This is a genomic window from Paraburkholderia sp. HC6.4b, from assembly GCF_014200875.1.
Classification (GTDB): Bacteria; Pseudomonadota; Gammaproteobacteria; order Burkholderiales; family Burkholderiaceae; genus Paraburkholderia; species Paraburkholderia tuberum.
This window is the reverse complement of the sequence record NZ_JACHDC010000003.1, coordinates 395503-452474: the sequence shown is the minus strand read 5'-3', so window position 1 is coordinate 452474 and position 56972 is coordinate 395503. Positions and strand designations below refer to the sequence as shown.

General features: G+C 64.5%; 53 protein-coding genes and 1 tRNA gene (2 of these 54 only partly in view). 34 read left to right on the top strand and 20 right to left on the bottom strand.

Annotation, left to right across the window (positions count from 1 at the left end; genetic code table 11):
• From rsmH to lpxC, 16 genes are all read left to right on the top strand, one after another.
• A protein-coding gene (rsmH, locus tag HDG34_RS06595) for a 16S rRNA (cytosine(1402)-N(4))-methyltransferase RsmH (RefSeq protein ID WP_184058589.1) crosses the window boundary here: on the top strand, positions 1-784 show its 3' portion. It extends 170 nt beyond the left edge of the window; only the last 784 of its 954 coding nucleotides appear in the window; its start codon lies beyond the left edge, outside the window; it ends in the stop codon at positions 782-784.
• Positions 781-1131: a cell division protein FtsL gene (ftsL, locus tag HDG34_RS06590; protein WP_090801975.1), complete on the top strand. Its 351-nt coding sequence runs from the start codon at positions 781-783 to the stop codon at positions 1129-1131. The genes rsmH and ftsL overlap by 4 nt, the downstream gene beginning before the upstream one ends.
• Positions 1128-2993 (top strand): penicillin-binding protein 2, encoded by a 1866-nt coding sequence (locus tag HDG34_RS06585; protein WP_184058587.1) that lies wholly within the window; start codon positions 1128-1130, stop codon positions 2991-2993. The genes ftsL and HDG34_RS06585 overlap by 4 nt, the downstream gene beginning before the upstream one ends.
• Positions 2990-4552 carry a UDP-N-acetylmuramoyl-L-alanyl-D-glutamate--2,6-diaminopimelate ligase gene (locus tag HDG34_RS06580; RefSeq protein ID WP_184058585.1) on the top strand — a complete coding sequence of 521 codons (1563 nt, stop codon included), beginning with the start codon at positions 2990-2992 and terminating at the stop codon, positions 4550-4552. The genes HDG34_RS06585 and HDG34_RS06580 overlap by 4 nt, the downstream gene beginning before the upstream one ends.
• Positions 4549-5967 (top strand): UDP-N-acetylmuramoyl-tripeptide--D-alanyl-D-alanine ligase, encoded by a 1419-nt coding sequence (gene murF / locus HDG34_RS06575; protein ID WP_184058583.1) that lies wholly within the window; start codon positions 4549-4551, stop codon positions 5965-5967. The genes HDG34_RS06580 and murF overlap by 4 nt, the downstream gene beginning before the upstream one ends.
• A 12-nt stretch (positions 5968-5979) precedes the next feature.
• Entirely contained in the window at positions 5980-7149 is a 1170-nt protein-coding gene (mraY, locus tag HDG34_RS06570; protein WP_184058581.1) for a phospho-N-acetylmuramoyl-pentapeptide-transferase, read from the top strand.
• A 25-nt stretch (positions 7150-7174) separates the two neighbouring features.
• Positions 7175-8713 carry a UDP-N-acetylmuramoyl-L-alanine--D-glutamate ligase gene (gene murD / locus HDG34_RS06565; protein WP_184058578.1) on the top strand — a complete coding sequence of 513 codons (1539 nt, stop codon included), beginning with the start codon at positions 7175-7177 and terminating at the stop codon, positions 8711-8713.
• Complete coding sequence (gene ftsW / locus HDG34_RS06560) at positions 8710-9975, top strand: putative lipid II flippase FtsW (protein ID WP_184058576.1); 1266 nt, start codon at positions 8710-8712, stop codon at positions 9973-9975. The genes murD and ftsW overlap by 4 nt, the downstream gene beginning before the upstream one ends.
• Positions 9972-11096, top strand: coding sequence for an undecaprenyldiphospho-muramoylpentapeptide beta-N-acetylglucosaminyltransferase (murG, locus tag HDG34_RS06555; protein ID WP_184022864.1), 1125 nt, complete (start codon positions 9972-9974; stop codon positions 11094-11096). Before ftsW ends, murG begins: the two co-directional genes overlap by 4 nt.
• Entirely contained in the window at positions 11093-12496 is a 1404-nt protein-coding gene (gene murC, locus HDG34_RS06550; RefSeq protein WP_184058573.1) for a UDP-N-acetylmuramate--L-alanine ligase, read from the top strand. Before murG ends, murC begins: the two co-directional genes overlap by 4 nt.
• 1 nt (position 12497) lies before the next feature.
• Entirely contained in the window at positions 12498-13439 is a 942-nt protein-coding gene (locus HDG34_RS06545; protein ID WP_090801962.1) for a D-alanine--D-alanine ligase, read from the top strand.
• A 23-nt stretch (positions 13440-13462) separates the two neighbouring features.
• On the top strand, positions 13463-14215 hold the full coding sequence (locus HDG34_RS06540) for a cell division protein FtsQ/DivIB (protein ID WP_184051056.1): 753 nt from the start codon (positions 13463-13465) through the stop codon (positions 14213-14215).
• 27 nt (positions 14216-14242) lie between these two features.
• Positions 14243-15475, top strand: coding sequence for a cell division protein FtsA (gene ftsA / locus HDG34_RS06535; protein ID WP_008921172.1), 1233 nt, complete (start codon positions 14243-14245; stop codon positions 15473-15475).
• Positions 15476-15591: 116 nt separating this feature from the next.
• Entirely contained in the window at positions 15592-16794 is a 1203-nt protein-coding gene (gene ftsZ / locus HDG34_RS06530) for a cell division protein FtsZ (RefSeq protein WP_184058571.1), read from the top strand.
• A 265-nt stretch (positions 16795-17059) separates the two neighbouring features.
• Positions 17060-17563: a peroxiredoxin gene (locus tag HDG34_RS06525; protein ID WP_184058568.1), complete on the top strand. Its 504-nt coding sequence runs from the start codon at positions 17060-17062 to the stop codon at positions 17561-17563.
• A gap of 286 nt (positions 17564-17849) precedes the next feature.
• Positions 17850-18767: a UDP-3-O-acyl-N-acetylglucosamine deacetylase gene (gene lpxC / locus HDG34_RS06520; protein WP_090801955.1), complete on the top strand. Its 918-nt coding sequence runs from the start codon at positions 17850-17852 to the stop codon at positions 18765-18767.
• Between the two features lie 63 nt (positions 18768-18830).
• Here the strand turns inward: lpxC and HDG34_RS06515 are convergent, their stop codons facing one another.
• The gene (locus tag HDG34_RS06515; protein WP_090801953.1) at positions 18831-19313 is read right to left on the bottom strand and encodes a DciA family protein; all 483 of its coding nucleotides are present in this window, start codon (positions 19311-19313) and stop codon (positions 18831-18833) included.
• 285 nt (positions 19314-19598) lie between these two features.
• Between HDG34_RS06515 and secA the strand changes: the two genes are divergently transcribed.
• The 4 genes from secA to HDG34_RS06495 all read left to right on the top strand — a co-directional run bounded on the left by secA (position 19599) and on the right by HDG34_RS06495 (position 25166).
• Positions 19599-22415: a preprotein translocase subunit SecA gene (secA, locus tag HDG34_RS06510; protein ID WP_184058566.1), complete on the top strand. Its 2817-nt coding sequence runs from the start codon at positions 19599-19601 to the stop codon at positions 22413-22415.
• A gap of 153 nt (positions 22416-22568) precedes the next feature.
• On the top strand, positions 22569-23810 hold the full coding sequence (gene argJ / locus HDG34_RS06505) for a bifunctional glutamate N-acetyltransferase/amino-acid acetyltransferase ArgJ (RefSeq protein WP_184058564.1): 1242 nt from the start codon (positions 22569-22571) through the stop codon (positions 23808-23810).
• A gap of 37 nt (positions 23811-23847) precedes the next feature.
• On the top strand, positions 23848-24717 hold the full coding sequence (locus tag HDG34_RS06500) for an ATP-binding protein (protein ID WP_184058562.1): 870 nt from the start codon (positions 23848-23850) through the stop codon (positions 24715-24717).
• The gene (locus HDG34_RS06495) at positions 24714-25166 is read left to right on the top strand and encodes an NUDIX domain-containing protein (protein WP_184058560.1); all 453 of its coding nucleotides are present in this window, start codon (positions 24714-24716) and stop codon (positions 25164-25166) included. Before HDG34_RS06500 ends, HDG34_RS06495 begins: the two co-directional genes overlap by 4 nt.
• Positions 25167-25249: 83 nt before the next feature.
• Here HDG34_RS06495 and HDG34_RS06490 read toward each other — a convergent pair whose 3' ends face one another.
• The 7 genes from HDG34_RS06490 to HDG34_RS06460 all read right to left on the bottom strand — a co-directional run bounded on the left by HDG34_RS06490 (position 25250) and on the right by HDG34_RS06460 (position 32045).
• Positions 25250-25453: a DNA gyrase inhibitor YacG gene (locus HDG34_RS06490; protein WP_084754177.1), complete on the bottom strand. Its 204-nt coding sequence runs from the start codon at positions 25451-25453 to the stop codon at positions 25250-25252.
• Between the two features lie 123 nt (positions 25454-25576).
• A complete protein-coding gene (gene zapD / locus HDG34_RS06485) occupies positions 25577-26332 on the bottom strand; it encodes a cell division protein ZapD (protein WP_008921182.1) in 756 nt (251 codons plus the stop codon).
• Positions 26333-26520: 188 nt separating this feature from the next.
• The gene (coaE, locus tag HDG34_RS06480; RefSeq protein ID WP_184058558.1) at positions 26521-27135 is read right to left on the bottom strand and encodes a dephospho-CoA kinase; all 615 of its coding nucleotides are present in this window, start codon (positions 27133-27135) and stop codon (positions 26521-26523) included.
• 3 nt (positions 27136-27138) lie between these two features.
• Entirely contained in the window at positions 27139-28080 is a 942-nt protein-coding gene (locus HDG34_RS06475) for an A24 family peptidase (protein ID WP_184058556.1), read from the bottom strand.
• Positions 28081-28107: 27 nt separating this feature from the next.
• Positions 28108-29346: a type II secretion system F family protein gene (locus HDG34_RS06470; RefSeq protein ID WP_184058555.1), complete on the bottom strand. Its 1239-nt coding sequence runs from the start codon at positions 29344-29346 to the stop codon at positions 28108-28110.
• Positions 29343-30599 carry a GspE/PulE family protein gene (locus HDG34_RS06465; protein WP_184058553.1) on the bottom strand — a complete coding sequence of 419 codons (1257 nt, stop codon included), beginning with the start codon at positions 30597-30599 and terminating at the stop codon, positions 29343-29345. The genes HDG34_RS06470 and HDG34_RS06465 overlap by 4 nt, the downstream gene beginning before the upstream one ends.
• Before the next feature lie 147 nt (positions 30600-30746).
• Positions 30747-32045 carry an HlyC/CorC family transporter gene (locus HDG34_RS06460; RefSeq protein WP_184058551.1) on the bottom strand — a complete coding sequence of 433 codons (1299 nt, stop codon included), beginning with the start codon at positions 32043-32045 and terminating at the stop codon, positions 30747-30749.
• A gap of 112 nt (positions 32046-32157) precedes the next feature.
• Between HDG34_RS06460 and HDG34_RS40085 the strand changes: the two genes are divergently transcribed.
• Positions 32158-32271, top strand: coding sequence for a hypothetical protein (locus HDG34_RS40085; protein WP_409259250.1), 114 nt, complete (start codon positions 32158-32160; stop codon positions 32269-32271).
• 16 nt (positions 32272-32287) lie between these two features.
• Here the strand turns inward: HDG34_RS40085 and HDG34_RS06455 are convergent.
• Both HDG34_RS06455 and HDG34_RS06450 read right to left on the bottom strand, forming a co-directional pair.
• Positions 32288-32364: transfer RNA gene (locus tag HDG34_RS06455), tRNA-Pro, on the bottom strand.
• Positions 32365-32413: 49 nt separating this feature from the next.
• Positions 32414-33406: a polyprenyl synthetase family protein gene (locus HDG34_RS06450; protein ID WP_184058549.1), complete on the bottom strand. Its 993-nt coding sequence runs from the start codon at positions 33404-33406 to the stop codon at positions 32414-32416.
• A 285-nt stretch (positions 33407-33691) separates the two neighbouring features.
• On the opposite strand from HDG34_RS06450, the gene rplU reads away from it, so the two are divergent.
• The 4 genes from rplU to proB all read left to right on the top strand — a co-directional run bounded on the left by rplU (position 33692) and on the right by proB (position 36836).
• On the top strand, positions 33692-34003 hold the full coding sequence (rplU, locus tag HDG34_RS06445; RefSeq protein WP_007180329.1) for a 50S ribosomal protein L21: 312 nt from the start codon (positions 33692-33694) through the stop codon (positions 34001-34003).
• A 25-nt stretch (positions 34004-34028) separates the two neighbouring features.
• Positions 34029-34289: a 50S ribosomal protein L27 gene (gene rpmA, locus HDG34_RS06440; RefSeq protein WP_184058546.1), complete on the top strand. Its 261-nt coding sequence runs from the start codon at positions 34029-34031 to the stop codon at positions 34287-34289.
• A gap of 237 nt (positions 34290-34526) precedes the next feature.
• On the top strand, positions 34527-35648 hold the full coding sequence (gene cgtA / locus HDG34_RS06435) for an Obg family GTPase CgtA (RefSeq protein ID WP_184058544.1): 1122 nt from the start codon (positions 34527-34529) through the stop codon (positions 35646-35648).
• Between the two features lie 69 nt (positions 35649-35717).
• A complete protein-coding gene (gene proB, locus HDG34_RS06430) occupies positions 35718-36836 on the top strand; it encodes a glutamate 5-kinase (protein WP_184022882.1) in 1119 nt (372 codons plus the stop codon).
• Positions 36837-36969: 133 nt separating this feature from the next.
• Here the strand turns inward: proB and HDG34_RS06425 are convergent, their stop codons facing one another.
• Both HDG34_RS06425 and HDG34_RS06420 read right to left on the bottom strand, forming a co-directional pair.
• Positions 36970-37527, bottom strand: coding sequence for a CNP1-like family protein (locus tag HDG34_RS06425; protein WP_184058542.1), 558 nt, complete (start codon positions 37525-37527; stop codon positions 36970-36972).
• A gap of 76 nt (positions 37528-37603) precedes the next feature.
• The gene (locus HDG34_RS06420) at positions 37604-38353 is read right to left on the bottom strand and encodes an RNA pyrophosphohydrolase (RefSeq protein ID WP_090801927.1); all 750 of its coding nucleotides are present in this window, start codon (positions 38351-38353) and stop codon (positions 37604-37606) included.
• Positions 38354-38653: 300 nt separating this feature from the next.
• Between HDG34_RS06420 and HDG34_RS06415 the strand changes: the two genes are divergently transcribed.
• Positions 38654-40390, top strand: a complete 1737-nt coding sequence (locus HDG34_RS06415; RefSeq protein WP_090801925.1) for a proline--tRNA ligase — start codon at positions 38654-38656, stop codon at positions 40388-40390.
• A gap of 12 nt (positions 40391-40402) precedes the next feature.
• Positions 40403-41002 (top strand): MarC family protein, encoded by a 600-nt coding sequence (locus HDG34_RS06410; protein ID WP_184058540.1) that lies wholly within the window; start codon positions 40403-40405, stop codon positions 41000-41002.
• A 98-nt stretch (positions 41003-41100) separates the two neighbouring features.
• Here the strand turns inward: HDG34_RS06410 and HDG34_RS06405 are convergent, their stop codons facing one another.
• Positions 41101-41652: a hypoxanthine-guanine phosphoribosyltransferase gene (locus tag HDG34_RS06405; protein ID WP_184058538.1), complete on the bottom strand. Its 552-nt coding sequence runs from the start codon at positions 41650-41652 to the stop codon at positions 41101-41103.
• 157 nt (positions 41653-41809) lie between these two features.
• The gene (gene ffh, locus HDG34_RS06400) at positions 41810-43177 is read right to left on the bottom strand and encodes a signal recognition particle protein (protein ID WP_090801921.1); all 1368 of its coding nucleotides are present in this window, start codon (positions 43175-43177) and stop codon (positions 41810-41812) included.
• 81 nt (positions 43178-43258) lie between these two features.
• Here ffh and HDG34_RS06395 point away from each other — a divergent pair, with 81 nt between their 5' ends.
• From HDG34_RS06395 to HDG34_RS06365, 7 genes are all read left to right on the top strand, one after another.
• Positions 43259-44182, top strand: coding sequence for an inner membrane protein YpjD (locus tag HDG34_RS06395; protein WP_184058535.1), 924 nt, complete (start codon positions 43259-43261; stop codon positions 44180-44182).
• Positions 44183-44190: 8 nt separating this feature from the next.
• Positions 44191-44502: a PP0621 family protein gene (locus tag HDG34_RS06390; protein WP_184058533.1), complete on the top strand. Its 312-nt coding sequence runs from the start codon at positions 44191-44193 to the stop codon at positions 44500-44502.
• Entirely contained in the window at positions 44499-45095 is a 597-nt protein-coding gene (gene ampD / locus HDG34_RS06385; RefSeq protein ID WP_184058531.1) for a 1,6-anhydro-N-acetylmuramyl-L-alanine amidase AmpD, read from the top strand. Before HDG34_RS06390 ends, ampD begins: the two co-directional genes overlap by 4 nt.
• A gap of 527 nt (positions 45096-45622) precedes the next feature.
• Entirely contained in the window at positions 45623-48646 is a 3024-nt protein-coding gene (locus HDG34_RS06380) for a ribonucleoside-diphosphate reductase subunit alpha (protein WP_184058529.1), read from the top strand.
• A gap of 598 nt (positions 48647-49244) precedes the next feature.
• A complete protein-coding gene (locus tag HDG34_RS06375) occupies positions 49245-50480 on the top strand; it encodes a ribonucleotide-diphosphate reductase subunit beta (RefSeq protein ID WP_090805471.1) in 1236 nt (411 codons plus the stop codon).
• 87 nt (positions 50481-50567) lie between these two features.
• Positions 50568-50885: a hypothetical protein gene (locus HDG34_RS06370; protein WP_084754174.1), complete on the top strand. Its 318-nt coding sequence runs from the start codon at positions 50568-50570 to the stop codon at positions 50883-50885.
• A 29-nt stretch (positions 50886-50914) separates the two neighbouring features.
• Entirely contained in the window at positions 50915-51556 is a 642-nt protein-coding gene (locus HDG34_RS06365) for a histone H1-like DNA-binding protein (RefSeq protein WP_184058622.1), read from the top strand.
• A 224-nt stretch (positions 51557-51780) separates the two neighbouring features.
• Here the strand turns inward: HDG34_RS06365 and HDG34_RS06360 are convergent, their stop codons facing one another.
• The 6 genes from HDG34_RS06360 to accC all read right to left on the bottom strand — a co-directional run.
• Positions 51781-52257: a hypothetical protein gene (locus HDG34_RS06360; RefSeq protein WP_184058527.1), complete on the bottom strand. Its 477-nt coding sequence runs from the start codon at positions 52255-52257 to the stop codon at positions 51781-51783.
• Between the two features lie 25 nt (positions 52258-52282).
• Positions 52283-53221, bottom strand: coding sequence for a carbohydrate kinase family protein (locus HDG34_RS06355; RefSeq protein WP_184058525.1), 939 nt, complete (start codon positions 53219-53221; stop codon positions 52283-52285).
• A gap of 95 nt (positions 53222-53316) precedes the next feature.
• Complete coding sequence (gene tpx / locus HDG34_RS06350; RefSeq protein WP_090801909.1) at positions 53317-53817, bottom strand: thiol peroxidase; 501 nt, start codon at positions 53815-53817, stop codon at positions 53317-53319.
• Between the two features lie 72 nt (positions 53818-53889).
• Positions 53890-55272, bottom strand: coding sequence for a zinc-ribbon and DUF3426 domain-containing protein (locus HDG34_RS06345; RefSeq protein WP_184058523.1), 1383 nt, complete (start codon positions 55270-55272; stop codon positions 53890-53892).
• Between the two features lie 47 nt (positions 55273-55319).
• Positions 55320-56222: a 50S ribosomal protein L11 methyltransferase gene (gene prmA, locus HDG34_RS06340; protein WP_184058521.1), complete on the bottom strand. Its 903-nt coding sequence runs from the start codon at positions 56220-56222 to the stop codon at positions 55320-55322.
• A gap of 3 nt (positions 56223-56225) precedes the next feature.
• Positions 56226-56972: the 3' portion of an acetyl-CoA carboxylase biotin carboxylase subunit gene (gene accC / locus HDG34_RS06335; RefSeq protein WP_090801904.1), read on the bottom strand. Its footprint extends 618 nt past the window's final position; only the last 747 of its 1365 coding nucleotides appear in the window; its start codon lies off the right edge, out of view — the gene reads right to left on this strand; it ends in the stop codon at positions 56226-56228.

The following is a 56972-nucleotide window of genomic DNA, read 5'->3' as shown; positions in this document are numbered from 1 at the left end:
GTTCGATAAAGATCCGCTCGCGATCGCGACGGCGCAGAAGATCGCCGATCCGCGCTTTGCCATCGTCCACGAGAGTTTTGCTTCACTGCGCGCCGCGATGGCGGAGCGCGGGGTAGGGCGTGTGTCGGGGGTGTTGCTGGATCTGGGCGTGTCGTCGCCGCAAGTCGACGATCCGGAGCGGGGCTTCAGCTTCCGCGCCGACGGCCCGCTCGACATGCGGATGGACCCGACGCGCGGCGAGTCCGCCGCTGACTGGCTCGCGCGGGCCACGGTGCAGGAATTGACGGAGGTGATACGAGATTATGGGGAAGAACGGTTTGCTTTTCAGATTGCAAAGGCGCTTGTTGCTCGCCGGGCAGAGTCCGACCGTCTTGGGCCTCTCGTCAGCACGGGCGAGCTTGCCCAAATCGTGGCTAACGTCGTCAAAACCCGTGAGAAGGGCAAGGACCCGGCAACCCGCACCTTTCAGGCTATACGGATTCACGTCAATCAAGAGCTTGCGGAGCTGCAAGTCGTTCTAGACGCAGCGTTGTCGTTGTTGGAGCAAGGGGGGCGGCTGGTGGTCATCAGCTTTCATTCGCTCGAGGACCGGATCGTCAAGCGATTCATGCAGGCGCACGCGAGCGCGCCGGCGGTGGATCGCCGTCTGCCGATCCGCGCGGTCGACCTGCCGAGCCCTCCGCTCAAGATCATCGGCCGCGTCTTCGCGAGCGACGCTGAGGTCGCCGGCAACCCGCGCGCCCGTTCTGCCGTGATGCGCGTGGCGGAGCGGATCGCGCCATGAACCGCCTCAATATTTTCCTGCTGATCATCGTGATGGGTTGTGCCTTGTCGGTCGTCAACGCGACCAATCAGCAGCGTCAGATCTTTATTCAGCTGCAGCGCGCGCAGTCGCAGGAGCGTCAGCTGCAGCAGGACTATTCGCAGCTTCAATATCAGCAGAGCGCGCTGTCCAAAACGTCGCGCATCGAGCAGCTCGCCACCGCCTCGCTGAAGATGCAATCGGTCACCACCGGCCGCACCCAGTATCTGACGCTCGCCCCGGGCGCCGCGACGGCGATCGACGCACCCATTCCGACTTCCGCGCCGGCCTCGGCGCCGGTCGCGACCCGTCGCGGAGCCACGCGATGAAAAAATCGTCGGCCCACAAGAGCGTTGCGTTTTCGGCCAATCCGATTCTGTCGGTGCGCCTGCCGATGTGGCGCTCGAAGCTCGTCGTGTTCCTGCTGTTCATGGCGTTCGTCGCGCTCGCCGCGCGCGCGTTCTGGATTCAGGGCCCGGGCAACGCGTTCTATCTGAAGCAGGGCGAGATCCGCTATCAGCGCCGCATCGACATGCCGGCCACGCGCGGCAAGATTCTCGACCGCAACGGCCTCGTGCTCGCCACGAGTCTGCCGGTGCGCGCAATCTGGGCGATTCCCGAATCGGTGCCCGACGACCTCGGCGCCGACAAGCTCGACGCGCTCGGCAAACTGCTCGGCATGACCACTAGGGAATTGCGCTCGAAGCTGTCGGAAGACAAGACCTTCGTCTACGTGAAGCGCCAGGTGCCGGTCGACGTCGCAGAAAAAGTCGCGGCGCTCGACATCCCCGGCATTTACTCGCGCGACGAGTACAAGCGCTTCTATCCGGAAGGCGAGATCACCGCTCACCTGATCGGCTTCACGAACGTCGAGGACGAGGGCCAGGAAGGCGTCGAGCTCGGCGACCAGAAGCTGCTCGCGGGCATGTCGGGCAGCCGTCGCGTGATCAAGGACCGGATGGGCCACATCATCGAGGACGTCGACGAACAGGTCGTGCCGCACAACGGCAAGGACGTCGATCTGTCGATCGACAGCAAGATCCAGTACATCGCCTATACGAACCTGAAAGCGGCCGTCGAGAAATTCAAGGCGAAGGCCGGCGCGGCGATGGTGATCGACGTGCGCACCGGCGAAGTGCTCGCGCTCGTCAATTACCCGACCTACAACCCGAACGACCGCTCGCACCTGACCGGCGACCAGTTGCGCAACCGCATCCTGACCGACACGTTCGAGCCGGGTTCGATCATGAAGCCGTTCACGGTGTCGCTCGCGCTCGATCTGCACCGGGTGACGCCGACTACACTGGTAGATACGGGCAACGGCCACTTCGTACTCGACGGCGCGCCGATTACCGACGACAGCGGCTTCGGCGTGCTGACGGTCGGCGGCGTGATCCAGAAGTCGAGCAACATCGGCGCGACCAAAATCGCGATGCAGTTGCGGCCCGAAGAGATGTGGAACATGTACACCAGCATCGGTCTCGGCCAGGCACCGAAGGTCGGCTTTCCGGGCGCGGCGGCGGGCCGTCTGCGTCCGTGGAAGAGCTGGCGCCGCATCGAGCAGGCGACGATGTCGTACGGCTATGGCCTGTCGGTCTCGCTGTTCCAGCTCGGCCGCGCGTACACCGCGATCGCGCACGACGGCGAAATCATGCCGGTGACGATTTTCCACACGCCGGGCGACCCGCCGGCCACCGGTCCGCAGATCTTCTCGCCGACCACCGCGCGTGAAGTGCGCGCGATGCTCGAAACCGTGGTGTCGCCGCAAGGCACGTCGCCGGATGCGGCGGTGCCCGGCTATCGCGTCGGCGGCAAGAGCGGTACCGCGTACAAGCACGGTCCGCACGGCTACGACCACTCCAAATATCGCGCCTCGTTCGTCGGTATGGCGCCGATGCCGAATCCGCGCATCGTCGTGGCGGTGTCGGTCGACGAGCCGACGGCCGGTAGCCACTTCGGCGGCCAGGTGTCGGGCCCGGTGTTTTCGGGCATCGCCGGGGATACGCTGCGCGCGCTGAACGTGCCGCCCGACATGCCCGTCAAGCAGATGGTCGTGTCCGACGATTCGGCGCCGCCCGCGCCCGGCGCGCCGGCCACGCCGCCCGTGGTGAAGAAGCTGTCGACGAGCCCCGGCGTGAAGAGGATGACCATTTCCGCCACCCCGAAAAATCATCCAGGAGTCGAGCGATGAGCGCGCTGCGCGAGCAACATCCAGCGCACCGGCAGATCGCCGACGCCCTCGCCTGGCTGCACGCGCACGTGCAGCCAGGCGCGCATCTGCACGCCGACACGCGCTCGCTCGCGGCCGGCGACGCGTTCTTCGCGTACGCGGTCGATGGCGCGGACAACCGCGCATTCATCGACGCGGCCATCAAGCGCGGTGCGGCCGCCGTGCTCGTGCAACCCGAAGGTTTCAGCGGCACGCTCGACGCGGCCGCCGCACATGCGGTGCCGGCGTTGAACGAACTCGCCGGCACGATCGCGAGCGCGTGGTATCGCGATCCGAGCGACGCGATGCTCGCGGTCGGCATCACCGGCACGAACGGCAAGACCTCGTGCAGCCAGTGGGTCGCCGCGGCGCTGTCCGCGCGCGGCATGCGCTGCGCGATCGTCGGCACGCTCGGCACAGGGCTCGTCGGCCAACTCGTGCACACCGGCTTCACGACGCCCGACGCACCGCAATTGCAACGCAGCCTCGCGCGATTGCGCGACGCGGGCGCGCAGGCGGTGGCGATGGAAGTGTCGTCGCATGCGCTGCACCAGGGGCGCGTGAACGGCACCGCTTTCGACATCGCGGTGTTCACGAACCTGACGCAGGACCATCTCGACTATCACGGCACGTTCGAAGCCTATGAAGCCGCCAAGGCGCGTCTGTTCGCCTGGCCCGAGCTGCGCGCGGCCGTGATCAATCGCGACGATGCCGCCGGCCGGCGTTTGCTCGCGAGCACGCGTAGTCACGCGCGCACGATCGCGTATGGCATCGAGGGCGAGCATGGCGACGCCAACGCTGACGGCACACCGCAAGCCGACGCGTGGCTCACTGCATCGAACGTGCATGCCACCGCGACCGGCACCGCGTTTCATCTGAGCACCTCGGACTGGGGCAACGCCGAAGTCGAAGTGCAAACGCTCGGCCTCTTCAATGTCGGCAATCTGCTCGCGGTGCTCGGCGTGCTGCTCGCCGCCGACGTGCCGTTCGACGCGGCGCTCGCCGAACTCGCGAAGCTCGAACCGGTGAACGGCCGCATGCAGCGTCTGGGCGGCCGTCTGCAGAACGACGAGCCACTCGTCGTGATCGACTACGCGCACACACCCGATGCGCTCGAAAAGACGCTCGAAGCACTGCGGCCGATCGCGACCGCGCGCGGCGGCGAACTCGTCTGCATGTTCGGCTGCGGCGGCGACCGCGATGCGACCAAGCGTCCGCTGATGGGCGCGATCGCCGAGCGGCTGGCGGACAACGTCGTCGTGACGAGCGACAACCCGCGCAGCGAGGATCCGCTCGCAATCATCGAGCAAATTGCCGCGGGCATGCAGGAAGCGTCTAAGGCGCGCCGCATCGAGGACCGCGCGAGCGCGATCCTGCAGGCGATCCGCGGCGCCGCGCGCGAAGACGTGATCGTGCTGGCCGGCAAGGGGCACGAAGCCACACAGGAAATCATGGGCAAGAAACGCGCTTTCTCCGATCAGGACCACGCCCGCCTCGCGCTCGCCGCGCGCGCCACACAAACACGCGGAGGTGGCGAATGAACATGTTCTCGCTACGTGCAGCCGCCGCGCAAATCCCCGGCGCGAGCGTCACCGGCGACGACAGCGTGCGCTTCGAGCGCGTGTCGACCGACAGCCGCAGCGCCGGCCCCGGCGATCTGTTCATCGCGATCAAGGGCGACCGTTTCGACGCGCACGACTTCCTGCCGCAAGTGGCCGAGCGCAACGTCGCGGCGGTGCTCGTCGCGCGCACGCCGGATAGCTGGAGCGTGCCCGCGATCCGCGTCGCCGATACGCGCGAAGCGCTCGGCGCGCTCGCGCGCGGCTGGCGTCGTCAGTTCGACCTGCCGCTCGTCGCGGTCACGGGCAGCAACGGCAAGACCACGGTCAAGGAAATGATCGCCTCGATCTTCGCGGCCGCGGTCGGCGCGGATGCGCGTCTCGCGACCGCGGGCAATTTCAACAACGACATCGGCCTTCCGCTCACGCTTTTCCGTCTGCATGCCGCGCATCGGCTCGCGGTGGTCGAACTCGGCATGAACCATCCGGGCGAAACTGAACAGCTCGCGAAGCTTGCCGAGCCGACGGTTGCCGTCGTCAACAACGCGCAGCGCGAGCACCAGGAATTCATGGCGACCGTCGAGGCGGTCGCGCTCGAACACGCGAGCGTGATTCACGTGCTGTCGCCGGAAGGCACGGCGGTATTCCCCGCCGACGACGCATACGCGAGCATCTGGCGCGTCGCCGCGACCGGCAGTCGCATCATCGATTTCGCGTTGAACAGCGCGGAGCGCACGACCGAAGCCGCGGTGAAGGGCAGGTTCGACGGCAAGCGTCTGAGTATCGACACGCCGCAAGGCCATCTCGACGTCACGCTGCAGGTGCTCGGCAATCACAACGCGCACAACGCGCTCGCGGCGGCCTCCGCCGCGTTGGCAGCGGGCGTGTCGCTCGACGCGATCCAGCGCGGCCTCGAATCGTTCGGCGCGGTGAAGGGCCGTCTGCAGGTCAAGCAGGCCGTGCTCGGCACGCTCGCGGGCGCAACCGTGATCGACGACACCTACAACGCGAATCCCGATTCGATGCGCGCCGCGATCGACGTGCTCGCGTCACGTGAATCGCCGCGTGTGCTCGTGATGGGCGACATGGGCGAAGTCGGCGACAACGGCCCGACGTTTCACCGCGAAATCGGCGCGTATGCGAAAGAGAGCGGTATCGACGCGCTGTATGCGATGGGCGACGCCTCGCGCGACGCCTGCACCGCATACGGCGCGGGCGCGCACCACGTCGCCGATGTCGGCGCACTGGTCGGGCAACTGCAGCAGGCCGGCTTCGGCGCTGCCGCAACGCTTCTCGTGAAAGGCTCGCGCTTCATGCAGATGGAGCGCGTGGTGGACGCCGTTACGAGTCCACAACCCAACGCCGCGGGCACGACGCCCGCTGCACATTTGAAATAGAAGGATCCAGGCATGCTACTGGCGCTGGCGCAATGGCTGCAGAATGACGCAAGCTTCTTGCGCGTGTTCAGTTATCTGACGTTTCGCGCGGTGATGGCGACCATCACCGCGTTGTTGATCGGGCTCGTCTGCGGCCCGGCGGTCATTCGCAAGCTGACCGCGATGAAGGTCGGCCAGGCCGTTCGCAAGGACGGTCCGCAAACTCACCTCGTCAAATCGGGCACGCCGACGATGGGCGGCGTGCTGATCCTGCTCGGCATCGCCGTGGCCACGCTGCTGTGGGCCGATCTGACCAACCGCTTCATCTGGATCGTGATGCTCGTCACGTTCGGCTTCGGCGTGATCGGCTGGGTCGACGATTACCGCAAGGTCGTCTACAAGGACCCACGCGGCATGTCGTCGCGCGAGAAGTATTTCTGGCAATCGGTGATCGGCCTGTTCGCGGCGGTTTATCTCGCGTTCAGCGTGTCCGAGGCGAGCAACGTGCGCGTGTTCGACCTGTTCATGGCGTGGGTGCGCAGCGGTCTGTCGATGGGCCTGCCCGCGCGCGCCGACCTGCTGTTGCCGTTCTTCAAGTCGATGACCTATCCGCTCGGCGTGTGGGGCTTCATCGTGCTCACGTATCTGGTGATCGTCGGCGCGAGCAACGCGGTGAACCTGACCGACGGCCTCGATGGCCTCGTGATCATGCCGGTCGTGCTGGTCGGCGCGTCGCTCGGCGTGTTCGCGTACGTGATGGGCAGTTCGGTCTACTCGAAGTACCTGCTGTTTCCGCACATTCCCGGCGCGGGCGAATTGCTGATCTTCTGTTCGGCGATGGGCGGCGCGGGTCTCGCGTTCCTTTGGTTCAACACGCACCCGGCGCAGATGTTCATGGGCGACGTCGGCGCGCTCGCGCTCGGTGGCGCGCTCGGCACGGTCGCGGTGATCGTGCGTCAGGAAATCGTGCTGTTCATCATGGGCGGCATTTTCGTCGCGGAAACGCTGTCGGTGATGTTGCAGGTCACGTGGTTCAAATACACGAAGCGCCGTTACGGCGAAGGGCGGCGGCTTTTCAAGATGGCACCGCTGCATCACCATTTCGAATTGTCGGGCTGGAAGGAAACGCAGGTGGTCGTGCGTTTCTGGATCATCACGTTGATGTTGTGCCTGTTCGGTTTGTCCACGCTCAAATTGCGTTAAGCAGCAGTATTTAAGGAAGCAGGCGATGTTCGGCGAGAAGTTTCGGGATCGGCAAAAGCCGATGGTGCTCGTGCTGGGACTGGGTGAATCCGGTCTCGCGATGGCGCGCTGGTGCGCCAGGCACGGCTGTCGGCTGCGCGTGGCCGATACGCGCGAAGTGCCGCCGAATCTGTCCGCGCTTGAAGCGCATAGCGTCGATGCCGATTTCGTCGGCGGTCCGTTTTCGCCGGTGCTGCTCGAAGGCGTCGAGCTGGTCGCGATCAGCCCGGGACTGTCGCCGCTGGCCGCCGATCTGCTGCCGCTGGTCACGGCGGCGCGCGAGCAGGGCATCCCGGTGTGGGGCGAACTCGAACTGTTCTCGCAGGCGCTGCGCACGCTCGGCGAGTCCGGCTACGCGCCGAAGGTGATCGCGATCACCGGCACGAACGGCAAGACCACGACGACGAGCCTCGCCGGCTTGCTGTGCGAACGCGCGGGCAAGAAGGTCGCGGTGGCGGGCAACATCAGCCCGTCGCTGCTCGACAAGCTCTCCGAAGCGATCGACCAGACCGCGCTGCCCGACGTGTGGGTGCTCGAACTGTCGAGCTTCCAGCTGGAGACCTCGCATACGTTTACGCCGGACGCGGCCGCCGTGCTCAACATCACGCAGGATCATCTGGACTGGCACGGCGGACTCGATGCGTATGCAGCCGCGAAGGGCCGCATCTTCGGTACACGGACGGTGCGCGTGCTGAACCGCGACGACGCACGCGTAATGGCGCTCGCGCCCGCCAGCGGCGACGCGGAGGTCGTCACGTTCGGCGTGACCGAGCCGAAGAACGACGGTGACTATGGCCTCCTGCGCGACAACGGCATGGTGTGGCTCGTCGAAGCGCAAGATCGCGACGCGAGCGACGAGTCCCCCAAGGGGACTTCCTTCGGGGCGCCGACGCCGAAGCGCCGTCGCAAGAACGAAGCAGCCGCAACGCCCGACATCGCGTTGAAGCGTCTGATGCCCGCCGACGCACTGCGCATCCGTGGCCTGCACAACGCCGCCAACGCGTTGGCCGCATACGCGCTCGCACGCGCGATCGGCCTGCCCGGCGCGCCGCTTTTGCACGGCCTGCGCGAATATCGCGGCGAACCGCATCGCGTGGAACTGATCGCGTCGATCGACGGCATCGACTATGTGGACGACAGCAAGGGCACCAACGTCGGCGCGACGGTCGCCGCGCTCGACGGTCTCGCGCAGCGCGTCGTGCTGATCGCCGGCGGCGACGGCAAGGGTCAGGAGTTCGAGCCGCTCGCCGCACCGGTGATGCGCTGGTGCCGCGCGGTGATGCTGATCGGCCGCGACGCGCCACAGATTCGCGCGGCGCTCGAACATTGCGGCGTCGCGATGACCGATCACGCGACTCTTGAAGACGCGACGCGCGCGGCCACCGCGCTCGCGCAGCCCGGCGACGCGGTGCTGCTGTCGCCCGCGTGCGCGAGCTTCGACATGTTCAAGGGTTACGCACACCGCGCGGCGGTATTCCGCAGCACGGTCGAAGATATCGCGGCCGAACGGGGGACGATGATATGAGCTGGTCGGAACGTTTCGGCTCGCGCGAACCCTCCGGCGGCAACGGCGCCGCGGCGCGCACGTCCACCCGCACCGGCGGCAGCGGTCTCGCGAGCGCGGTCAACGGCGTGCGGCCGCTGCGCTCGCGCATGCTCGACTACGACCACTCGCTGCTGTGGGTCGTCGTCGCGCTGCTCGGGCTCGGCGTCGTGATGGTGTACTCGGCGTCGATCGCGATGCCCGATTCGCCGAAGTACGCGTCGTATCGCGATTGGGCGTTCCTCGTGCGCCAGATCATCTTCGTGCTGATCGGCGCGGCGGTCGGCGTCGCGTCGTTCCGCATTCCGATTTCGACGTGGGACAAGTACGCACCGAAGCTCTTCCTGATCTCGCTCGTCGCGCTCGTGATCGTGCTGATCCCGCACGTCGGCAAGGGCGTGAACGGCGCGCGCCGCTGGATTCCGCTCGGCATCACGAACATGCAGCCGTCGGAAATCATGAAGCTCGCGGTGACGATCTACGCGGCGAACTACACGGTGCGCAAGCAGGAATACATGCACAGCTTCGCCAAGGGCTTTCTGCCGATGGCCGTCGCGGTCGGTCTCGTCGGCATGCTGCTGCTGCTCGAGCCGGACATGGGCGCGTTCATGGTGATCGCGGCGATCGCGATGGGCGTGCTGTTCCTCGGCGGTGTGAACGGCAAGCTGTTCGGCGGCCTCGTCGCGACCGCGGTGGGCACGTTCACGTTGCTGGTGTGGGCGTCGCCGTGGCGTCGTGAGCGGATCTTCGCCTACCTCGACCCGTGGGACGATCGCTACGCGCAGGGCAAGGCGTATCAGCTGACGCACTCGCTGATCGCGTTCGGGCGCGGCGAGTGGTTCGGCGTCGGTCTCGGCGGCAGCGTCGAGAAGCTCAACTATCTGCCGGAAGCGCATACCGACTTCATTCTCGCGGTGATCGGCGAGGAGCTGGGTTTCGTCGGCGTGCTCGTCGTGATCCTGATGTTCTACTGGATCGTGCGCCGTTCGTTCGAGATCGGCCGCCAGGCGCTCGCGCTCGATCGCACGTTCGCGGGTCTGGTCGCGAAGGGCGTCGGCATATGGTTCGGCGCGCAGACCTTCATCAACATGGGCGTGAACCTCGGCCTACTGCCGACCAAGGGCCTGACGTTGCCGCTTGTCAGTTACGGCGGCTCGGGCATTTTGTTGAACTGCGTGGCGATCGCGGTGCTGATGCGGGTCGACTATGAGAACCGGGTGTTGATGCGCGGGGGCAAGGTATGACGGCTCTGCCACAACGCACGCTGATGGTGATGGCCGGCGGCACCGGGGGACACGTGTTCCCGGGGCTCGCGGTTGCCCATCTGATGCAGGCGTGGGGCTGGAAAGTCGTGTGGCTCGGCAACCCCGCGGGCATGGAAGCGACGCTGGTACCGAAGCACGGCATTCCAATGGAATACCTGCGCTTCGGCGGCGTGCGCGGCAAGGGTCTGAAGACCAAGCTGATGCTGCCGGTGAATCTGCTGCGCGCGTGCACGCAGAGTTTGAGCGTGCTGCGTCGCGTGAAGCCCGACGTCGTGCTCGGCATGGGCGGCTACATCACGTTCCCGGCCGGTCTGATGACCGCGCTGAGCGGCCGGCCGCTCGTGCTGCACGAACAGAATTCGATCGCGGGTCTCGCCAACAAGGTGCTCGCGAAGCTCGCGAAGCGCGTGCTGGTCGCATTTCCGAATGCGCTGCCGCACAGCGAATGGACCGGTAATCCGATTCGCGAGGAACTTGCGCGGGCGAATCCACCCAAAGCACGCTACGCGCAGCGTAATGGTCCGCTGAACATGCTCGTCGTGGGCGGCAGTCTCGGCGCCGCCGCGTTGAACGAAGTCGTGCCGCGCGCGCTCGCGCTGCTTGGCTCCAACGAGAGGCCGCGCATCGTGCATCAGGCGGGTGCGAAGCATATCGACGCGCTGCGCGAGAACTACGCGGCGGCTGGTTTGCAGGCTGGTGCGGACGTCTCGCTCGTGCCGTTCATCGACGACATGACGAGCGCTTACGAAGCAGCCGATCTGGTGATCTGCCGCTCGGGCGCGATGACCGTGTCGGAGATCTCGGCGGTCGGCGTCGCGGCGCTGTTCGTGCCGTTCCCGTACGCGGTCGACGATCACCAGACCACTAATGCAGCGTTCCTCGCCGACAACGGCGCGGCGCTGGTCGTGCAACAACGCGATCTGTCGGCGGAAAAGCTCGCCGACTGGTTGCGCAGCCAGACGCGGGAGAGTCTCGCGGAAATGGCGGAGCGTTCGCGCTCGCTCGCGAAACCGGATGCCACCGAACAGGTCGCGCAGATCTGCGCGACGGTGGCGGCTGCGGGTTCGATGGCGGGCGTGAGCCCAGAAGGAAAGCAATGAAACACATCGTCAAACACATTCATTTCGTCGGCATCGGCGGCGTGGGCATGAGCGGCATCGCCGAAGTGCTCGTCAATCTCGGCTATCAGGTGAGCGGCTCGGACCTGTCGGGCAACGCGGTCACCGAGCGCCTCGCCGGGCTCGGCGCGCGCATTTCGATCGGGCACGCGGCGGAGAACATCGAAGGCGCGGACGCAGTGGTGGTGTCGACCGCGGTGCGCAGCGACAACCCGGAAGTGCTGGCCGCGCGTCATCGCCGCATTCCGATCGTGCCGCGCGCGGTGATGCTCGCGGAGTTGATGCGTCTGAAGCAGGGCATCGCGATTGCCGGCACGCACGGCAAGACCACGACCACGTCGCTGGTCGCGAGCGTGCTCGCCGCGGGCGGGCTCGATCCGACCTTCGTGATCGGCGGCCGGCTGATCAGCGCGGGCGCGAATGCGCGCCTCGGCACCGGCGACTTCATCGTCGCCGAGGCGGACGAATCGGACGCGTCGTTCCTGAACCTGTTCCCGGTGATCGAGGTCATCACGAACATCGACGCCGATCATATGGACACCTATGGTCACGACTTCGCGCGTCTGAAGCAGGCCTTCATCGAATTCACGCACCGTTTGCCGTTCTACGGCATCGCGGTGCTGTGCGTCGACGATCCGAACGTGAAGGAGATCCTGCCGTTCGTGTCGAAGCCGATCATCCGCTACGGTTTCGCGGCCGATGCGCAGGTGCGCGCGGTCAACGTCGAAGCTCGCGAAGGCCGCATGCATTTCACCGTGATGCGCGAAGACGCGGCGCCGCTCGACGTCACGTTGAACCTGCCGGGCGAGCACAACGTGCAGAACGCGTTGGCCGCAATTGCAATTGCGACTGAACTTGAAGTGAAAGATGCCGATATCCAGCGAGCGCTCGCGGATTTCAACGGCGTCGGCCGACGCTTCCAACGCTATGGCGAAGTGCCGGTTCTCAGCGACGGCCAGGCCGCGGGCTCCTACACGCTGGTGGACGACTACGGTCACCACCCGGTCGAAATGGCCGCCACGTTGGCGGCGGCGCGCGGCGCATTTCCGGGCCGGCGTCTGGTGCTGGCGTTCCAGCCGCACCGCTTCACGCGCACGCGTGATTGCTTCGAGGATTTCGTGAAAGTGCTGTCGACCGTCGACGCGCTCGTGCTGACCGAAGTCTATGCGGCCGGCGAAGCGCCGATCGTCGCCGCCGACGGCCGCGCATTGGCGCGCGCGCTGCGCGTCGCGGGCAAGGTCGAGCCGGTGTTTGTCGATACGGTGGATGAAGTGCCGGACGCGCTGTCCGCGGTGGTGCGCGACGGCGATGTGGTGATTACGATGGGCGCGGGTTCGATCGGCGGTGTGCCGGTTCGACTCGCTCAGGAACAGAAGGTGTGAGATGAGCAGTATCGACCCTAAACAATTCGGCAAGGTGGCAGTGCTGCTCGGCGGTAATTCCGCCGAGCGCGAGGTGTCGCTCAATTCCGGGCGCCTGGTGTTGCAAGGCCTGCGTGACGCGGGCGTCGACGCGCATCCGTTCGATCCGGCCGAGCGTCCGCTGTCCGCATTGAAGGATGAAGGCTTCGTGCGCGCGTTCAACGCGTTGCATGGCGGCTACGGCGAGAACGGCCAGATCCAGGGCGCGCTGGACTTCTATGGCATCCGTTACACCGGTAGCGGCGTGCTCGGCTCGGCGCTCGGTCTCGACAAGTTCCGCACCAAGCTCGTGTGGCAGCAGCTCGGCATTCCGACTCCGCCGTTCGAAGCGGTGCTGCGCGGTGACGACTACGAAGCGCGCGCCAAGGAGATCGTCGCGAAGCTCGGTCTGCCGCTGTTCGTGAAGCCGGCGAGCGAAGGTTCGAGTGTCGCCGTGATCAAGGTGAAGAGCGCGGACGCGCTGCCGGCCGCGTTGATCGAAGCCGTGAAGCACGACCGTATCGTCGTGGTCGAGAAGAGCATCGAAGGCGGCGGCGAGTACACCGCGTGCATCGCCGGCAATCTGGACCTGCCGGTGATCCGCATCGTGCCGGCCGGCGAGTTCTACGACTACCACGCGAAGTACGTCGCCAACGACACGCAGTATCTGATTCCGTGCGGTCTCGGCGCCGAAGAGGAAGCGCGCCTGAAGGTGCTCGCGCGCCGCGCGTTCGATGTGCTCGGCTGCACCGACTGGGGCCGCGCGGACTTCATGCTCGACGGCGAAGGCAAGCCGTACTTCCTCGAAGTGAATACGGCGCCCGGCATGACCGATCACTCGCTGCCGCCGAAAGCGGCGCGCGCGGTCGGCATCAGCTATCAGGAACTGGTGGTCGGCGTGTTGGCGCTGACGCTGCAGGATTAACCAAGGCAACCGCAAGCGACACCATGTGGAACAACGTTCGCCAGCTCAATCTCGCCAGCAACGCGTTGCACGCGTTGCTGGTGCTCGTGCTGCTGGCGGCGGGCGGTTACTGGCTGATCCAGCGCCCGAATTTCGCGCTGCGCGAGATCCAGATCGACGGCGATACCGAGCACATCAATTCGCCGACGGTACGCGCCGGCGTGGTGGGGCGACTGAAGGGCAACTACTTCACGGTCGATCTCGACGCCGCACGGCAGGCGTTCGAGCAGATGCCGTGGGTGCGTCACGCGAGCGTACGGCGCGTGTGGCCGAATGCACTGGCTGTCACGCTCGAGGAGTACAAGCCGCTTGGGACGTGGGGCAGCGATCAGCTGGTGAGCGTCGACGGCGAGCTGTTCACCGCGAACCAGGGCGAGCTCGACGGAGACCTGCCGGCGTTCGACGGCCCGGACGGTACGGCGAAGGAAGTCGTCGCGCGTTATCACGACTTCCAGAAGTGGTTCGCGGCGATCCACGAGACGCCCGAGGAAGTGACGCTGTCGCCGCGCTACGCGTGGACGGTGAAGCTGTCGAACGGCACGCAGGTGGAGTTGGGCCGCGAACGCAATCAGGACACGCTGGCCGATCGCAGCAAGCGCCTGACCGCGGCATGGAGCGCGGTGACGCAACGTTGGGGAAAGGATATCGAGAATGCGGACTTGCGCTATCCGAACGGTTTCGCGATTCGTGCCACTGGCATGCGCTTCATCAGCGAACCCGACAAGGGCAAGAAGTAAACGGACATCACACGCACTGAGCACGCTATGAGTAAAGACTATAAAGATCTGCTGGTCGCCCTCGACATCGGAACGTCGAAGGTAGTGGCCATCGTCGCCGAGTTGAAGGGCGAGGGTCACTACGAGGTGATCGGTCTCGGCCAGAGCGAATCGAAGGGGCTCAAGAAGGGCGTGGTGGTGAATATCGAAGCCACCGTGCAGTCGATTCAGCGCGCGCTCGAGGAAGCCGAGCTGATGGCCGACTGCAAGATCACGAATGTGTTCACCGGCATCGCCGGCAGCCATATCCGCAGCTTCAATTCGAGCGGCATGGTCGCGATCAAGGAGAAGGAAGTCACGCAGGCGGACGTCGCGCGCGTGATCGAAACCGCCAAGGCGATCAACATTCCGACCGACCAGCAGGTGCTGCATATCCTCACGCAGGAATTCATCATCGACGGTCAGGAAGACGTGCGCGAGCCGATCGGCATGAGCGGCATCCGCCTCGAAGTGAAGGTGCATATCGTGACCGGTGCCGTGAGCGCGGCGCAGAACATCGTCAAGTGCGTGCGTCGCTGCGGCCTCGAAGTGAACGACCTGATTCTGCAGCCGCTCGCGTCTTCGCTCGCGGTGCTGACGGAAGACGAAAAGGAACTGGGCGTGGTGCTGGTCGACATCGGCGGCGGCACGACGGACATCGCGATCTTCAGCGAAGGCGCGATTCGCCACACGGCCGTGATTCCGATCGCCGGCGACCAGATCACGAGCGACATCGCGATGGCGCTGCGAACGCCGACGCCGGATGCCGAGGACATCAAGGTCGACTACGGCATCGCCAAGCAGGCGCTCGCCGATCCGGACGAGATGATCGAAGTGCCGGGTCTCGGCGAGCGCGGGCCGCGCACGCTGTCGCGCCAGGCATTGGCGGCCGTGATCGAGCCGCGCGTCGAAGAGCTGTTTTCGCTCGTGCAGCAGGTGGTGCGCGAGTCGGGTTATGAAGAACTGCTGAGCTCGGGCGTCGTGCTGACGGGCGGCGCGTCGATGATGATCGGCATGGTCGAGCTCGGTGAGGACATTTTCCTGAAACCGGTGCGCATCGGCGTGCCGGAGTATGCGGGCGGTCTCGCCGACGTCGTGCGCAATCCGCGCTATTCGACGGCGATGGGTCTGCTCGTCGAAGGACGCTCGCAGCGTATGCGCGGGCGCAAGGTTGCGGTGCAGTCGGGGTCGATGGGACAGGTGTTCTCGCGCATGAAGGACTGGTTCCTCGGCAACTTCTGACTACGGGTTTCGAGAAATTCGCGCTGGTGCCGGCGGCCGGCGCGCGACAGGGGGTTGCCCGATCTCCTGCCGGATAACGCCGAGTGGCGGTAACTTTTTATCTTGACGGAGGCAACATGGAATTCCAGATGCTGGAAACCGAAACGAGCGGCACGATCATCAAGGTCGTCGGAGTCGGTGGCGCTGGCGGCAATGCCGTTCAGCACATGATCAACAAAGGCGTGCAAGGCGTCGACTTCATCGTGATGAACACGGACGCGCAGGCGCTGTCGCGTTCGCGCGCCACCGCGGTGATCCAGCTCGGCAACACGGGTCTGGGCGCGGGCGCCAAGCCGGAAATGGGCCACGCCGCTGCTGAAGAAGCACGCGAGCGTATCGCCGACGCACTGCGCGGCGCGCACATGGTGTTCATCACCGCCGGCATGGGTGGCGGTACCGGCACGGGCGCGGCACCGGTCGTCGCGCAGATCGCGAAGGAAATGGGTATTTTGACCGTTGGCGTCGTCAGCAAGCCGTTCGAATTCGAAGGCGGCAAGCGTATGCGCGTGGCGGAAGCCGGTTCGCAGCAACTGGAGGATCACGTCGACTCGCTGATCGTCGTGCTGAACGACAAGCTGTTCGAGGTGATGGGCGACGACGCCGAGATGGACAAGTGCTTCCAGTGCGCTGACGACGTTCTGAACAACGCGGTCGCGGGCATTGCGGAAATCATCAACGTCGACGGTCTCGTCAACGTCGACTTCGAAGACGTGAAGACCGTGATGGGCGAGCAGGGCAAGGCGATGATGGGCACGGCGACGGTTGCCGGCGTCGATCGCGCGCGTCTCGCGGCCGAACAGGCCGTCGCGAGCCCGCTGCTGGAAGGCGTCGATCTGTCGGGCGCGCGTGGCGTGCTGGTCAACATCACGTCGAGCCGTTCGCTGCGTCTGTCGGAAACGCGCGAAGTGATGAACACGATCAAGAGCTATGCCGCGGAAGATGCCACGGTGATCTTCGGCGCCGTGTACGACGACGCGATGGGCGACGCGCTGCGCGTGACGGTCGTCGCGACGGGCCTCGGCCGCGCGGCGAAGAAGCAGCAATCTGCACCGATGACGCTACTGCGCACCGGCACCGACAACCAGCCGATCGGCGCGATGGCGCATGCGGCGTACGCCCCGGCGGCAGGCCACGCCAGCACGGCCGACTACGGCGCGCTCGATACGCCGGCAGTGTGGCGCACCTCGCGCGACACGGCGGCCTCGCACGTGCAGGCGCTGCAGGAAAAGGGCGTCGATACGTACGACATTCCGGCATTCCTGCGCAAGCAGGCGGACTGAGCGCACGGGCAGGCTTCGTTGCCGCGTTGCGAGTAAGGTCGCAGATGCAGCGCTGGCGGACGAACGCACGAGCGTGGCGGGTGAACGGCAAGCAGGTCGCTTATCGTCTGATTCGCGGCAGGGGCAACTGCCCTCTGCGGATTCGCGAAGCGGACGAAGTGGCTGCCGCCGAACGGCGTTGGCTTATAGTTGAATGGGCCGAACCGAAATTCACTGCGACACGAGGACGTGCGAGCGTGCCTCGCATCGATGCAAAGGACTGAGCATGATCAAGGAAGGTGAAAAGCTGCCCGACGCGACGCTCTTCGAGTACGTCGAAGACGAGCGGGCGGGCTGCACGATCGGACCGAACAGTTTCGACGTGCACGAGCAGACGGCGGGCAAGCGCGTGGTGATCTTCGGATTGCCCGGCGCGTTCACGCCGACCTGTTCGGCCAAACATGTACCGGGCTATGTCGAGCATGCCGAGCAGTTGCGCGCTGCCGGCATCGACGAAATCTGGTGCGTGTCCGTCAACGACGCGTTCGTCATGGGCGCGTGGGGACGCGATCAGCACACCTCGGGCAAGGTGCGCATGATGGCGGACGGTAGTGCGGCTTTCACACGGGCGCTTGGTCTGGAGCAGGATCTGTCGGCGCGCGGCATGGGGATCCGTTCCCTGCGCTACGCGATGGTGATCGACGACGGCGTGGTCAAGACGCTGAACGTCGAGGCTGCCGGCAAATTCGAAGTCAGCGATGCAGCGAGTATTCTCGCCACGTTGAGCTAGTTGCTGACGTCGCACCTTCGTCGCGACCCTGCGCTTATGCCGCGTGGCGTTACGGCAACGGTGATTACGACGCTTTTGTGACAGGCCGTTACGCGGGCCGATGACCGGAAACGCCTCCGTTCCGGGGCATCGGCCCGTCACGCTTTCCGTCGGGGAGCCCAGTGGGTAATGCAGCGAAACAGATTGTCACGTTCCCCGCAAAGACGCTGGTCTGGGGATTGGAGTATAATTCGCGCTATGGAATAAAAAATCCTGATTAGGATTTTCAATCGAACAGAATGCCACCATGTTGAAGCAGCGCACAATTAAATCGATCGTCAAGACTGTCGGCATCGGGCTGCACTCCGGCCGTAAAGTCAATCTGACGCTCCGCCCGGCGGCGCCGGGCACTGGCATCGTCTTTTCGCGCGTGGATTTGCCCACGCCGGTGGACATTCCTGCGTCCGCGCTGGCGATTGGCGATACGCGTCTGGCTTCCGTGTTGCAGAAAGACGGCGCGCGCGTGTCGACCATCGAGCATCTGATGTCCGCCTGCGCCGGTCTTGGCATCGACAATCTTTACGTCGACGTTACCGCCGAGGAAATCCCGATCATGGACGGCAGCGCGGGTTCGTTCGTGTTCCTGATCCAGTCGGCGGGTATCGAAGAGCAGAACGCGCCGAAGAAATTCATCAAGGTCACGAAGCCGGTCGAAATCCGTGACGGCGACAAGTTCGCGCGCCTCGATCCGTACTTCGGTTTCAAGCTCAAATTCACGATCGACTTCCGTCACCCGGCCGTGGACAAAACCGGTCAGGCGTTGGAAGTGGATTTCGCCAACACGTCGTACGTGCGCGAAATCGCGCGTGCCCGCACGTTCGGCTTCGCGCATGAAGTGGAAATGATGCGTGAGCTCGGCCTCGCGCGCGGCGGCAGCATGGACAACGCGATCGTGCTCGACGAGTATCGCATCCTGAACAACGACGGCTTGCGTTACGACGACGAGTTCGTCAAGCACAAAATGCTCGACGCCATCGGCGACCTGTACGTGGTCGGCCACCCGCTGCTCGCGTCGTACACCGCGTACAAGTCGGGCCACGGTCTGAACAACGCGTTGCTGCGTGAGTTGCTCGCGCACGAAGACTCGTACGAAATCGTCACTTTCGACGACACGCAGAAGGCCCCGCGCGGCTTCGCGTACGAGACGCAGACTGCGTTCGCATAAAGTCAGCGTAACAGGCAAGCAAATGAAAAACGGCCCCTCGGGGCCGTTTTTTTCGTCGAGCGTTCAGCGATTGCGCCGATGCCGCGCGGCCATGCGCGCGAGCGCCTCCTGCAACGGCGAAGGCTCGAGCGATTCGCTCAACGCCTGCAGCGCGGCGGCGCCCGCCGGCGTCATGCGCGCCTGTTTTACGGGCGGCGGTTCTTTCAGCGGCTGCGGCCGCACGCGAATCTTCAGCGCCTGCACGGGCCAGCCGCGCTGCTGCAAATCCGCCAGCAGCCGCGGCTCCAGATGCCGCAGACGCGCCGCGAGCGCGTTGTGCGCGGCGAACAGGGCCAGCACGCCCTCCTTGATGAAGCCAGGCTCGACGCTCGTCGCCAGATAATCGGGCAGCAGCTCGCGCAGATCCTTCTCGAGCGCGGCGATCTGCTCGACGCCTGCGCGCAGCGCAGCGAACGCGTCCGTGCGGCCGAGTACCTCGGCAAGCGGTTGCGGACGGCGCCGATCGAACTGCTTCGGCGGCCTTGAAAAGGACGAAAAACGGCTCATGTTTGGGATTGACGACGTGAGCTCGCCCCATGCGCGCTCACGCCGCGATTGTACCGCGCGGGCAGCTTGCGAAGTCGGTCCGCGCCGCGCCGGAGGTTGCCGGGCGGGGCTGGCGGAGGCCGGCGCCGTCACGCCTGCGACACGAGCGCGGCCGGAGGCGCGTGCTAAAATGCCCGATTCGAATTCACTCTTGGACTAAGCCGCCGAGGACTTTCCGACCCAGGCGCGGTATGCGCATAGTGCATACCGCGAGCCAGCCGAAGCCGCGACGCAGACACCGATCCGATGACCACCGGTTTTCTACAGAAGATTTTTGGCAGCCGTAATCAGCGGCTAGTCAAGCAATATCAAAAGACCGTCGCGGCGATCAATGCGCTCGAGCCGCAGATCGAGCAATTGACGGATGACCAACTGCGCGCCAAAACGGGTGAATTCCGCCAGCGCGTCGCGAGCGGCGAATCGCTCGACAAGATCCTGCCGGAAGCGTTCGCGGTCTGCCGCGAGGCCAGCAAGCGGGTGCTGAAGATGCGCCACTTCGACGTGCAGCTGATCGGCGGTATGGCGCTGCACTACGGCAAGATCAGCGAAATGCGCACCGGCGAGGGCAAGACGCTCGTCGCGACGCTGCCGGTCTACCTGAACGCGCTGTCGGGCCGCGGCGTCCACGTGGTCACGGTCAACGACTACCTCGCGCAGCGCGACGCCGAATGGATGGCGCGTCTCTACAACTTCCTCGGTCTGTCGGTCGGTATCAACCTGTCGCAGATGGAGCACACGGCGAAGCAGCAAGCCTACGCCGCCGACATCACCTACGGCACCAACAACGAATTCGGCTTCGACTACCTGCGCGACAACATGGTCTACGAGACCGACGCGCGCGTGCAGCGTAGCCTGAACTTCGCGGTCGTCGACGAGGTGGACTCGATCCTGATCGACGAAGCGCGTACGCCGCTGATCATCTCCGGCCAGGCCGAAGATCACACCGAACTCTACGTGCGCATGAACGCGTTGCCGCCGCTGCTCGAGCGCCAGATTGGCGAAGAGAAGGCGGACGGCACCGGCGTCGAGAAGCCGGGCGACTACACGCTGGACGAAAAAGGCCGTCAGGTCTTCCTGACCGAGTCGGGCCACGAAAAGGCCGAGCGCCTGCTCTCCGAGTGGGGCCTGATCGGCGACGGCGAAAGCCTGTACGCGCCGCAGAACATCACGCTGATGCACCACGTGTACGCGGCGTTGCGCGCGCACACGCTGTTCTTCAAGGATCAGCACTACGTCGTGCAGAACGGCGAAGTGATCATCGTCGACGAATTTACCGGCCGTCTGATGGCCGGCCGCCGTTGGTCTGACGGTCTGCACCAGGCGGTCGAGGCGAAGGAACACGTGAAGATCCAGAGCGAGAACCAGACGCTCGCATCGATCACGTTCCAGAACTACTTCCGCATGTACGCGAAGCTGGCCGGCATGACCGGCACGGCCGACACCGAAGCGTACGAATTCAACGAGATCTACGGTCTCGAAACGGTCGTGATCCCGACCAACCGTCCGCCGAAGCGGATCGACAAGCAGGATCAGATCTACAAGACCGCGAAGGAACGCTACGACGCGGTGATCCGCGACATTCGCGAGTGCTTCGAACGAGGTCAGCCGGTGCTGGTTGGCACGACGTCGATCGAGAACTCGGAGCTGCTGTCGCATCTGCTGAAGCAGGTCAGCTTGCCGCACGAAGTGCTGAACGCGAAACAGCACGCGCGCGAAGCGGAGATCGTCGCCGAAGCGGGCCGTCCGCAGCGCGTCACGATCGCGACCAACATGGCCGGCCGTGGTACGGACATCGTGCTCGGCGGCAACGCGGAGAAGCAGGCGTCGTTCATCGAGCAGGACGAAACGCTCGCCGCCGACGAAAAGCAGCGCCGCATCCAGAAGCTGCACGACGAATGGCAGACGCTGCACGATCAGGTGAAGGCCGCGGGTGGTCTGCACATCATCGGCACCGAGCGTCACGAGTCGCGCCGGATCGACAACCAGCTGCGCGGCCGTGCGGGCCGTCAGGGCGACCCGGGTTCGTCGCGCTTCTATCTGTCGCTGGAAGATCCGCTGCTGCGCATTTTCGCGGGCGACCGCGTGCGCGCGATCATGGACCGCCTGAAGATGCCGGAAGGCGAGGCGATCGAAGCGGGCATCGTGTCGCGCTCGATTGAATCGGCGCAACGCAAGGTCGAGGCGCGCAACTTCGATATTCGTAAGCAATTGCTCGAATACGACGACGTATCGAACGACCAGCGCAAGGTGATCTACCAGCAGCGCAACGAACTGCTCGAAGCGAACGACATCACCGAGACCATCAGCGCGATGCGTCACGGCGTGGTCGGCGACATCGTGCATCAGTTCGTGCCGGTGGGCAGCATCGAAGAGCAGTGGGACGTGCCCGAGCTCGAGGAAGTGCTGCGCAACGAATGGCAGCTCGACCTCGCGATTCAGGAAATGATCAACGAGTCGAACTCGATCAGCGCGGAAGAGATTCTCGAAGCGGTCGAGGCCGCCGCGGACGAAGGGTACGAGGCGAAGGTCCAGCTGGTCGGCCGCGAATCGTTCAGCGCGTTCGAGCGCTCGATCATGCTGCAGACGCTCGACCGCGCGTGGCGCGAGCATCTGGCCGCGCTCGATCATCTGCGTCAGGGCATCCATCTGCGCGGCTATGCGCAGAAGAACCCGAAGCAGGAATACAAGCGCGAGGCGTTCGAACTGTTCGCCGCGATGCTCGACGCCGTGAAGCTCGAAGTCACGCGCATCGTGATGAACGTGCAGATCCAGTCGCCGGAGCAGCTCGAAGCGGCCGCGGAGCAGATGGAAGAGCAGGGCGGTCATCTGGAGAACGTCGAGTTCCGTCATGCCGAGTTCGCGGAAGCCGGCGCCGCCGCGCCGGTCGCGGCCGAAGCGGCCACCGCCGCGATGATCGGCGACGCGATGAGCCACGGCCACGGCGCAGCGCCGCAGGCGGCCGTGCACATGAATGCCGACAACGTGCCGAAGGTCGGCCGCAACGACCCGTGCCCGTGCGGCAGCGGCAAGAAGTACAAGCAGTGCCACGGCAGGATCGCCTGATGGCGATGCGGCGCGCTTCCGGGCGCGCCGTGTCGTTTTTAAGCGCCGTTTGGCCGTTTTGATTTCGCGGGTGACCCGGCAACACACCCGGGTCATCAGTTCCGTTTCCCCGATGCCGGCGTCCGCCGGCATTTTCTTCGACAGGTCGCGACCATGGCTGTCAACTTTCCCTCGATCGATCCCGCTCAACTCCACCCCGTCGCCGGCGTCACGCTAGGCTGGGCGGAAGCGAATATCCGCAAACCGAACCGCAAGGACGTGCTCGTCATTTCCGTCGACGAAGGCGCGACGGTAGGCGGCGTGTTCACGCAGAACCGCTTCTGCGCGGCGCCCGTCACGGTCTGCCGCGAGAACCTGCAGCGCGTGCGCGCGGGCGGCAAGCCGATTCGCGCGCTGGTGATCAACACCGGCAACGCGAACGCGGGCACCGGTGAGCCGGGCCTCGTCGCGACGCGCGAAACCTGCGCGGAACTCGCGCGTCTCGCCGACATCGTGCCCGAGCAGGTGCTGCCGTTCTCGACGGGCGTGATTCTCGAACCGCTGCCGGTCGATCGTCTGAAGGCGGGCTTGCCGGCCGCGCTCGCGAACCGCAAGGAAGCGAACTGGTACGACGCGGCGCAGTCGATCATGACGACCGACACGCTGCCGAAGGCGAGCTCGCGCCAGGTCACGATCGGCGGTCATACCGTCACGCTGACCGGCATCAGCAAGGGCGCCGGCATGATCAAGCCGAACATGGCGACCATGCTCGGCTTCCTCGCGTTCGACGCAGCCGTCGCGCAGCCGGTCCTCGACGAGCTCGTGAAGCACGTCGCGGATCGCTCGTTCAACTGCATCACGATCGATGGCGATACGTCGACCAACGATTCGTTCATCCTGATCGCGTCGGGCAAATCGAGCCTGCCCGCGATCACGTCCACCGATTCGCCCGCTTATGCAGCGCTTTGCGACGCGGTGACCGAAGTCGCGCAGAACCTCGCGCAACTGATCGTGCGCGACGGCGAGGGCGCGACCAAATTCATGACCGTGCATGTCGAAGGCGGCTCGAGCGTCGGCGAATGCCGCCAGATCGCCTACGCGATCGGCCACTCGCCGCTCGTCAAGACGGCCTTCTATGCATCGGACCCGAACCTCGGCCGTATTCTCGCGGCCATCGGCTATGCCGGCGTTGACGATCTCGACGTCGGCAAGATCGATCTGTATCTGGACGACGTGCTGGTCGCGACTGCCGGCGGCCGTAACCCGGCCTACCGCGAAGAAGACGGCCAGCGCGTGATGAAAAAAAGCGAGATCGGCATTCGCGTCGTGCTCGGCCGCGGCAATGCGCAAGCCACGATCTGGACCTGCGATCTGTCGCACGACTACGTGAGCATCAACGCCGACTACCGCTCGTAATCAGCTTCAAAGCGCGGCCACGGGCCGCCTACTCACCATGGACAAACTCGAACAGTTTCTGAACCGGGCCGAAGCCGTGCTCGGCCGCCTGGAAGCGATGCTTCCGCCCGCTGCGCCGGAGATCGACTGGTCGGCCGCGGTCGCTTTCCGCTGGCGCAAGCGCCAGGGTCGCGGCTACTTGCAGCCGGTGCATGCCATTTCGCCGATCACGCTCGACGACCTGCAGAACATCGATCGCCAGAAGGGGTTGATCGAACAGAACACGCGCCAGTTCGTGCGCGGTCAGCCGGCCAACAACGTGCTGCTGACGGGCGCGCGCGGTACCGGCAAGTCGTCGCTGATCAAGGCGTGCCTGAACGCGTATGCGAAAGACGGCCTGCGCCTGATCGAAGTGGACAAGGACGATCTGCACGACCTCGGCGACATCGTCGATCTGATCGCGAAGCGGCCGGAGCGCTTCGTCGTGTTCTGCGACGACCTGTCGTTCGAAGAAGGCGAGTCGGGCTACAAGGCGCTGAAGGTCGCGCTCGACGGCTCGGTGGCCGCGCAGTCCGACAACGTACTGATCTATGCGACGTCGAACCGCCGCCATCTGCTGCCCGAGTACATGAGCGACAACGAGACGTACAAGCACACTTCGGACGGCGAGATTCATCCGGGTGAACTGGTTGAAGAGAAGATTTCGCTGTCCGAGCGTTTCGGGCTGTGGGTCAGCTTCTATCCGTTCAAGCAGGACGACTACCTGACGATCATCGCGCACTGGCTGCGCCATTTCGGTTGCGACGACGCCGAGATCGAATCGGCGCGCGGCGATGCGCTCGTGTGGGCGCTCGAACGTGGCTCGCGCTCGGGACGGGTCGCATGGCAGTTCGCGCGCGACTGGTCCGGCCGTAAAACGCCGGCATGAGCGACGCTGACAAAAGCGCCGGCGTCGGCAATAGCGTCGGCGCCAACGGCGCTGGCCGTCCGGTCACCGAAGTCGCGGTCGGCGTGCTGGTGCAGCCGGATGGGCGCTATCTGCTCGCGCAGCGTCCGACGGGCAAGCCGTACGAGGGCTACTGGGAGTTTCCGGGCGGCAAGCTCGAAGCGGGCGAATCGGTCGAGGCCGCGCTCGCGCGCGAGCTGCACGAGGAGCTGGGAATCGAGGTCGAGGCGAGCCATCTGTGGCATACGCTCGAACACGATTATCCGCACGCCTATGTGCGCCTCTTCTTCTGCAAGGTGACGCAGTGGTCGGGCGAGCCGCACGGCCGTGAAGGCCAGGCCTTCGTCTGGCAGAGCTTGCCTGCGGATGTCTCGCCGTTGCTGCCGGCCACGATCCCGGTGCTGGAGTGGCTCGCGGCTGAGAAGAAGTGATTGAAGGCAGTGATTGAAAAAGCCACGCGGTAGCGGGCGCTGTATCGGCAGCGCCGGTTCGCGTGGCTTTTTTACTGACTCGCTCAGTGCGGGTTGTAGTCGCCGCGCGGCGTTTCCTCTTCGGACGAAGATCCTTCCTGTTCGTTGCCGCCAATCCTGTATTTTTCGGCGGCCCATGCGCCCAGATCGGTCTGTTTGCAGCGCTCGGAGCAGAACGGACGGAAGCGGCTCTCGGAGGTCCAGCGGACATCTTTACCGCAGGTAGGACATTTGACGACGGTAGGCATACGGTCGGACGGTCAATCGCAAACGGAACAAGTAACGAATATAGGGCTATTTCGCGCCGGTTCAAAGGCGCGTTCGGTCAAATCCGGTGTGCGCTGCTCAATGCGGCGGTGATTGACAGGCGATTACAGGCTGCAGAGCGTGAGTTGGAACGGCACGTCGACGTCGACCGCGCGCGGCCGCAGATCGCCGTCCTGCACCGTAAAGCGCACCCACAGCATGTACTTGTTGGCGCTCGCTTCGGGAATCACGCGCAATTCGGGAGCGACGCGAACCTGCATCAATTGATACGAGCGGCCCGACAGCATTTGCTGATAGCTGCCTTGCATCGCCATCACCTTCGATGCCTGGCCCGACTCACGCGCGAGCCGCAGCACGATGGTGGCCGCGTCGCGCAGCGGCAAAAGCGGTGTCACCCACTTGGCGATGTCCTGGCGACGCTGATCGGGATGCAACTGTTGCCACGCGTAATACGAGGGCAGGTCGAATTTGCAGGTACCACCGGGGATGATTGCGCGGCTGCGAATGCTCGCGAGCCACTCGTTGTCTGCAAGATGCTGGCCGGTCTTGCCTTGCATCTGCGTGAGCCCCGCAAGCGTCTGCTCGATTTCGCCGAGCACCGCTTCGAGCGCGTTCTGCTCGATGCCCGGATTGCCGCGAAATGGCGCGAGCGTTTGCCGCTGCCGCTCGAGCTCTTTCATCAGATCCGATTTCAGATCCGCGCGGCCCGCCACTTCGGAGATTTCGAACAGCGTTGTCAGTGCGACGTGATGTTCCCGCGCGTCTTCCTGAGTCAGAAAGAACGTGAAGCGCTCGAACAGATCTTCGAGCCGCAACAGCGTCCGGATTCGCTCATTGAAGGGGTACTCGTAAAGGATCAAGCGGGCTCGCCTCGGGCGTGGTCGGTGACAGGAATGCAAAACATTCTAATGCCGTGGGACTACCCAGGCAATCACGCACTTTTTCTGCGCGCTTTCGCAACTTTTTTGTGAGTTCCCGGTGTTACGAGCGCTTCGGCTCCCGCGTGCGCGCAAAGTTCAATGTGCCGGTGACGATGCCTCTGCGCGCGCTACAACTCGGCATCGCCCGTCGCCAGCGACAGATAGGCTTGATGGTGAGCGTCCACCTGCGCCTCGAGTTCTTCGAGCGGCGCATTGTCATTGACGATCACGTCGTCGGCGGCGGCGAGCCGCGCTTCGCGCGTGGCCTGGCGCGCAATGATTGCGAGCACCTGCTCACGGCTGAAGCCGTTGCGGCTCACCACACGCGCGATCTGCGTGTCGACGCTGCAATCGACGGTGAGCACGCGATTCACGCGGTTCTTCCAGGTCCCGGACTCGACCAGCAACGGCACCACGACGATCACATACGGTCCTTTCGCTTCGCGCTCTTCGCGCTCGGTTTCCGCGCGAATCAGCGGATGCGTGATGCCTTCGAGACGTTTGCGCGCGGTCTCGTCGCTGAACACGAGCGTGCGCATGCGCGCGCGATCGAGGGAGCCGTCGGCGGCGACGAATTGCGCGCCGAATTCGGCGGCGATGTGCGGCATTGCGAGGCCATGCGGCGCGGTGATGCGATGCGCGATCACGTCCGTGTCGACGAGCGGCACGCCGCGCGCGGCGAACAGATCGGCCACCGTCGATTTGCCGCTGCCGATGCCGCCAGTGAGTCCTACAACGAACATGGTTCAGCCCCCCAGAGCCAGATAAAGCGGCGTGCCGGCAAACAGCGTCAACACACCGCCCGCCGCGAGAAACGGCCCGAACGGCAGCGGCTCCTCGAAGCGCATTCGGCCGCGCCACGTCGCCGCGAGGCCGATCACGGCACCGGCCACCGCGGCCACCAGCACGATCTGCGGCAGCGCGGGCCAGCCGAGCCACGCACCGAGCGCGGCGAGAAGCTTGAAGTCGCCATAGCCCATGCCTTCGATACCACGCACGAGCTTGAACGCCCAATGCACGGCCCACAACGCCAGATATCCGAAGATAGCGCCGAGCACCGCATCATGCAGATTCGTGAACATGCCGTTGAAATTGACGATCAGGCCGGCCCACAACAGCGGCAGCGTCAAGGAGTCGGGCAGCAAATGCGTGTCGACGTCGATCGCGCTCATCGCGAGCAACGTCGCGCACAGGCCGAACGCGGCGAGTGCCATCAGCGTCGGGCCGAACGCTATCAGTGCGCCTGCCGCGAAAGCGGCGCTCGCGATTTCGAGCAGCGGATAGCGTGCGCTGATATGCGTGCCGCACGCGGAACAACGGCCGCGTAACAGCAGGTAGCTCAGCACCGGCAAGTTTTCCCACGCGCTCAGCACATGGCCGCAATGCGGGCACGCGCTGCGCGGCACCCACAGGTTGTAGCGCGCGGGCAGTCCGTGGTCGGGCGGCGGCACGTCGGTGGTCTCGCTGATTTCGGCGCGCCATGCACGCTCGAGCATGATCGGCAATCGATGCACGACCACGTTCAGGAAGCTGCCAATCACGAGGCCAAGCACGATCGCGAATGCGATCTGCACGCCGGCGGGTAGGCTCGCGAGCGCGAGGCCGATATCGCTGGCAAAGCGGCCCGGCAGTAAGCCCGCGAGCAGGCTGGAGGAAGTTTGTGACACGAGCGGAAGAGGAGCCTGCATGGTGACGAAGTGGATTCGGCTGCGATGCTACACCACGTTGCCGAGTTGAATAATGGGAAGATACATCGCGATGACGAGGCCGCCGACCAGGGTGCCGAGCACGACGATCACGAGCGGTTCACACAGGCTCGATAGCGTGCCGATCCTGTCGTCGACCTGGCGATCCGCAAGCGACGCGACATCGAGCAGCATGCTGTCGAGCGCGCCGGATTCCTCCGCGACCGCAACGGGCTGCACGACTTCGGGAGGAAAGCAGCGGGCCGCGAGCATAGCCGCGGCGAGCCGTTCGCCGCGCCGCAATCTGATGGCGATGCTTGCCGTCGCGCGATCGAAGAAGGCATTGCCGGTCGCCTGAGTGAGCGAATCGAATGCGTCGGCGAGCGGCGTGCCGGCGGACAGCAAGGTGCCAAGCGCGCGACTCCAGCGCGCCGCGCACAGCGTGCGCAGCAGCGGGCCGGCCACCGGCAGGTCGAGCGACAGGCGCGCGAAGCGGATGCGCGCGCTTACCGAACGACGCAGCACGAGCGTGATGGCCGAGCTCATTGCGAGCATCAGTATGAACAGCGGCACACTCCAGCGCGCGGCGGCCGCCGAGAGCGCCAGCACGAACTGCGTCGGCGCGGGCAGCTTCGCGCCGAAGCCATCGAAGATCTGCTTGAACGTCGGCACGACCCACACCAGCAATGCGGCAGTTATCGCGAGCGCGAGCAGCAGGATCGCGGCTGGATAGGTGAGAGCCGCGCGCACCTTCGCGCGCTGCGCAGCGGCGCGTTCGCGATCGTCGGCGAGGCGGGCGAGCACGGTGACGAGCGCGCCCGCCGCTTCGCCCACCTCGACGAGCTGGCAATACAGCGCATTGAACTGCGCCGGGTGCCGCTGCAAGGCCGCCGAAAACCGCAGGCCGGCGGTGATGTCGCGCGCGACAGTGCCGACGATGCGCGGCATGCCTTGCCGCTGACCCGACGTCGACGCCTGCGCGAGTAGTTCGAGCGCGGGCGCGAGCGGCAAACCGGCACGCAGCAGACTGGACAGTTGTCGCGTGAACAGCGTGACAGCGGCCGCGCTCGTCTTCGGGCGTGGCGCCGGCCCTTGCGTTGCGAGTTCGACGATAAAGAGGTTGTCGCGTTTGAGCATCGTGCGTGCGGCGCTCGCGTCGGGCGCGATCAGCGTGCCGCTTTGGCGCGTGCCGTCCGCGTCGACGCCGCGCCATCTGAAGCGTAGGTCGGCTGAGACGGACCGGGTTGGTGACAGCGCGGCGGTACTCATGCGACCTCCGTCGCGGCGAGCGCTTCGGCGAGACTCGTGGTGCCGTCGCGCACGCGCGCAAGCGCCGCGTCGCGTAACGTCGCGACCTGTTCCATCTGCGCGAGGCGGGCCAACTCGTGCGCGCCCGCGCTCGCGACGATCTGCTCACGCATCGCGTCGGAGACGGGCATCACCTGATGAATGCCGACGCGCCCCCGATAGCCGATGCCATGACAAACCGCGCAGCCGGTCGCCGCATACGGTTGCCAGCCGTCGAGCTCATGTTCGCCAAAGCCCGCGGCGTGGAGTGCCGCCGGCGAATGCGGCGCGGGCGCGCGGCATGCGACGCACAGTCGCCGCACCAGCCGCTGCGCGGTCACCATGCGCAGCGCGGCGGCAAGGTTGTACGGCTCGACACCGATGTCGATGAGCCGCGCGATGGCCGCGGGCGCGTCGTTCGTATGCAGCGTGGACAGCACGAGGTGACCGGTTTGGGCGGCCTTCACGGCAACGTCGGCGGTTTCGTTGTCGCGGATTTCGCCAACCATGATCACGTCCGGGTCCTGACGCAGAAAAGCCCGCAGCGCGACCGCGAAAGTCAGTCCGGCTTTTTCGCGCACGCTGACCTGGTTGATGCCGGCCAGCTGGATCTCGGCTGGGTCTTCCACCGAGCAGAGGTTGCGTGCCTCGCCGTTCAGCAGGTTCAGGAAGCAGTACAGCGATAGCGTCTTGCCGCTGCCCGTCGGTCCGGTGACGAGCATCAGACCGTGCGGCGCGCAGATCGCGGCGTCGACGGCTTCGCGCTGCCGCGGATCGAGGCCGAGCGAATCGAGCGAAAGATCGGCGGGCAACGCGTCGAGCCGTCGTAGCACGAGCTTTTCGCCGAACAGTGTCGGCAGCGAATTGACGCGGTAATCCTCGAGCCGTCCTGGCGACGTCGCGAGGCGTAGCCGGCCGTCCTGCGGCACGCGTCGCTCGGCGATGTCCATGCGCGCGAGCACTTTCACACGCGTGACGAACGCGTCGCGCAGATGGGCGGGCGGCCGCGGGATTTCATGCAGCACGCCGTCGATGCGCAGGCGCACACGCCAGCCATGCTCGGCCGGCTCGATGTGGATATCCGACGCATTGCGCCGCGTCGCTTCGTGCAACGTGTCGGTCAACAGACGCACGGCTGGGGCGTTGTCGGGATCGTTCAGACTCGTTGCGCTGGATTCGCCGTCGACAGCGAGTGGGCGCGGCAATGCCGCGGCGGTGGCAAAAGGTGTTTGCATGAGAGACCGGTGATGAACCGCCTTTAGAACATGACGGCTTCATCTTCCGGTTGCGGGCGTCCGAATGCCATTCGGCCATTCGGCTAATGGCGTGTTTCGCGAGCCTGTGCGATGCTGAACGAAAATCAGCGTGCGGCGGCGCGAAGTTCAGCCTGACCTTGCTTTACCGGCCTTCGTGCGCGACGGCGGTTTGAAAAGCTTGACGGTGCGGATCGCCTGATCGTCGCTGCGCATCACTTCGAGCTTGGTGTCTCCGATGTGCACGCAGACGTCGCCGTCGGGGATGTCTTCGAGGATTTCGAGAATCAGGCCGTTCAGCGTTTTGGGGCCATCGGTGGGTAGCCCGAGTTGCAGCCAGCGGTTCAGCTCGCGCAACGGCATGCTTCCCGCGACGATGCATTCGCCCGCCTCGTTCCAGCCACCGCGCGAGCTGGCGCTACGCGGAATCGACGTGGTGAATTCGCCGATCAGTTCTTCGATGATGTCTTCCGGTGTGACGAGGCCTTGCAGTTCGCCGTATTCGTTGACGACGAGCGCGATGCGTTGCCGGCTCTCCTGAAAGTATTGCAGCTGCTGGAACACCGGCGTGCCGCTTGGCACGAAGTACGGCTCGGCGAGCAGCTCGCGCAAGGTATCGCGCTCGAGCTCCTGGTTGTGCAGCGCTGACAGCGTCTTGCGCACGTGCAGCACACCGAGCACGCGGTCGATGTCGCCCCGGTAGACGATCAGCTTGTTGTGATAGCAGGTCTCCAGTTGATGCAGGATCTGTTCGAACGGGGCATCGAAGTCGAGGGCCTCGATACGGCGACGCGGGATCATCACGTCATCGACGGAGATGTTTTCGAGGTCGAACAGGTTCAGCAGGATGCTGCGGTGCTTGGTGGGCATGAAGCTTCCCGACTCGAGCACGATGGTGCGCAGTTCTTCGGTGGACAGCCGCTGGTCGCGCGCGCCCTTCGTGTTGATGTGCAGCACGCGCAGGATGCCGGTCGCGAACAGGTTGACAAACCAGATCAGTGGTCTCGCGACGCGCATCAACGGCGCGATCAGCAGGCTCGCGGGCAGCGCGATTTTCTCGGGAAACGTCGCGCCGACGATCTTCGGTGTGATCTCCGCGAACACGATAATGAGGAACGCGACGATACCGGTCGCGATCGACAGCACGAGGCTATTGCGGCCGAACGTATGCAGCGCGAGCGATGTCGTGAGTACCGGAATGATCGTGTTGAACAGGTTGTTGCCGATGAGGATCACGCCGAGCAGCTGATCGGTTTTTGCGAGCAGGCCCTGAGTCGTCTTTGCGCCGAGCGTGTTCTTGCTGGCGAGATGTTTGAGGCGATGACGATTGAGCGCCATCATCGCTGTCTCGGAAATGGAAAAGAAGGCGGAGCAGACAAGCAGTAGAAGGACGGCGCCGATCTGCGCCCATAAGGGAAGTTGTTCCACGCGTCGTGAAAAATAAGGGAAAGGATGGAGAGAATATAGCAGAGGGGGCCGCGCGCTCCGGTGTGGACGAAGGCTGACGCCGCTAGGACGACAACGTGGCAACGTACGCGCTGTGCCTGGCGAGCCGGAGGAAAGAAAGCGGCGAAGGGCAGCACGAGAGCAACGAAAAAAGCGCCGCGCAAAACAAAAAACCGCCCAGCAACACTGCGGCGGTTTTGAACCTTGAGCTAACAAGGAGAATCTGGTCGGGGTGAGAGGATTCGAACCTCCGGCCTCTACGTCCCGAACGTAGCGCTCTACCAGGCTAAGCTACACCCCGATTGGGTACTGCTGACTCGATTCACACTAATTCGGTGTTTCAGTCTCGTTCAAGACTGTCTTGCCGTCGAGTAAGAGCATAATTCTAGCAGGCTCTCCTTGAAAATGGAATGGGGAAATGACGATATTGCTGCCGCGGCTGCATGCGCCTCCTGTTTCGCGCACTCGAGCGTGTGATCCAGCGCGCCCGAGCGCGTGATCGCGTCGAAAATGGTATCGAAACGGTCGGTGCCACCTTGCTCGATGGCTTCGCGCGCAAGCGCCGACTGCTCGGGCGTGCCGCGTTCGATCAGATAGATGAGCGGAAGCGTCGGTTTGCCTTCGCGCAGATCGTCGCCGGCGTTCTTGCCCATCGACTCGGCCGTCCCCGTGTAGTCGAGCCAGTCGTCCATGATCTGGAACGCGGTGCCGATGCGACGACCGTACTCGGCGGCGGCGGCTTCGGTTTTCGCGTCCGCGCCGGCCAGCACCGCGCCGAGCTGGGCGGCCGCCTCGAACAACTTTGCGGTCTTGTAGCGGATCACCTGCATGTAACGGGCTTCGTCGACGTCGGCATCGTGCATGTTCAACAACTGCAGCACTTCGCCTTCAGAGATGATGTTGGTCGCTTCCGACAGAATTTCCATCACGCGCATCTTGCCCACGCCGACCATCATCTGGAACGACCGTGAGTAAAGAAAGTCACCGACCAGCACGCTCGCCGCGTTGCCGAACAGCGCATTGGCGGTCTGGCGACCGCGCCTCAGGTCGGACTCGTCGACCACGTCGTCATGCAGCAGCGTGGCCGTGTGGATGAATTCGACGACCGCTGCCAGCTCGTGCCGGTGCCCCGTCGTATCGCCGAGCGCGCCCGCCACCAGCAACAGCAGCGCGGGCCGCAGCCGCTTGCCGCCGGCGCTGATGATGTACTCGGAAATCTGATTGATCAGCATCACGTCCGACGCAAGACGTTGCCGGATGACGCGATTGACCTGCTGCATGTCTTCGGCGATTGGAGCAAGCAGGCTGGCGACGTTGGGGGAGGTGGTGGCAGTCGACGACATGATGGCTGAATTGGGTAGTGCCGCGAATTATAAGGCGATCGGGGCGCTTCCGGGTCGTCGGCTGCGGCGTGGATGCGCTCCGCATGGCGCGCGGGGCGCCTGCCAAGGCCGTCTGCGGGGCGCCGCGCGTCGCAGGTATGCCATCTGCGAGCGCCTGCGAGGGAGGGCGAAGCCGGACGGTAGACGGTTTGGCAAGCAGGTTTTGACCGAGCAGCTAACTCTATGTATAATCGACAGTTTCCGCGCGCGGTGCGTGGGAAAAATGAATACAGAGTGAGGTTCTCAATGTACGCGGTCATAAAAACCGGTGGCAAGCAGTACAAGGTTGCCGTCGGCGAAAAACTTAAAGTAGAACAGATACCGGCAGACATTGACGCTGAAATCACGCTCGACCAGGTTCTCGCAGTGGGCGAAGGCGAATCGATTAAGTTCGGTACGCCGCTGGTCAGTGGGGCTTCCGTCAAGGCTACCGTCGTGTCGCAAGGTCGTCACGCCAAAGTGACGATCTTCAAGATGCGTCGCCGGAAGCACTACCAGAAGCATGGCGGCCACCGCCAGAACTATACCGAACTGCGCATCGACGCGATCAACGCGTAAGCGCACCGGTTAAGGAGCAAATCAAATGGCACACAAAAAGGCAGGCGGATCGTCCCGAAACGGCCGCGACTCCGAATCGAAGCGCCTCGGCGTGAAGGTTTACGGCGGCCAGGCTATCAATGCTGGTGGCATCATCGTGCGTCAGCGCGGTACGCGCATGCACGCTGGCGACAACGTCGGCATGGGCAAGGATCACACCCTGTTCGCGCTGAAGGACGGCCACGTCCAGTTCTCGACGAAGGGCGCGGCGAAGAAGCACACCGTTTCCGTCGTCCCGGCAGCCTGAGTTTAATCAGGCACGGGCTTCAGGACCGGAAAAAGGCCCCGCGAAGTTCGCGGGGCTTTTTTTATTGCGGCGCCCCTTTAGCTTGGCGCCCAAGCCGCGCAGCCGACCGCTCCTCATAGGCGGACTATGCCGGTCGGTCGATTGATCAACGCGCGGCGCGCGCGGCAAAATAGCAGCATCCAATCAGTATCAACCCCTGCATCGAATCGGGCAGTACACCACGGGACGGAGTAACACATGAAGTTCATTGACGAAGCGAGGATTGAAGTCATCGCCGGCGACGGAGGGGATGGCAGCGCGTCGATGCGCCGCGAGAAGTTCGTCCCGTTCGGCGGCCCCGATGGCGGTGACGGCGGCCGGGGCGGCAGCGTGATCGCGGTGGCTGACCGCAACATCAACACGCTGATTGATTACCGCTACGCGAAAAAACATCTGGCGCGCAACGGCGAAAACGGCCGCGGCTCGGATTGCTACGGCAAGGGTGGTGATGACATCACGCTGCGCATGCCGGTCGGCACCACCATCACGGACATGGAAACCGGCGAGCTGATCGCCGATCTGACCGAGCACAACCAGAGCATGCAAATCGCGCAAGGGGGAGCCGGCGGCCTCGGCAACCTCCATTTCAAGTCCAGCACGAACCGCGCGCCGCGTCAGAAGACCGACGGCAAGCCGGGCGAGCGCCGCATGGTCCGCCTCGAACTGAAAGTGCTGGCCGACGTCGGTCTGCTCGGCATGCCGAATGCGGGCAAGTCGACGTTTATCTCGTCGGTGTCGAACGCGAAGCCGAAAATCGCCGATTACCCGTTCACCACGCTCGCGCCGAACCTCGGCGTCGTGCGCGTCGGGCCGAGCCGCAGCTTCGTGATTGCCGACATTCCGGGGCTGATCGAAGGCGCGGCGGAAGGCGCCGGCCTAGGCCATCAATTCCTGCGTCACCTGCAGCGCACCGGGCTGCTGCTGCACATCGTCGACATCGCACCGTTCGATGAATCGATCGATCCGGTCGCCGAAGCGAAGGCGATCGTCAACGAACTGCGCAAGTACGACGAAGAGCTTTATCAGAAGCCGCGCTGGCTTGTGCTGAACAAGCTGGACATGGTGCCTGAGGACGATCGCGAAGCGCGCGTGGCGGCGTTCCTCGAAGGCTTCGGCTGGGACGGTCCGGTGTTCGAGATCTCGGCGCTGACTGGCCAGGGCTGTGAAAATCTTTGCTACGCCGTGTTCGACTACCTCGCCGAGCACTCCGACGCGCAACGCGCGGCCGAAGCCGAAGACCTGGCCTCCGACGTGCGTTTCCGCGACGGGACGCAAGTACCGGCCGCGACCCGCGAAGCCGGCACCGATCCGCAGGAATAACAACTCGAGCGCCGGCGCCAGCGGCGGGTGCCGGTATGCATCACGCGTCATCTTGGGAGACAGCGCACAATGCGTTCCGTCATCGCAGATTCACGGCGATTGGTCGTCAAAGTCGGTTCGAGTCTCGTCACGAACGACGGGCGCGGCCTCGATCATGCGGCGATCGGCCGCTGGGCCGCGCAAATTGCCGCACTGCGCGCGCAAGGCAAGGAAGTGGTGCTGGTCAGCTCGGGCGCGATCGCCGAGGGCATGCAGCGGCTCGGCTGGACGAAGCGGCCGCGTGAAATCGATGAGCTGCAGGCGGCCGCGGCGGTCGGTCAGATGGGTCTCGCGCAAGTGTACGAAAGCCGCTTCGCGGAACATTCCATCCAGACTGCGCAGATCCTGCTTACTCACGCTGACCTTGCTGACCGCGAGCGCTATCTGAACGCTCGCTCCACGCTGCTCACGCTGCTGGGGCTCGGAGTTGTACCGATCATCAACGAGAACGACACGGTCGTCACCGACGAAATCAAGTTCGGCGACAACGACACGCTCGGCGCGCTGGTTGCCAATCTGATCGAGGGCGACGCGCTGATCATTCTGACGGACCAGCAAGGCCTCTTCACCGCAGATCCGCGCAAGGACCCGACCGCGACACTCGTCCAGCAAGCCGACGCCGGCGCGCCCGAGCTCGAGGCGATGGCGGGCGGTGCGGGCTCGAGCCTCGGCCGCGGCGGCATGCTGACCAAGATTCTCGCTGCGAAGCGTGCGGCCCATAGCGGCGCCAATACGGTGATCGCGAGTGGGCGCGAGTCGGACGTGCTGGTGAGACTGGCGGCCGGCGAGGCGATCGGCACCCAACTGATCGCGCGCACCGCGCGCATGGCGGCGCGCAAGCAATGGATGGCCGATCACCTGCAGGTGCGCGGCCACGTCGTGATCGATGACGGCGCGGTCGAAAAACTGACCGCCGGCGGCAAGAGCTTGCTGCCGATCGGCATCGTCGGTGTGCAGGGTGCATTCGCGCGCGGCGAGGTGATCGCGTGTCTGAGCGCGTCAGGCCGCGAGGTCGCACGTGGTTTGACGAACTACAGCAGCGCGGAAACCAAACTGATCCAGCGGCGTCCGAGCGGCGAAATTGAGTCAGTGCTCGGCTATATGCTCGAGCCCGAACTGATTCATCGCGACAATCTCGTGGTGCTTTGATCTGCGAGGCGGCGCGCATATCGCGCGTATGAAGAACCAACAATTAAGCCGTTCCAGCGCAGGCTGGAACGGCTTTTTAATCGTCACGGATAAGCAACGGCGCCTGAGTCGGGCGCGCGCCGCGCAACCGGCCTCAATGAATCTGCGACGTCTGCGTGCGCTTGTAACGAATGTTCTCGACGATGTGCTGCGCGCTGCCGGTCGGAATCTTGTTTGCGCACATATAGTCCTGATACAACGCGGCCTGGTACGCATTCAGCGCGCCGTTTTCTATCCGCGAAAACGGGTTTGCGACCGTCGTGTCCCAGCCGTCATGATCGGCGTTCAGGCCCGCATACTGACGCCATTCATACGTGTCGCAGCGGATGCCCTCGTAATTGACGTTGCGCGCACCGCCCGGGCTCGTGACGACCACCGTGTAACGCACCACGCCGTCGTCGCCGACGCTGACGGACTTCGGGTCGATCGCAAATTGCAGCGGCGTATTGCCGGAGACTTCGAACGGCAGCAGGTTCGCGTCGGAGGGCAGCGGCGGCAACGTGTCGACCTTGTTTTCAACCCAGTTGCTCTTGCGATCCAGCAGATAGGTGAACTCGCTGTCGTCTTTGTTGGTCGGTTTGCCGGCGCTCGAACAGCCTGCCAGCAGGGCGCCGGTGGCGACGCACGCCACGGCGAATGCAAGTGCTTTCAATCTGATTCCCTCGAGAGACAGACGCGGCTCGAAAGCCGCGCCAGAGAGAGGCGGCGCGAGCCGCCGCCTGGAATGGTTAATCGCGCACGCCTCGTCGTACTAACGGGGCGACGGCCTCGTCGGCTTCGGCCGTTTCGCGCTCATCCTCCGATCTCATGTTGGCATCCGGTGAGCCGGGACCGCAATCCGGCGCGACCAGCACGTGCGTCGAAGTTTCGACGCTGACCGAAGTTACGGTCGTGACGGTGGTGACCACCGTGCTTACCGTGGAATCCGGCGGGCTTTGCATCGACGACGCTATCCGGGGATAACGCGACCCATGATGCCCGCCAGGTTTTTCCGCACGCGGCGCAGGCCGGCGCATGAAACGGGACAGCTCCGTAAGCGCCAACTGATACACATCCCGCTTGAACTCGATCACACAGTCGAGCGGCACCCAATACTCGTTCCAACGCCACGCATCGAACTCAGGGTGGTCGGTGGCGCGCAAACAGATGTCGCAGTCGCGTCCTACCATCCGGAGCAAAAACCAGATTTGTTTCTGGCCGCGGTAATGACCGCGTACTTCGCGCTTGATGAACTTGTCAGGCACCTCATAACGCAACCAGTCGCGCGTGCGACCGATCACCTTGACGTGCTCAGGAAGCAGCCCGGTCTCTTCGTGTAACTCCCGATACATCGCTTGCACGGGGGTCTCACCATATTTGATGCCCCCTTGCGGAAACTGCCAGGAATGTTCACGGAGTCGTTTGCCCCAAAACACCTCGTTGTGCGCGTTCAAGAGGATGATGCCGACGTTCGGGCGAAAGCCTTCACGATCCAGCATACAACCACCTTCGAATCCTTTAAAATTGCTTTGATTATAAACAGATAACGGACCCTACGCACCGAATCGCATCAGAATGGAGCGATTCGCCGCAACAGGCCCGGGTTTGCGGTAGCCTGTCGGTTTTCCGTGCCTATCCCTTGTGAGAGAGGCTTTGCGCGGCGGTTTCGGCGCCGCACGGGGGCAGGGCGCCGCCAGTCGGGCGAACCCTTCCGGCTTCGCCGCGGATCTGTGTCGATTTCCCTCATTTTCCCCTTTTCTGGCGGTCCTACCGGAAGCCGCCGCTTTTGGACACCTTGAATGAAAGCTTCCCGTTTCTTTATCGGCACTCTCAAAGAAGCGCCCGCCGACGCCGAAATCATCAGCCACAAGCTCATGGTGCGCGCGGGCATGATCCGTCGCGTCGCGGGCGGTATCTATAACTACCTGCCGGTCGGCCTGCGTTCGATCCGCAAGGTGGAAGCGATCGTGCGCGAGGAAATGAACCGGGCGGGCGCCATCGAGCTGTTGATGCCGGCCGTGCAGCCGGCCGAACTGTGGCAGGAATCGGGGCGCTGGGAGAAGTACGGTCCCGAGCTGCTGCGCTTCAAAGACCGCAAGCAGGCCGATTTCGTGATGGGCCCGACGCACGAGGAAGTCGTCACCGACATCGCGCGCAACCAGATCAAGAGCTATCGCCAACTGCCGGTCAACTTCTATCAGATCCAGACGAAGTTCCGCGACGAGATCCGTCCGCGTTTCGGCGTGATGCGCGGCCGCGAGTTCATCATGAAAGACGCGTACTCGTTCGACAAGGACGCGCAGGGTCTGCGCGAGTCGTATCGCAAGATGTACGACGCGTACGTGCGCATCTTCACGCGCCTCGGTCTGGACTTCCGCGCGGTGGCGGCCGACAACGGCTCGATCGGCGGCAGCGGCTCGCATGAGTTCCATGTGATCGCCGACACCGGCGAAGACGACATCGCGTATTGCCCGACCTCCGATTTCGCCGCGAACGTCGAGGCGGCCGAAGCGCTACCGCTGATCGCAGAGCGCGCGGCGCCGGCAGAAGAGATGAAGAAGACCGCGACGCCCGGCAAGGCGAAGTGCGAGGCGGTTGCCGAACTGCTGAACATTCCGCTCGAACGCACGATCAAGTCGGTCGTGCTCGCCACCGAGAACGAAGGCGCCGAGCCGACGATCTGGCTGCTGATGCTGCGCGGCGATCATGATCTGAACGAGATCAAGGCGGCCAAGCTCCCGGGCCTCGGTAATTTCCGCATGGCGACCGAAGCCGAGATCGTCGAGACGTTCGGCACACCGCCGGGCTATCTCGGTCCGATCAACACGAAGAAGCCGGTCAAGGTGATCGCGGACCGCACGGTCGCGAACATGAGCGACTTCGTGGTCGGCTCGAACGACGTCGACTATCACACCACCGGCGTGAACTGGGGCCGCGACCTGCCGGAGCCGGTCGTCGCCGACATCCGCAATGTGAAGAAGGGCGATCCGTCGCCGGACGGCAGGGGCGTGCTCGACATCTGCCGCGGCATCGAAGTGGGCCACGTGTTCCAGCTCGGCACCAAGTATTCCGAAGCGATGAACGCGGCCTGTCTCGACGAAACCGGAAAGCCTCGGCCGATGGAAATGGGCTGCTACGGCATCGGCGTCACGCGGATTCTCGGCGCCGCGATCGAACAGAATTTCGACGACAAGGGCATCATCTGGCCGGAGTCGATTGCGCCGTTCGAAGTCGTGCTGTGCCCGATGGGCTATGACCGCAGCGACGCGGTGCGTGAGCAGGCCGACAAGCTGTACGCGGAACTCGTCGCGGCCGGTATCGACGTGATCCTCGACGATCGCGGCGAGCGGCCGGGCGTAATGTTCGCCGACTGGGAACTGATCGGCGTGCCGCATCGACTGGTGATCGGCGACCGTGGTCTGAAGGACGGCAAGATCGAGTATCAGGGCCGTCGCGAGGCCGAAGCGACGCTGCTGCCGGTCGCGGATGCCGCGCAGACCGTGATCGGCAAAGTGCGCGCGGCGCTGGCGAACTAAGCGGAGCGGGCGGTGGAGTACACCTTCCTGTCCGCGACGGTGCTGCTGATCCTGATCACCGATCCGCTCGGCAACATCCCGATCTTCGTCAGCTGTCTGCGCGGTGTGGCGCCGGAGCGTCGCACGGTCGTGATCCTGCGCGAGGTCGCGATCGCGTTTGCGATCCTGCTGGTGTTCATGATGCTCGGGCAGAGCTTTCTGCGCATGATGAGCCTCAGCGACCAGTCGTTGCGGATCGGCGGCGGCATCGTGCTGTTTCTGATTGCGCTGCGTATGGTGTTTCCGCATCCGGACGGTCCGTTCGGCGGCGACGCGCGCGGCGGCGAGCCACTGATCGTGCCGCTCGCGATTCCTGCGCTAGCGGGTCCGTCGGCGTTGGCGACGGTCATGCTGCTGACCTCGCAGGCGCCGGGCAAAACGGTCGAGTGGGTCGGCGCGCTGACCGTCACGATGATCATCTGTGCGATCGTGCTGATGCTCGCCGAGCGCATTCAGGCGTGGCTCGGTGAACGTGTGATGGCGGCGTTCGAGCGGCTGATGGGGCTCGTGCTCGTCGCGATTTCAGTCGAGATGATGCTCGGTGGAATCCGCTCTTTCGTGCACAAGCTGTGAAACGCGAGCCGGTGCGCGCATTGCCACCGTCGCAGCCATAAAAAAGCAGCCAGGCAGGCTGCTTTTTTTTCGCCGGTGGGGCGGGGCGGATGCCCCGCTCACGCTCCCTCGGTCAACGCCCGAATGGTCGGCAGGTTGCGCCAGTAGCCCTTCGCATCCATCCCGCAGCCGAACACGTACCGGTCCGGCACTTCGAAGCCGCAGTAATCGGGGCGCAGCGGTTTCGCCTTCGGAATGATCTTCTCGCACAGCACCGCGGACAGGAAGCGCTTCGCGCCCATCGCGAGGATGCGGTCGCGGATTGCGGCCATCGTCTCGCCTTCGTCGAGGATGTCGTCGAGCACGAGCACCACGCGATCCTTGACCGACTCGGCCGGCGCGACGCGCCATTGCATCTCGTTGCTGCCCTTCGTCGTATTGCGGTAGCGCGTCAGGTGGATGTAGTCGAACTCGAGCGGGAAATCGAGGTGCGGCAGCAGCATGCCGGTGAATACTGCGGCGCCGCCCATCACCGACAGCACGAGCGGGAAGTCCTCGCTCATCTCGTCGCGGATGGCAGCCGCCATGCGGGCGATCGACGCAGTGACGTCCGAGGCCGAAACTATCTCTTCGGAGTGTTGAAAAATATGGAAGGCTTCTTCGCGGTTCATGACGTCTGACGGACGGTAACTGTATACATAGTGTGAGTGGCAACGTCCCGAGAGACGTTCCCGCGAGGGACGGCGCAATGCGCTACAGAATAAACCCGCACAATGCCGAAGTCAGCCGCGCCGCACTCGGCGCGAGCGCGCGCCGGTCCCATCAAGCTTAGCGCATGCCGGGCATCATGCCCTTCATGCCGCGCATCATCTTCTGCAGGTTGCCGCCCTTGAGCTTCTTCATCATCGTGCGCATCTGTTCGTACTGGTTCAGCATGCGGTTGACTTCCTGCACCTGCACGCCCGCACCTGCGGCGATGCGGCGCTTGCGGGTCGCCTTGATCAGTTCGGGCTTGGCGCGCTCGGCCGGCGTCATCGAGTTGATGATGCCTTCCATGCGGCGCATCTGCTTCTCGGCCTGACTCATGTCGGCGCCGGCCGCGGCTTGCTGAAACTGCGCGGGCAGCTTGTCCATCAGCGACGACAGGCCGCCCATGCCCTTCATTTGCGTGAGCTGAGCGCGGAAATCGTTGAGGTCGAAGTCGCCGCCTTTCTTGACCTTGTCGGCGAGCTTCTGCGCGGCCTGCACGTCGACGCCGCGCTGCGCTTCCTCCACCAGCGCGAGAATGTCGCCCATGCCGAGAATCCGGCTCGCCATGCGGTCCGGGTGGAACACTTCGAGGCCGTCGAGTTTTTCGGCGACACCCACGAACTTGACCGGCTTGCCCGTCACGTGACGCACCGAGAGCGCCGCGCCACCGCGCGAATCACCGTCGAGCTTGGTGAGCACGACGCCGGTGAGCGGCAGCGCGTCGCTGAACGCCTTCGCGGTGTTGACTGCGTCCTGGCCGAGCATCGCGTCGACGACGAACAGCGTTTCCGCCGGCTTCAGCTCGGCGTGCAGCGCGGTGATTTCGTTCATCATCACCTCGTCGATACCGAGACGGCCGGCCGTGTCGACGAGCAGCACGTCGTGATAGTGGCGCTTGGCCCAGTCGAGCGCGGCGCGGGCAATGTCGACCGGCTTCTGGTTCAGCTCCGACGGGAAGAAGTCCGCGCCGACCTGCTCGGTCACCGTTTTCAGCTGCGCGATGGCGGCGGGACGATAGACGTCGCACGAAACGGTCAGCACCTTCTTCTTGTACTTCTCGCGCAGCAGCTTGGCGAGCTTGCCGACCGTAGTCGTTTTGCCGGCGCCCTGCAGACCCGCCATCAGGATGATCGCGGGCGGCGCGACGGCGAGATTGAGTTCGGAGGCCTTGCCTTCGTAATCGCCGCCGATCACCGCGGTCAGTTCGCGCTGCACGACGCCGACGAGCGCCTGACCCGGCGACAGGCTGGAGATCACTTCCTCGCCGAGCGCCTTCTCCTTGACCTTCGCGATGAACTCGCGCACGACGGGCAGCGCCACGTCGGCCTCGAGCAGTGCGAGACGCACCTCGCGCAGCATTTCCTGGGTGTTCGCCTCGGTGAGCCGGGCTTCGCCGCGCAGCGTCTTGACGACGCGCGCCATCCGTTGAGTCAGATTGTCGAGCATGGGGAGCGATGAACGGTGGGGCCCGCGCAGCGCGCGAAGCGCAAGACGTCGCGGAGTAGGGCCCTAGTGTAAACTTCGAATATGGATATTGTACTGTATGCCCTCACCGCGCTTCTCTATGGCGGTCTTGCCGTGGCCGGCTGGCGCTCGCACCGGCACGCGGCCGTGCGGCCGCTGCTCGAGAGCGTGCTGCCGCTGCCCGGTCATGCCGCCAACGCGGGCGCTCTGGTGGCCTCCGGCATGAGCGCGCCCGGGCGCGCGCTGCTGTTCGTCGCGCTGCTCGCTCACGGCGTGCTGCTGCATACCACGATCTTCCCGCAGAACGCGATGGTGTTTGGCTTCGCGTTCGCGCTGTCGGCGATGTTCTGGCTCGGCGCCGGCATCTACTGGATCGAGAGTTTCTTTTTCCCGCTCGACGGACTGCGCCTGCTGGTGTTGCCACTCGCGTGCGTCGCGTCGCTGCTGCCGCTCGCGTTCGGCGGCGTGCGCGTGCTGCCGTATGCGGCCGCGCCGATGTTCAAGCTGCACTTCCTGATTGCGAATATCGCGTACGGTCTGTTCGCGATCGCGGCGCTGCACGCGGTGCTGATGCTGGCGGTCGAGCGGCGTCTGCATTCGATGCGCGGTGGTCTCGCGCAAAGGCACGCGGCGGCGGACAATGGCTGGTGGTCGAGTTGGCTCGACGCGCTGCCGCCGCTGCTCACGCTCGAGAAGCTGCTGTTCCGTCTGATCGGCGCCGGCTTCGTGCTGCTCACGCTGACGCTGCTGTCGGGCATCCTGTTCAGCGAGCAGCTGATCGACCGCGCGTTGCGGCTCGATCACAAGACCGTGTTCGCGATTCTTTCGTGGGTGATGTTCGGCGCGCTGCTGACCGCGCGCAAGGTGTCCGGCTGGCGCGGCCGTGCGGCATTGCGCTGGGTGCTGGCCTCGTTCGTCGCGCTGTTGCTCGCGTACGTCGGCAGCCGTTTTGTTTTCGAGGTGCTGTTGCACCGGCCCGTGGTGTGAGTCTCCCCATGCGACAAATCTTTTTGCTGATTCTGCTGTTCATCGTCGGTCAATGGCTCGTGAAGGCGCTGCGCCGCCACGACGCGCAATCCGCGCAACGCACCGGTGCCGGCGGCGCCAACGCTGCCGGCACCGCGAATGGCGGCGCGCGTTCTTCGAATGGGCAACAGCCGCAGCTTGCCGAGCCGATGATCCGCTGCGTCGAGTGCGGCGTGCACGCACCGAAGAGCGACTCGGTCAGCGTCGCGGGGCAGGCGTTCTGCTGCACCGCGCACGCGCAGCGCCACGGCGCGCGTCCGAGCGGCCGCGACGCCCGATGAGCGGCGCGTACACCGTCGATGCCGACGGTTGGGTTCCTGCCGCACGCAAGCTTGCCTCGCCAAACTTCGAAGCGCGGCCGCAAGGCGCGCTGCCGACGCTGATCGTCGTTCACAACATCAGCCTGCCGCCGAACCAGTTCGGCGGCACCGCGATTGCCGAGCTGTTCCAGAACGCGCTCGACTGCGACACTCACCCGTACTACGACACGCATCTGCGCGGCGTGCGCGTGTCCGCGCATTTCGTGATTCATCGCGATGGCGCACTCGATCAGTTCGTGTCGTGCAACGAGCGCGCGTGGCACGCGGGGCCGTCGAATTTTTTCGGCCGCGAGCGCTGCAATGATTTCTCGATCGGCATCGAGCTCGAAGGCAGCGACACCATGGCCTTCGAAGCGGCGCAATACCGCACGCTCGCCGCGCTCGTCAGAGCACTGAAGGCACGCTATCCGATCGACGCGCTTGCCGGCCACTCCGACATCGCACCCGGTCGCAAGAGCGATCCCGGTCCGTATTTCGAGTGGCCGCGACTGCAGCGCGACACGTTGCTCGACGGGCGGTATTTCCCCTATCTCAAGTTTTCCGAAACGCGGTAACCCCTTCGCACGATCTTGCGTGATCCACGGAGAACGAGGCGCAGCCTGCTTCTCCGGGGAGCTTCTGCGCGCCGCGTGAAGCAAAAGTCAAGACTGCGAGCGCAAATAAAACCTTTTGACCTGTCTCGAAACTCCACTATACTTGGTGCCAACAACTGAGTTTCGCACTATATCTTGTGTTGTGCTGTGAATAACCATGTGCATAACCGAGTGAATAGGAGTGGATAAGTCTGCGGCGTCCCGCTCCCCGAGCATGGCGCCGCAAGCATTCCAGACAGCGAAAAAAATTCCTGGGGCGCAGCCGGTAGGGGATCTCCGGCCGCATCCAGAAGCATTCAGGAAAGGACCAGCCAGTGATCGCGACCGACCCGATGAAGACCGTCATCAAATCGAACCAGGCTTCCTCGCAGTTGCATCCCGCCAACCGGCGTAGCCGGCCTTCCTGCACCTCATCGCACGCGGCGGCGCGGCGTTCGATTTAATCCGCGGCACTCGCCGCAATATTTCCAAGACCAGGAGCTTTGCACATGCAAACCACCGACAACGTGACGACCCGTTACGAGGGCTCACCGACTGGCCAGGCCTTCGGCCAGACCCAAGGCGCGCAGGCACTCGCGGCGCAAGCGAATTACGCCGACTACAAGGTGATCCGCCGCAACGGCAGCGTGGTGTCGTTCGAGCCGTCGAAAATCGCGATCGCCGTGACGAAGGCGTTCCTCGCCGTCAACGGTGGTCAGGGCGCGGCGTCGGCACGGGTGCGCGAACTGGTCGAGCAACTCACGCAGAACGTGGTGCGCGCGCTGGTGCGCAGCCGTCCGAATGGCGGCACGTTCCATATCGAAGACATTCAGGATCAGGTCGAACTCGCGCTGATGCGCGGCGGCGAACACAACGTCGCGCGTGCTTACGTGCTGTATCGCGAGAAGCGCAACCAGGCGCGCGCGCATGACGCTCTTGAAGGTCAGACAGCGGAAAGCGCCAGCACCCCGGGCCTGAACGTGACCGACAACGGCATCACGCGTGCGCTGGACATGGCTGCGCTGCGCGGCATCATCGAGTCCGCGTGCGCGAACCTCGGCGACGCCGTTAGCGCCGAGCCGATCGTCGCGGAAACGGTGAAGAACCTGTACGACGGCGTGCCGATGAGCCAGGTGTACGACTCGGCGATCCTCGCTGCCCGTACGATGATCGAAAAGGACCCGGCCTACAGCCAGGTCACCGCGCGCATCCTGCTGCATACGATCCGCCGCGAGATTCTCGAAGAGGAAGTCACGCAAGCCGAGATGGGCGAGCGCTACGGCGAGTACTTCCCGCAGTTCATCAAGCGCGGCGTGCAAGCCGAGCTGCTCGACGACAAGCTGCTGCAGTTCGACCTGAAGCGCCTCGGGGCCGCGCTCGACGCGAACCGCGACCTGCAGTTCGGCTACCTCGGTCTGCAGACGCTGTACGACCGCTACTTCCTGCATCACGACAACGTGCGTATCGAAATGCCCCAGGCATTCTTTATGCGTGTCGCGATGGGTCTGTCGCTGAACGAGATCGACCGCGAAGCGCGCGCGATCGAGTTCTACAACGTGCTGTCGAGCTTCGACTTCATGAGTTCGACGCCGACGCTGTTCAACTCCGGCACGCGCCGCTCGCAGCTGTCGTCTTGCTACCTGACCACGGTCGATGACGACCTCGACGGCATCTACGAAGCGCTGAAGGAAAACGCGCTGCTGTCGAAGTTCGCCGGCGGCCTCGGCAACGACTGGACGCGTGTGCGCGCGCTCGGCTCGCACATCAAGGGCACCAACGGCAAGTCGCAGGGCGTGGTGCCGTTCCTGAAGGTCGTCAACGACACGGCGGTCGCCGTGAACCAGGGCGGCAAGCGCAAGGGTGCGGTGTGCGCGTACCTCGAATCGTGGCACCTCGACATCGAGGAATTCCTCGAGCTGCGCAAGAACACCGGCGACGACCGTCGTCGCACGCACGACATGAACACCGCGAACTGGATTCCCGACCTGTTCATGAAGCGCGTGATGGAAGGCGGCGACTGGACGCTGTTCTCGCCGTCCACCTGCCCGGACCTGCACGACAAGTTCGGCGCCGAGTTCGAAACGGCTTACACGGCTTACGAAGACAAGGTCGCCCGCGGCGAGATCAAGCTGTTCAAGAAGATCCCGGCGGCGCAACTGTGGCGCAAGATGCTGGGCATGCTGTTCGAAACCGGCCATCCGTGGATCACGTTCAAGGATCCGTGCAACGTGCGCTCGCCGCAGCAGCACGTCGGCGTCGTCCATTCGTCGAACCTATGCACGGAAATCACGCTGAACACGAGCGACGCCGAAATCGCCGTCTGCAACCTCGGCTCGGTGAACCTCGTCGCGCACCTGAAGGAGCAGGCCGACGGCACGCTCGCGCTCGACCACGACAAGCTGAAGCGCACGGTCAGCGTCGCGATGCGCATGCTCGACAACGTGATCGACATCAACTACTACGCGGTCGCCAAGGCGCGCAACTCGAACCTCAAGCACCGTCCGGTCGGCCTCGGCATCATGGGCTTCCAGGACTGCCTGCACGTGCTGCGCACGCCGTACGCGTCGCAGGAAGCGGTCGAGTTCGCCGATCGCTCGATGGAAGCGGTTTGCTACTACGCGTACTACGCGTCGACCGAGCTTGCCGAACAGCGCGGCCGCTACTCGAGCTACCGCGGTTCGCTGTGGGATCGCGGCATCCTCCCGCAGGATTCGGTGGCGCTGCTCGCCGAGGCGCGCGGCGGTTATGTCGAGGTCGATTCGAGCGAGTCGATGGACTGGCCCGCGCTGCGCTCGCGTATCTCGACCTACGGCATGCGCAACTCGAACTGCGTGGCGATTGCGCCGACCGCGACGATCTCGAACATCATCGGCGTGTCGGCGTGCATCGAGCCGACCTATCAGAACCTGTACGTGAAGTCGAACCTGTCGGGCGAGTTCACGGTGGTCAACGACTACCTGGTGCGCGACCTGAAGGCGCGCGGCCTGTGGGACGAAGTGATGGTCGCCGACCTGAAGTACTTCGACGGCACGCTGTCGCGCATCGACCGCATCCCGGCCGACCTGCGCGCGATCTACGCGACCGCGTTCGAAGTCGATCCGGTGTGGCTCGTCGAGTCGGCTTCGCGTCGTCAGAAGTGGATCGACCAGGCGCAGTCGCTGAACATCTACATGGCGGGCGCATCGGGCAAGAAGCTCGACGAGATCTACAAGCTCGCATGGCTGCGCGGACTGAAGACCACCTACTACCTGCGCACGATGGCGGCGACGCACGTCGAGAAGTCGACGGTCGCGCACGGCGCGCTGAACGCGGTGAGCTCGGGTCATGACGGCTCGGGTGGCGCAGGCGGCGCGGCAGGCGGCTTCGGCGTGGGCGGTGGCGCGGCGGGTGGTGTGGGCGGCGGCTTCCAGGCTGCTGCAGCGGTCGCAGCGACTGCCGCGGTCGCGCTCGACGCGGCACCCGAAGCGGATGGTCCGGTCTGCATGATGCGTCCGGGCGATCCTGGCTTCGACGAGTGCGAGGCTTGCCAGTAAAGATTGGCAAGCAGCGGGAGCGATGCTTGCTAACTGCACGCGAGGGTCGTAGGTGCTGATCCGCAGGCGGTGAGCGACGCGCCCCGTCGATGAAGTAGAAAGCAGGTCGACGAGCGGTGAGCAGTATCGAAGTCTCACCGCTCGTCGATGCAGTGAAGCAACCCAGCCGTTGGCAACACCAGACGATCGCACGACATGGCATCGCACCTCGACCGCCAACGCTGACGCAACACGCTCGACACGGCTCACCGCCGACTCTCGCGATGCGCGGCTCGTGCGGCATCGATCAATCCATCGATCAGTCCATCGATCAGTCCATCGATCAGTCGGCGGATGCCGTGAACGCACTGCGCAATACATATAGATAGAGCAACGAAACGTCGTGTCGAAACGTTGCTCTTCGAGTTCGCGAAGGACCTCGGCAACACATGTTCAACTCGCGTTCATCACGCGTCACTGGATGGGTCACACGCAGCATGTCGAACAAAGTGTTGTATGAACGTAGCAACGCGAATCGAAAACAGGAATTTTCGCGAGTGAACTCTTTTATCGCTCGTGAAAAGATGGTACAAACCGTTCTAAATTGATGGTGACATTTATGCTCAACTGGGATGACGAGATCACTGCCGTAACTCCCTCGAGCGCGACGCAACCGAACGTGTTGCGCAACGCTGCGGGGTCGGCTGTTGATTCGCAAATCGGAACGCGTTCCGCTCCGCATGCTCCCTCCGCTCAAGAAGTCTTCGCGAACGACGTCGCTGTCGCTCCCGTCGCTCATATTGGCAACGCGGTTGCCAACGCGGCGGCCGCTTCCGAAGCGCGCGTCAATGTCGCCGACAAGCGCATCATCAACGGCCAGACTGACGTCAATCAGTTGGTGCCGTTCAAGTACAAGTGGGCTTGGGAAAAGTATCTGGCGGGTTGCGCCAACCACTGGATGCCGCAGGAAGTGAACATGTCGCGCGACATCGCCCTGTGGAAAGACCCGAACGGGCTGACCGAAGACGAGCGCCGCGTCGTCAAGCGCAACCTCGGCTTCTTCGTGACGGCAGATTCCCTCGCCGCCAACAACATCGTGCTGGGCACCTACCGCCACATCACGGCGCCCGAATGCCGCCAGTTCCTGCTGCGCCAGGCGTTCGAAGAGGCGATCCACACGCACGCTTACCAGTACATCGTCGAGTCGCTCGGTCTGGACGAGGGCGAAATCTTCAACGCGTATCACGAGGTCCCGTCGATCCGCGCGAAAGACGAATTCCTGATTCCGTACATCCACGTGCTGACCGACCCGGCCTTCAAGACCGGTACGCTCGAAGCAGACCAGACGCTGCTGCGCTCGCTGATCGTGTTCGCCTGTGTGATGGAAGGCCTGTTCTTCTACGTCGGCTTTACGCAAATCCTGGCGCTCGGCCGCCAGAACAAGATGACCGGCGCGGCAGAGCAGTACCAGTACATCCTGCGTGACGAGTCGATGCACTGCAACTTCGGCATCGACCTGATCAACCAGATCAAACTCGAAAACCCGCACCTGTGGACGGCCGAATTCCGCGCCGAAATTCGCGCGATCTTCCAGCAGGCGGTCGAGCTCGAATACCGCTACGCCGAAGATACGATGCCGCGCGGCGTGCTCGGCCTCAACGCGTCGATGTTCAAGAGCTATCTGCGCTTCATCTGCAACCGCCGTTGCCAGCAGATCGGTCTCGATCCGCTGTACCCGAACGAGGAAAACCCGTTCCCGTGGATGAGCGAGATGATCGACCTGAAGAAGGAACGCAATTTCTTCGAGACGCGAGTGATCGAATATCAGACTGGCGGTGCGCTTTCCTGGGAGTAAGCCGGGATTCGTATCGCGGATGTATTCATTGATGGGGATGCCGCCGCCTGTGGCCGCGGCGCCCCGGGTTAGGAGCAGAACGGCCTGATGCAAAGCGTGCCCGGTGCCTTGACGGCCCACAAACATGACAGGCACTTTGCGGACCCTTCAGTGGGATGGGCAAACTTCCCCCCGGAAAAAGCCGCTGGCGTCGTTGCCGGCGGCCCGATCAAGCAATTGCCGGCGTCGCCTTGCGACGCCGACCAGATTTGGCGCGCGGTGCCTTCGGGCACGGCGCGCCTTACCGCATTCATTAGCGTAAGCGCGCCGCACCTGCGTACGCCGATGAATAGCCCGCTTCGTAGCGCGCGCCCTGAGAAGCGTCCGCGGGAAGCGGGTTTTGACGAAGGGTGTAGTTTGAACTGACCTCATCTGAAAACCTGAAGGAGAAAATGATGGCAACTGCAAAGAAGGCCGCGGCCAAGAAGCCCGCAGCAAAGAAGACCGCAGCAAAGAAGGCTGCTCCGGCTAAGAACGCTGCTCCGGCCAAGAAGGTCGCCGCGAAGAAGGTCGCAGTGAAGAAGGTCGCCGCGAAGAAGGTTGCAGCGAAGAAGGTTGCAGCGAAGAAGGTCGCGGCGAAGAAGGCAGCACCGGCGAAGAAAGCCGCAGTGAAGAAGGTCGCGGCGAAGAAGGTTGCAGCCAAGAAGGTCGCGGCGAAGAAGGCAGCACCGGCGAAGAAAGCCGCGGTGAAGAAGGTTGCAGCGAAGAAGGTCGCAGCGAAGAAGGTCGCAGCGAAGAAGGCAGCACCGGCGAAGAAGGCCGCAGCGAAGAAGGCAGCACCGGCGAAGAAGGCCGCTGCCAAGAAGGCGGCGCCTGCCAAAAAGGCTGCAGCCAAGAAAGCTGCACCTGCCAAGAAGGCTGCCGCGAAGAAGGCCGCTGCGCCTGCGAAGAAGGCTGCCCCTGCGAAGAAGGCTGTCGCCAAGAAGGCCGCGCCTGCTCCCGCTGCGCCCGCTGTCTCGAGCGCACCGGCGGCGACGGTGAAGACCGCGCTGAACCCGGCAGCGGCATGGCCGTTCCCGACGGGCAGCCGTCCGTAAGCAGTAGCAGTAAGTCGACACATCGTACGATGTGCCGGATGACCGGGTCGTGCTCGATTTCTTGCGGGCGCCACCCGGTCAATGACCCGTTACCGGTGTGTCGGTGGCGGGTTTTTTTTGCCCGTCGTCCCGAAAAGAAAAAACACGCATGGACCCGTGAGGACCCATGCGTGTGAAGTCGTCGTCGCGGCGCTGAACTACGCGCCGCCGCGCGGGAGGTGCGCTTAGTGTGTGACGCGCGTGACGCCGCCGCTCGACAGCAGCCTCACGCGATCGCCTGCGCGGAAGATTTCGCCGGTAGCAGTTTGGGTGACGGCGCGCATGTCGCCGTTGTCGAGGCGCACGGTGATTTCGATACCGTCGCGCATGGCGACGCGGTTTTCGATTGCATTGCCGGCGACCGCACCGCCGATACCGCCGACGATACCCGTCGCGACCGAGCCACGTCCGCCGCCGATCGTGCTGCCGGCTAGCGCGCCGAGCGCCCCGCCACCGAGTGCGCCGATGCCGATCGGCTGACCGTCGTTCGTGCTGATCCGCACCGCGCGCACGCTCTCCACCGTGGCCATGCGAACCGTCTGTTCACGCTGCGCCTGCGAGGCGGTGAAAACGTCGGGAGAGCTGCTGTTGACCGCACACCCCGACATGGCCAGCGAACCGGCGAACAAGGTGACGACGATCAGGCGACTCGATGTTCTCATTCCCAAACTCCCATAGCACGCGATATCAGTGCAGGTCGTATCCGAAGGCCTGCTTGAACCGCTCGTTGATTTCCGCCCGACTGGGCGCGTAGTTTTGCGGGCCTTGATGCTCGATCTTCAGTGCGCCCATCAGGCTGGCGAGACGGCCGGTCGTGGCCCACCCGAGACCCTTCTCGATACCGTAGAGCAAGCCACCGCGAAACGCGTCGCCGCAGCCGGTGGGATCGAGCACCTGCCTGGCCGTTACCGCCGGAATCTCTTCGATACCGCCGCCGTGATGGATCTGCGCACCCTTCTCGCCGAGCGTGATGATCAGCGCGTCGACCTTGCTGGCGATCTGTTCGATCGACCAGCCGGTCTTGTTGCTCACCAGCGCGGCTTCGTAATCGTTGACCGCTACATAAGTAGCAAGTTCAATGATGCGCCGCAGCGTCTCGCCGTCGAACAGCGGCAAGCCCTGGCCCGGATCGAAGATGAATGGCACGCCTGCGGCGGCAAGCTGTTCGGAGTGCTGGACCATGCCGTCATAGCCGTCCGGCGCGACGATGCCGAGCGTCAGGCCCGCCACTTCGTCGGCGCGGTTCTGATGCGACTGCATCATCGCGCCCGGATGGAAAGCGGTGATCTGGTTGTTCTCGAGGTCGGTCGTGATCATCGCCTGCGCTGAGTAGGTGTCGGGCACGACGAGCACGTTTTCCGTCGACAGGCCGAGCTGCGCGAGCCGGTCCAGATAGAGCTGTGCGTCGACGGCGCCGATCGCGCCCATGATGCGTGCGTCGCCGCCGAGCAGATTCAGCGCATAGGCGATGTTGCCCGCGCAGCCGCCGAACTCGCGACGCATGGTCGGCACGAGAAAGCTTACGTTCAGGATGTGGACCTGCTCCGGCAGGATGTGCTCCCGAAAGCGGCCTTCGAAGGTCATGATGTTGTCGTACGCGAGCGAGCCGCAGATGAGCGTAGCCAAGGCGAGCGTTCCTGTATGAAAGCGGTGGGAAGAGACGCGCCGCGCCGACAGCGCCGCGCGCGAGGCGCGGCGCCGTGGTTCGCGCGCGAGAGGGCTTACTTCAGCGCGGCGAGCGCTGCGTCGTAGTTCGGCTCGTTCTTGATCTCGCCGACCAGCTCGGCGTGCACGACCTTGTCGTTTTCGTCGAGCACGACGACCGCGCGCGCGGTCAGGCCGGTCAGCGGACCGCTCGTCACGTCGACGCCGTACGCTTGCGCGAACTCATGGCCGCGGAACGTCGACGCGGTCACCACGTTCTCGATGCCCTCGGTCGTGCAGAAGCGCGACGCCGCGAACGGCAGGTCGCCCGACACGACGATGACGGCCGTGTTGCTGAGCTTCGCGGCGGCTTCGTTGAACTTGCGCGTCGACGTCGCGCAGGTCGGCGTGTCGAGACTCGGGACGATGTTGAGCACCTTGCGCTTGCCGGCGAAGTCGGCGAGCGTCAGCGGCTTCAGGTCTCGGCCGATCAGCGAGAATGCGGCGGCCTGCTGGCCGACCGACGGGAACGTGCCGCTTACTTCGATCGGGTTGCCACCCAGCGTGACTTGACTCATGTGTTGTGCTCCGAAAAGGGCGTCAGTGATGACAATGATGCGCCCGCTCGGGAGCGGGCGCGCGAGGGTGCGTTACGGATAAAAAATCTGTACGCGAAAATTGGAGGCAATCGCGATGCCGGTGTCGAGGTGCACGATCATCGTCTGCGTCGCGTGCGCGGGCAGGCCGGACGCGATCACGGTGCCGGGCGGCACGTAATCCTGCGGCCACAGCACGCGCCGCACGGCGACGTTGTTCTGATCGTCGAGCAGCGTGAGTTCGATCGCGGGGTAGGCGAGCGCGATGTTCAGGCGGTTGTGCAGCGGCATCTTCAACTCGAGCTTGTGCGGGCCGTCGATCTGCCGCAGATCGGAGGGCTCGACCAGCAGGCCTTCGATATCGTGCGGCGGCGTCAGCTGACAGCCGAGATGCGCGCAGGCCTGCGCGTACAGGATCTGCGAGCGCGGCAGGTTGACCATCACGGTCTCGCGTTGCCACCACGCGAGTTGCGCGAGCAGCGCAATGACGAGCAGCGCGGCGAGCACCACACCGGCGACGATCCAGCCGACGCGTCCGGCGTCCACCGGGCGGGTTTCGCGCACGACCGGGAACGGATCGTCGCCATCGCTGACGGGCGGATTAACCGAGAATGGCTCGCCGCTCGATGGGGCGAGCGACGGACCGCCCGGCGGGCGCGGGCCGCCGGGACCGCCGGCGCCCGAAGCACCTGCGGCACCCATGCCTGCGGCGGCGCCGAAGCCGCCCACGCCCCCACCGACCGGGCCGAAGTGCGGCTCGTTGTCGGGCATGCCATGCAGACTTGCTGGTTCGCGCAGCGCCGGTTCATCGAGCGTGGACGGCTCCGGGCGTTCGATCTTGTGCCAGACGCGCGGCGCTTCGTCTTCGACTCGCGGTGGGGGAGCAGGCGCGGTGGGCGGGACAACAGGTGGTTCATCGACCGCGTTGTCGGCGGGATAGGCGAAGGGTTCGAGCGGCGCGTCGGCCAGCGTCGGCTCATCGTCCGCGGGTAGCGGTGTCGTGAAAGCGCCGGCGCGCAATTCCGGTTCGGTCGCCTGGCGAGGAGTGCCCGATGTGACGGGTGCGTGCTCGTTGCCGCCAGGCGGCAGCGGCGCGAGCGGCACGCTGCTCGCGTGGTCGCGCAAACGGGCATCGAGCGTGCTGCGGGAAATGCTGGTGGAGTCTTGTTCCGAAGCCGGCGCCCATGGGTCCCACGCGACCCCGCTGAAGTCCGGGTTGGGTTGCCGCACACCCGACAGCGCTTCGATTGCCGCCGCGGCGGCAACCGGTTTGGCCGTGGAAAAATCGCCGCCTTCGGAGACGTCGAACAGACTGCTCGACGCGTCGAAGACTTCCTGGCAATGCCCGCACCGCACGAGGCCGCGGCGCTGCGCAAGCTGCGCCGGTTGCAGAAGGAAGACAGTTTCGCAGAAGGGGCAACGCGTCGCCAGGTGCATATCGAGCCGTTAAGCCTGAGGCCGTTAGGTTGACAATACGCCTTATTCTAATTGCTTTCGCGGCGCGTTCCGGCGAGGCACACCCAACCTTCATGTTCGCGCCACACGCTGATATCGATCCAGCGCGCGTAGACCTGCGCGACCTCCTCGGCCTGGCGGGCGAGAATGCCCGACAGCGCGATGTGGCCGCCCGGCTTCACCTTCGACGACAGCATCGACGCCATCAGCTTGAGCGGATTGGAGAGAATGTTCGCGACCACGACGTCGAATTCGCCGGCCGGACAGGCGTCGGGCAGGCCATAGGTGACTTCGGCGTGATTGCGTTCGCTATTGTGACGCGCCGATTCGACCGCCTGCGGATCGATATCGATGCCGATCACCGGATCGGCGCCGCACTTCTTCGCGAGAATCGCGAGGATGCCCGAGCCGCAGCCGTAGTCGAGCACGGACTGGCCGGGCTTGATCGACTGCTCGATCCACTCCATGCACAGACGCGTGGTGGGGTGGCTGCCGGTGCCGAACGCGAGACCCGGATCGAGTTCGAGCACGAGCGCCTCGGGGTCCGGCGCATCGTGCCACGACGGCACGACCCAGATGCGCTCGCCGATCTGGATCGGATCGAACTGCGACTGCGTGAGCCGCACCCAGTCCTGCTCCTCGACCTCGCGCACGGTATATGCCGGCGCGGCATCGAGTCCGATCTCGTTGGCCGCGGCGGTCAGCAGCACGGCCGGATCGTGTTCCGGCGCGAGCAGCGCGATCACGCGCGAATGCTGCCATGCCGTGCGATCCGGCGTGAGGCCGGGCTCGCCGAACAGCGGCTGCTCGTCGGGCGTGTCGGCGTCGGCGTCTTCGACCGACACCGACAGCGCGCCCAGCTCGAGCAGCGCGTCGGACAATTCCTCCGCGTGCTCGCGCGCCAGTTCGGCAACCAGTTCCCGATAGCTCATGACTTACGCTTCTTCCGCGACCTGCTGACGCGCGGCCAGCCGGTTTTCGAGGTAGTGGATGCTGGTGCCGCCTTCGACGAACTTCGCGTCGAGCATCAGCTCACGGTGCAGCGGGATGTTGGTCTGAATACCTTCGACCACCATTTCCGACAGCGCGATGCGCATCCGCATGATCGCCTGTTCGCGCGTGGCGCCGTAAGCGATCAGCTTGCCGATCATCGAATCGTAGTTCGGCGGCACGAAATAACCATTGTAGGCGTGCGAATCGACGCGGATGCCGGGACCGCCCGGCATATGCCACGAGGTCAGGCGTCCCGGTGACGGCGTGAACTTGAACGGATCTTCGGCATTGATCCGGCATTCGATCGCATGGCCGCGGAACTGGATGTCGCGCTGACGGAACGTGAGCTTCTCGCCGGCCGCGATGCGGATCTGTTCCTGCACGATGTCGACACCGGTGATCAGTTCGGTCACCGGATGCTCGACCTGCACGCGCGTGTTCATCTCGATGAAGTAGAACTCGCCGTTCTCATACAGGAACTCGAAGGTACCCGCGCCGAGATAGCCCATCTTCTTGCACGCGTCCGCGCAACGATCGCCGATGCGGTCGATCAGACGGCGCGCGATGCCCGGCGCCGGCGCTTCCTCGATCACCTTCTGGTGACGGCGTTGCATCGAGCAGTCGCGCTCGCCGAGCCACACGGCGTTCTTGAACGAGTCGGCCAGCACCTGGATTTCGATGTGCCGCGG

Bases quoted from the DNA above. Each gene is read 5' to 3' on its own strand.
- mraY (WP_184058581.1), top strand. From the start codon at position 5,980: ATGCTACTGGCGCTGGCGCAATGGCTGCAGAATGACGCAAGCTTCTTG.
- HDG34_RS06470 (WP_184058555.1), bottom strand. From the start codon at position 29,346: ATGAGTACCGCCGCGCTGTCACCAACCCGGTCCGTCTCAGCCGACCTA.
- HDG34_RS06465 (WP_184058553.1), bottom strand. From the start codon at position 30,599: ATGCAAACACCTTTTGCCACCGCCGCGGCATTGCCGCGCCCACTCGCT.
- HDG34_RS06345 (WP_184058523.1), bottom strand. From the start codon at position 55,272: ATGCACCTGGCGACGCGTTGCCCCTTCTGCGAAACTGTCTTCCTTCTG.
- cgtA (WP_184058544.1), top strand. From the start codon at position 34,527: ATGAAGTTCATTGACGAAGCGAGGATTGAAGTCATCGCCGGCGACGGA.
- HDG34_RS06495 (WP_184058560.1), top strand. From the start codon at position 24,714: ATGAGCGACGCTGACAAAAGCGCCGGCGTCGGCAATAGCGTCGGCGCC.
- secA (WP_184058566.1), top strand. From the start codon at position 19,599: ATGACCACCGGTTTTCTACAGAAGATTTTTGGCAGCCGTAATCAGCGG.
- HDG34_RS06515 (WP_090801953.1), bottom strand. From the start codon at position 19,313: ATGAGCCGTTTTTCGTCCTTTTCAAGGCCGCCGAAGCAGTTCGATCGG.
- HDG34_RS06375 (WP_090805471.1), top strand. From the start codon at position 49,245: ATGCTCAACTGGGATGACGAGATCACTGCCGTAACTCCCTCGAGCGCG.
- HDG34_RS06500 (WP_184058562.1), top strand. From the start codon at position 23,848: ATGGACAAACTCGAACAGTTTCTGAACCGGGCCGAAGCCGTGCTCGGC.
- HDG34_RS06450 (WP_184058549.1), bottom strand. From the start codon at position 33,406: ATGTCGTCGACTGCCACCACCTCCCCCAACGTCGCCAGCCTGCTTGCT.
- HDG34_RS06475 (WP_184058556.1), bottom strand. From the start codon at position 28,080: ATGCAGGCTCCTCTTCCGCTCGTGTCACAAACTTCCTCCAGCCTGCTC.
- argJ (WP_184058564.1), top strand. From the start codon at position 22,569: ATGGCTGTCAACTTTCCCTCGATCGATCCCGCTCAACTCCACCCCGTC.
- HDG34_RS06395 (WP_184058535.1), top strand. From the start codon at position 43,259: ATGGATATTGTACTGTATGCCCTCACCGCGCTTCTCTATGGCGGTCTT.
- HDG34_RS06580 (WP_184058585.1), top strand. From the start codon at position 2,990: ATGAGCGCGCTGCGCGAGCAACATCCAGCGCACCGGCAGATCGCCGAC.
- ftsZ (WP_184058571.1), top strand. From the start codon at position 15,592: ATGGAATTCCAGATGCTGGAAACCGAAACGAGCGGCACGATCATCAAG.
- ampD (WP_184058531.1), top strand. From the start codon at position 44,499: ATGAGCGGCGCGTACACCGTCGATGCCGACGGTTGGGTTCCTGCCGCA.
- HDG34_RS06585 (WP_184058587.1), top strand. From the start codon at position 1,128: ATGAAAAAATCGTCGGCCCACAAGAGCGTTGCGTTTTCGGCCAATCCG.
- HDG34_RS06420 (WP_090801927.1), bottom strand. From the start codon at position 38,353: ATGCTGGATCGTGAAGGCTTTCGCCCGAACGTCGGCATCATCCTCTTG.
- proB (WP_184022882.1), top strand. From the start codon at position 35,718: ATGCGTTCCGTCATCGCAGATTCACGGCGATTGGTCGTCAAAGTCGGT.
- ffh (WP_090801921.1), bottom strand. From the start codon at position 43,177: ATGCTCGACAATCTGACTCAACGGATGGCGCGCGTCGTCAAGACGCTG.
- tpx (WP_090801909.1), bottom strand. From the start codon at position 53,817: ATGAGTCAAGTCACGCTGGGTGGCAACCCGATCGAAGTAAGCGGCACG.
- HDG34_RS06380 (WP_184058529.1), top strand. From the start codon at position 45,623: ATGCAAACCACCGACAACGTGACGACCCGTTACGAGGGCTCACCGACT.
- ftsW (WP_184058576.1), top strand. From the start codon at position 8,710: ATGAGCTGGTCGGAACGTTTCGGCTCGCGCGAACCCTCCGGCGGCAAC.
- lpxC (WP_090801955.1), top strand. From the start codon at position 17,850: ATGTTGAAGCAGCGCACAATTAAATCGATCGTCAAGACTGTCGGCATC.
- HDG34_RS06390 (WP_184058533.1), top strand. From the start codon at position 44,191: ATGCGACAAATCTTTTTGCTGATTCTGCTGTTCATCGTCGGTCAATGG.
- HDG34_RS06545 (WP_090801962.1), top strand. From the start codon at position 12,498: ATGAGCAGTATCGACCCTAAACAATTCGGCAAGGTGGCAGTGCTGCTC.
- ftsA (WP_008921172.1), top strand. From the start codon at position 14,243: ATGAGTAAAGACTATAAAGATCTGCTGGTCGCCCTCGACATCGGAACG.
- murF (WP_184058583.1), top strand. From the start codon at position 4,549: ATGAACATGTTCTCGCTACGTGCAGCCGCCGCGCAAATCCCCGGCGCG.
- HDG34_RS06525 (WP_184058568.1), top strand. From the start codon at position 17,060: ATGATCAAGGAAGGTGAAAAGCTGCCCGACGCGACGCTCTTCGAGTAC.
- murC (WP_184058573.1), top strand. From the start codon at position 11,093: ATGAAACACATCGTCAAACACATTCATTTCGTCGGCATCGGCGGCGTG.
- murD (WP_184058578.1), top strand. From the start codon at position 7,175: ATGTTCGGCGAGAAGTTTCGGGATCGGCAAAAGCCGATGGTGCTCGTG.
- murG (WP_184022864.1), top strand. From the start codon at position 9,972: ATGACGGCTCTGCCACAACGCACGCTGATGGTGATGGCCGGCGGCACC.
- HDG34_RS06365 (WP_184058622.1), top strand. From the start codon at position 50,915: ATGGCAACTGCAAAGAAGGCCGCGGCCAAGAAGCCCGCAGCAAAGAAG.
- coaE (WP_184058558.1), bottom strand. From the start codon at position 27,135: ATGTTCGTTGTAGGACTCACTGGCGGCATCGGCAGCGGCAAATCGACG.
- rplU (WP_007180329.1), top strand. From the start codon at position 33,692: ATGTACGCGGTCATAAAAACCGGTGGCAAGCAGTACAAGGTTGCCGTC.
- HDG34_RS06415 (WP_090801925.1), top strand. From the start codon at position 38,654: ATGAAAGCTTCCCGTTTCTTTATCGGCACTCTCAAAGAAGCGCCCGCC.
- prmA (WP_184058521.1), bottom strand. From the start codon at position 56,222: ATGAGCTATCGGGAACTGGTTGCCGAACTGGCGCGCGAGCACGCGGAG.
- HDG34_RS06405 (WP_184058538.1), bottom strand. From the start codon at position 41,652: ATGAACCGCGAAGAAGCCTTCCATATTTTTCAACACTCCGAAGAGATA.
- HDG34_RS06490 (WP_084754177.1), bottom strand. From the start codon at position 25,453: ATGCCTACCGTCGTCAAATGTCCTACCTGCGGTAAAGATGTCCGCTGG.
- HDG34_RS06360 (WP_184058527.1), bottom strand. From the start codon at position 52,257: ATGAGAACATCGAGTCGCCTGATCGTCGTCACCTTGTTCGCCGGTTCG.
- rpmA (WP_184058546.1), top strand. From the start codon at position 34,029: ATGGCACACAAAAAGGCAGGCGGATCGTCCCGAAACGGCCGCGACTCC.
- ftsL (WP_090801975.1), top strand. From the start codon at position 781: ATGAACCGCCTCAATATTTTCCTGCTGATCATCGTGATGGGTTGTGCC.
- HDG34_RS06540 (WP_184051056.1), top strand. From the start codon at position 13,463: ATGTGGAACAACGTTCGCCAGCTCAATCTCGCCAGCAACGCGTTGCAC.
- HDG34_RS06370 (WP_084754174.1), top strand. From the start codon at position 50,568: ATGCAAAGCGTGCCCGGTGCCTTGACGGCCCACAAACATGACAGGCAC.